The organism is Methylomonas sp. MgM2, from assembly GCF_054172045.1.
The window spans coordinates 1-48,170 of sequence record NZ_JBSYXO010000032.1; the positions used below are offsets into that span (position 1 = coordinate 1).

A 48,170-nucleotide genomic window follows, 5' to 3' on the forward strand; every position below is an offset into this window, starting at 1 on the left:
CTTTATAAGTTAATCTAGCGGCTGGCTCAGCGAATCAATGCGGATTGCGGGGGCGATAAAATCAACAGCCTGTTAGAAAATTCGATTATCAAAAGAGGTATGAATATGACAGTTCGCCGCCGCGCAGGCGGCTTAGAAATAACTCGGCTTGCTCTTGCTGAATCGTAATGTGTTCGCCGCCGCGCAGGCGGCTTAGAAAAACTCAGACAATTACGGGACGCCCATGATTAAGTTCGCCGCCGCGCAGGCGGCTTAGAAATGATCGATAAATACAATTGGAATCTGCTGAAAGTTCGCCGCCGCGCAGGCGGCTTAGAAATCGAATGCGAAATTTTACGACTTAAAACGTGGGTTCGCCGCCGCGCAGGCGGCTTAGAAATGCCGAAGAAAGGGCGGGATTGTGCTGATTGAGTTCGCCGCCGCGCAGGCGGCTTAGAAAATTGCAATGTAGTGCAGCCACATCATCATGCTATCGAGTTGACGCACAATGTTCTAATAGTAAATGCTTCGGTGGCCATGGCGGTTACTCCGGCACAAAATCGGTCATTAACTACCTGGGGTGGAAACTTTTCAACGCTCTTTTCCCTAGGACCCTGGAAAGTGTTGCACGGCTAACGCCAAAAGCTCGATCTCCGTTACGGCGAGGATCGAGCAATTTTTTTAAATCCTGCTAGTCTTGTTTCGAATTTCAGGCTGAATGAGACTTGACATTGGAAGAAGATATCACAGTTGATTTGTGCGTTTTGCAAAGCCATTTGGACGGCATGCTCAGTCGCGTTCAGCAAAACAGTCTGACCTTAAAGCGCTTGCAAGCCTTTGAAATGCGTTTGTTGGGCTTGACCTCTCTGACCGAAATGATCGAATTCATTCTCGGTGAAACCAAAGATCTGTTTAATCTCGACGTGGTCAGTCTGTGCTTGTTCGACCCCAAGGATGAAATTACCGCGCTTCTTGCCGACGACCATTATGAATATCAAGCCCGTTCCGGCTTGCTGATCGTCGAAAACGAACATCTGTTCAAACACCATTTCGATTATAGCGACCGGCCGTTGCTAGGCTTGTTTCAAGCCGAAAGATACGCCCCGTTTTTCGACTCGGATGCAAAACGTCCGGCGTCGGTCATTCTGGCGCCGTTGATGAGACGGGGGCGGTATTTGGGTTCATTGAATTTCGGCAGCGATAATTCGGATCGTTTTATTCGTAACATGGCGACCGATTTTATCGAGCATTTGGCTTCGGTGCTGAGCGTGTGCCTGGAAAATACCTTGAATTTCGAAATGATGCGCCGCACCAGTTTGATCGATCCTTTGACCGGCGTGAACAATCGGCGATTTCTTGAACAGCGTATCGAAGAGGAATTCGATCGCAGTATGCGATCGCGGCGGCCGTTATCCTGTCTGTTTCTAGACATCGATTTTTTTAAAAGTATTAACGACAATTTCGGACATCAGACGGGCGATTATGTGCTGTCGCAAGTGGCGTGTTCTATTAAGAAGCAATTGCGCAGCAATGATGTGTTATCGCGTTACGGCGGTGAGGAATTTGTGGCCTTATTATCCGAAACGGATGAGATCATCGGCGGCGAAATTGCCGAGCGGATCAGGTCTAATATCGCCGAATTGCCGATTCACTATAACGGGCAGTCGGTACCGGTTACGATTTCCGTTGGTGCGGCGACGTTTGATCCGAATCGAACCGGACAGAGCCGAGGTGTACGAAAAACAGAATATTTGATCCAGGTGGCCGATAGCGCATTATACGAAGCCAAGCACGCCGGCCGAAACCAAGTCAAAAACAGCGGCGTGGTTTTTTAACAACCGCTTTGGCGGGAATACCGTCTCCGCAGCGTACGGTTAGATTCCCGGTTTGTTGCTGATACCGGTCAGCGGTACAAACCGAACGCCCAGTACGGTTCGGCTTTTCATTTCCTGATTCGCGCCTTTCTCAAACACCATCAGCTCCTGATAGCCATAGGGCGAGCCCATCGGAACCACCAAACGGCCCCCTATCCGTAATTGGTCGGTCCAAGCCTCGGGAATACGGGGCGCCGCGGCCGTGCAAACGATACCGTCGAAAGGCGCATGTTCAGGCCAGCCGAAGCAGCCGTTATCGTTCTTGACCTCGACGTTATCGCAACCCAGGCTTTTAAGCTTCTGGCCGGCGCTTCTCGCCAGAGTTTCGATGATTTCGATCGAAAATACTTTCTTCACCAATTTCGACAATACGGCCGCTTGATAACCCGAACCGGTCCCTATCTCCAAGACGATATCCGTCGGATTCGTTTCCAGAAGATCGGTCATCAAGGCGACGATATAGGGCTGGGAAATGGTTTGTCCGGAACCGATCGGTACCGGCCCATTGTTATAGGCCAGGCTGCGCAAGTCTTCCGGCAAGAATTCGTGTCGCGGTATTTGTTTCATGGCCGCCATCACTCGAGTGTCGAGCGCGTCTTTGTTGATGTAATGGCGAGTCATGTCGACTTCGGCCCGAATGTCGCTCATCATGCGATCTATATCGTGCATAAATTAGCCTCCACAAATTGTTACCCGACGCTCGCGGAATCGTTTTTTGCTTGACAGGCACCGGCAAACTAAAATCAGTATAACGCTAACTTAAAACAAGGTGGGCGCTATGAAAGCAATGGTGTTGGAGAGCCTGTGCGACTTAAACGTAAATCGGGCGCCGCTGGTATTGCGTGAGCTGGCGAAGCCGACTCCGGCGGAAGATGAAATTCTGCTGAAAATATCCGTTTGCGGCGTTTGTCATACCGAGTTGGATGAAATCGAGGGACGTACGCCGCCTCAACGCTTACCCGTCGTGCCGGGTCATCAAGTCGTAGGACGAGTGGAAGCCGTAGGCGGCGATGTTCGTAAGTTCCAGGTCAATGATAGAGCCGGCGTGGCTTGGATTTTCAAGGCATGTGGGCGATGTAAGTTTTGTCTAGCGGGCATGGAAAATCTTTGTGCGGATTTTAAAGCGACAGGCCGGGACTCTCACGGCGGGTATGCCGAATATATGACGGTGCCGTCTGAATTCGCCTTCAGCATACCCGATGCTTTTTCGGACGAACTGGCAGCTCCGCTGCTTTGTGCCGGCGCCATCGGTTATCGATCTTTACGCCTGACCGGCTTAAAGAACGGCCAACGCCTCGGATTGACCGGTTTTGGCGCATCGGCGCATCTGGTGCTGACTATGGCGCGTTACCGGTTTCCGGATAGTGAAATCTATGTGTTTGCCCGGAGTGCCGACGAACGGGAGTTCGCGCTTGAGCTAGGCGCTGTCTGGGCGGGCGAAACAGAACGGCACGCTCCGAATAAATTGGACGCGATTATTGACACGACGCCGGCATGGAAGCCGGTCGTCGAAGCGTTGGCGAATCTGGAACCCGGCGGACGGCTCGTGATCAATGCCATACGCAAACAAGACGATAGAAGCAGCCTGTTGAATTTGGATTATCCGCTTCATCTTTGGCAAGAAAAGGAAATCAAGAGCGTCGCCAATATTACGCGCCGGGATGTCGAGGAGTTTTTGAAATTAGCCGCCCAAATGCAACTTCGGCCGACGGTTCAGGTGTTTAGCCTGGAACAGGCCAACGATGCGTTGATTGAATTGAAGCAAGGCAAGATTCGCGGCGCCAAGGTGTTAAAAATTTCCTAGGTACCGCTGTCATTCAAGAGCCAAGTTTGATGTGCCGCACCAATTCGAACCGGCTTGGTAGCTCGCTTTCGGTAATCGGCGAAGCGCAAGCGGTTCAATTGGTTTCAACTTCGTAATTGAGTTTAACCCGATGTGACGTTCCGGACTGGCTTTCTACCGAGAAGGATTGGGTTAATTTCTTTTTTAACACCAATACCGCTTGACTGTTGAAGATACCCAATTGGGTACCGACATAAAAATCCGGGGTCAAATACTCACCGAGCGCAACTAAGGTGTCTTGCATGGTCTTGCCTTGTTTGACTTCGAACTCGTCGATGCCTAATTTTTCCGTCAACCACGAGAATTGGCCGGCGCCGTAAGATAGTGCCGCGCTAGCCAGCATATTGCCATCGGATTTACCGACCTGATCTAACGATGAACCCGTAATGAGGTAAGCCAATGCCTCCGATTCAGGCAGCGCCGGCTCCGAATAGACTTTGGTCTTCGGCGTTTTCAACGGTCCGCTGACACTTAAAATCGCAGTCACTTTTTGGTCTTTGGATAGACGGCTAGCTTCCACATCCAGCCAAGGTGCGTCGATTGGGCCATTAAAAACGAAACGGCCTTTGCGTATGGTTAAATCCTGGCCGTAACTTTGGTAACGGCCCTTTTTCATTTCGATTTCGCCATGCAGCCTGGTTCGCTGCTGTTCTTTAACCATGTTTAACCGGCCCACTAGCTTTGTGTCCAAACCAAGGCCGGAAAAACTGACCTGATCGCCCAACTCGATATCGATATCGGTGTCGATGTCGGGTTCGGCGACCGGCTTTTTCTCCGACTCGGCAGCTCCTACGATCACTTCATCCTGGCTGACGACCACCGCATTTTTCGGCAGTTCCTGCATGACGATTTTTGCCTTCGGAACGGTAATGCGGCCTTTGGCTTTGCCGGTCATTTCATCCAGTTTCAGATTTAAGTCGGGGCTCAGCGCGACTTCGGCTTCCGGCAATTTGGCGATTTCGAAATCGCTGCCTTGCAGTTGAATCTCGCCGTTGCCCTTCAGGTCGGTCAGGCCGTGAATATTCAGATCGCCGCCGCCGGACTTGGCATGCCCGGACAACATTAATCGCCCGGCGTACACGTCGCCGGAGACAAGATTCAATTCAATGTCTTGGATCGAGATACCTAGCGGCGTGACAGTGGTTGACGCCTGGCTTAGTTTAACCGAACCGACTGATTGCGGTTGTTGAGTTGTCCCTTTAATTAGGAGGTCTCCTTTTATCTGACCTGTGACATCCGCTAGTCCCGGTACCAAGGCGTTGAATTGGCCCAAGTCGTGGATGTGTGTGTTCAGTTGGCCGGATAATCTATCGCTAGGGCCGGTGTCCACCTCAAAATTGGCTCGCAAAAAATCCTGGTTGCGTAACTGTAAATCGAGGCGGGCATCGATTTGGCTGCCGTTTAATTCGCCGGCCAACGACGATGACATAAACGCCAGCTCGACCTTGGTTTCCGGCGTTTTGAAATCGATTTTGCTGTCGGCGGGTATATTTAAACGATAGTCGCCATACCAAGCGTTTTGTTGTTGCCGCAAATTGGCGCTGAAATTTAGTCTGCCGTCAAAATGCGGTTGGTAATTAGCGTCCGGTTCGGACAGGAATTGAGGGGCGAATGCACCGTTGACTCGGATTTGGTTGTGCGGCCCTTGCGGGCTAAACACATCCAGGGCTATCGTATTCAGCGCTATTCCCGCCTCGGGTAGCGTGACCGCGCCGTTTCTCAGATTCAGATTTCCGGCGATGCGGGGAGAGGATGCGCTACCGCGCAAGGATAGGTCGGCGCTTAATTGGCCCTTGATCTCGGTTGCTTGCGGGATAAATGCCCGAAACAATGCCCATTGCGTGACGGATGCGGTGATACGGCCGGACAACGTCCCGGACGAATCGGTGTTTAATTCCAATTCCGCGCGCAGATAATCGCGCTCGGCCAGGGCTAGATCGGCGTTGGCGGTTACCACGGTTTGTTTAAGCCGACCGTCTAACGTCAGTTTGCCCAAATTCAGTTCATGCTCAGCCGTTTCATCGCTCAACGCGATTTTTGTAGGCGCCGGCATCTCAACGCGATAAGTGCCTGACAGGCCGCCTTTCTGTTGCTTCAGGTCCGCATTGGCATTCACGATGCCTTTTATCCCCAAGTTATCGGGAAAAAAAGCCGAGAATAAATCCGTCGGCAAGGACGCAGCATCGAGTTTCACCGCAAAGTCGCGGTTGGCTCGATAATCGGCGTCCATACACAAAAATGCCGCGTTTCGTTCGACGCAAGTACGGGATAGGCTCGCGTCGAAGCCCGCGTCTTGCTTGCTCGCGGTTAAATCGGCGGCATGACGTAATCGCCAGGTTCCGGCCGTTGCCGTCGCAATCGTTATTTTTTGCAGTTTGCCTTGCCAGGCCTGTTTTTCCAGCCCACCGCTAATGGTGCCGGAAAGCGATGCCTGTGAACCCTTGATATCCAAATTAAACCGGTGTTTGGCCGGCGTGCCTTTGCCTTCGAGCATCAATTTGTCAATTTGATGAGTGCCGGATGTAAGACGGCTGACATCGAGTTGAAAATTCGACGATTTTTTTTCATCCGGTTGGTAGTCGATCAACAAGCGGAGTTTTTCCACGCCATTTTCTTGATATTTCAGTGCATCTGCGTTGGCCTGAATGCGTGTTATCGGATTTTGCCAATTGCCTTGAATATGACCGTCGGCTTTTAATGTGCCCGCCAAACCGGGCCATAATGCAGCTAAGGCCGGCGTATCGATGTTGAATTTAAGATTCGAATCGACCGGGGCCAATTTTCCATGGGCATCGATCCGGTTGCGGCCGGACCGGATATGCAGATTATCGATATCGATAATATCGTTAACCATGGCCAATCGGCCCTGCGCTTCAACCGGTTTGTCGTGCAAACGGCCGCTCAGTTTTCTGATTTCGGCTTGTATTTTTTGGGAATTATCGTTTAGCGTGCCCGCCGCGTGCGCGTCGAATGTGAGTTTGCCGGCCAGCTCGGCAGCGAAAATGCCCGGGTTGAAGTCTTGTCCTTTGGCATTTATATCGAAAGTGGTCGCATCCAGCCAGCCGATGTTTCCGTCTAAATTAAATGAACCGGCGCTCGATACGATATGGAAATCGTCTATCGTGATCGCTTCGGAACTGCCGTGGCCGGTAAAGTGTAATTCAGCCTCCGGCAAATAGGCCTGTGTTAAAGGTCCGTCGAGTTTCACTTGATAGTCATCGCTTGAACCCTTGATTTCGACGAAGCCTTGCGCGCTGACGAATTGCTGTTCGGACCCCGTAAAAGGCCAGGCCAGCCGTTTCCAGTCGCCCCGGATGTCGAATTCCGGTTTATTCAATAATTCGTTTATTCGACCTTCCACCTTTAATTCGAACGGCGAGGACTGGCTGCTACTGAGCTTGATCTGATTGACGTCGCCCTCCACCATGGTATCGGCTTGCCACCGGCCGTATTCGGCGGTATCCAATTGCCAATGGCTTTGCAAGGAAAAGGGAAACTGTTTGCCCAGCAACACTGCGCCGTCGGCCTTTATCGAGACGGGTTCCGCCGTCAAAGACAGCGAGCGAAGTATCAGCCGGTTTCGTTCGGTAGTCGCCGAAAGCGTGAGATGCTGCACAGTCATTTGATCGTCACCGCTTTGGTAGTGCAGCTGCGTAATGGCCAGCTTGTCGACGGTGATTTGTATCGGCGGGGCAAAATCGGCCCGCCAATCGAAAGGGGGGCTTTCCTCGGTTGTATCGCTAGGTGCCAGATTTACGCTAATGCCGTCCGCACTGAGATCGACGATTTTCAAGCGTCCGAACAATAATCGTGACGGTTGCCACGTCAGATTGAAATGGTTGATATCGACAGTTTCGGTTTCGGTTTGATAATGAAAACCGGTAATGCCGATTCGATTTAGCAAGCGGCCTTCGACTTTCTGTATCGAGGTTTGAGCGGGAAGCGCCGATAGTATTCGCCGCAGCAGCCAGCGGCTGCCGGTTTCGGTGTTGAGCATTGCAAACAAACCGGCCGGTATCAGCAATATCAAGCTTAACAGTATAAGGGCTAGGCGTTTTTTCATAAACGGGTGCCGGCGGCGAAATGGATTCGAAAGGACTCGTTAGCCGGGTCTAACGGTACGGCGAAATCGACACGAACCAAACCGATGGGCGAATACCAGCGTACGCCGAGGCCCACGCCGGTCTTGAAACTGATCTGATCGAGATTGAAGGCGTTACCGCTATCGACGAAGGTTGCGACCCCCCAGTTCTCGAGTATGCTCTGTTCGTATTCCACGCTGACGACGCTCAAAAAACGTCCGCCGATAATATTGCCGTCGTCGTCCTTTGGCCCCAATTCCTTATATCCGTAGCCGCGTACACTGTTCATGCCGCCGGCATAGAATCGATAAGTGGTAGGCAGGTCGTCGAAATCGCTGACGGTTGTGGCCCCGAGTTCGCTTCGTAGTATAAAACGGCCGTTCCACGGACTCGGATGCATCCAGGTGGCCTGCATCGACCCTTGTGCCATACTGATCTGCGATAAGGGGTTTTCATAAGTGCCGGCAAGATTGAACAGCAAACGATAACCGCGAGTCGGACGCAACGGATTATCGGCTACCGAACGTAACCAACTGCCGCCGGGCAGTAACATCAACGTATCGTGGCTCTCGGCATTGTTCTTGAAATGTTCGTAGACTTCGTCTACATAGAGCGTTTGTTTCCAACCGCTTTCGAAGGTATGTTTTAGCCGGGCGGAGAGTTTGGCGGATAACGAATCGAACGTGTCCGTGTTTTCCCGCTTCAGTCCTCCGCCGAAGCTAAAAAAGTCGGTCAGAGGGTCATCCAACGGTACGTCGTATTCGGCATCGGCCACCGATAATACCGGAGAAAAATCGAGGTTGAAGTTCACGAAATGACCTTGTCGATTCAGGCGGCGGTTTGCGTACGAAGCCCCAAGCAACGGGCCTTTGTCGGTATCGTAACCGAGGCCTATGCTGTAATGATGTACTTTTTTAGGAGATAAGGTCAGATGAATCGGCACATGCAGGTCTTCGACTTGCTCCAATTCGGGACGGATATCGATGCTTTTAAAATAGCCGCTCATCGAAAGATTATTATACGTTTTTGACAGGACTGAAGCGTTGTATTCATCTCCCGGCTTGATCGGAACAAACTTTTCGACGAACTCGGGATTCAGGATATCTTGATCGATCGCCACCTTGCCGAAGAGCAGGCGCCGCCCGCTGTCGAAACTCAATTCGATTCGCGCGGTATTGCGTTCTTTGTCGATGAGCAGTTTTTTTTCGATAAATTTATTGTCGAAATAGCCTCGTTCCATCGCCAAGGATTCGATTTTGTTTTTCATGGCCTCGTAGCGGCCATGGTTTAATACCGATTTAAGCTCTTGCTTGAGCTTGTCGAGTAGAGCCTGAAATTCGGGATCGTGTTTCGCTTCACCCTCCAGCACGATGTCGATGCGGTCGATAATGACCGGCGGTCCCGGAGTAATTTTAAATTTGGCTTGCCAGCAGTCCGTATCGAAAGCCAAGTCTTTTTGGGTTTTGCTATGGTAATAACCGACCGCGCGCATGGCTTCGTCGATTTCATTGCCGGCCTCGAAGAAAAGATGGCGTATTTTCCATTCGGGGCTGTCGCATGGTTCTTTTGCCAACGAAAGCGTCAGTTTTACATTGGTCTCGGCTTCTTCATCGTCTTCCAGCCCCAATACCTCGGCGTCCGCAGCCGCAGCGATCGGGTATATGAGTATGCTTATCCAAGCGATACGGCATAGTAACTTGATGAATGACATATGGCGACATAGTAATTGAATCAAGTATAAGAATCTATTCATAGTCGAAGCCGCACGGGATTAGTAACGGGTGAGGCGGGAATCCTATCAGAGTAATGCCGGGCAACGACGTTGACCCGGATAAGCCGTTTTCGCTGCATCCCAAGTTTTATAGCGATTAAACGCTAACACTGACGGCGTTTCTTTCTTTGCAAAGGATATTTCTCCGATACAAAAATAGGCTATAGTCTGCGGATAGGCGACAACAAAAACCAAACCTCTTTTTTTGACAGATCAGCGTCGAGACGGTTCGAAAAGGTATCTGAGTGGAACATTCAAATTCGGAGCATCCTGATGTATTTATTAGCTACGCTCACGCCGATGACGAAGCGCCGTTTGGCGTTAGGTTCGGTTGGGTTACAACGTTTGTCGAAGAATTGAAAAAACGCCTGCGCAGTAAATTGGGCAATAGCGGCGCCAATGTCTGGATGGACTGGCAGTTGCACGCGAACGACCAAGTGACCGAAATGCTGATGGACAAGGTGAATCATAGCCGCGTACTGGTGTTGTTTATGTCGCCAGGTTACGTCAGATCGCAGTGGTGCCGGACAGAGCTGGGTAATTTTCTCGAACGCAACCAGGCCAGCAAGAACCGGGAAAGCGTTTTCATCGTCGAATTGGATCGGACCGAGCGGGAAGCCTGGCATAGGCGATTGCAAGAGTTGACGCCTTTGAGATTGTGGCGGGAAGACTTGGACGGCATTACAGAAACGCTGGGTATTCCTGTGCCTAAGCCGGATCAGGACGACCCTTACTGGCGTAACCTCAACAAGCTGGCTCACCTGATTGCCGAATATCTGAAACGCGACCAACCGCCCATCGGGCCGGCGCCGCTTTCGGCCGGCATCGTTCAAACGGACGCCAAGCTGGATTCGGCGCTCGAACCGAAAAAGCCGACCGTTTGGATTGCCGAACCGACGGACGATTTGATCGATCAGTGGGAAATGCTGGCGGAAGGAATAATCCAAAGCGGGGCCCGGGTTCTTCCGTTAGGGCTGGATACCTATCCGCGCCGAGCGGAAGCCGAATATCGGGTGAGTGTGCGCGCAGAACTCAGCGGATCGGATTTGTTCGTGCAATTATTGGGTCAGGTGCCGGGGCGCCGCCCGAAAGACGGTCAAGTTTCTTTCACTGCGCTACAAGCCGAACTCGCAGCTGAATGCGCCCGACAGAGTAGGGTCGATTTCCTGCGCTGGCGCAACCGCGAGATCAATTTGGAAGACATTGCCGACGGCCGATATCGGCAATTGTTGACCGGTGCGGTAGCCTGTGGTTTCGAAGAGTTTCGGCAGCGCGTGCTGACGCGTATCGCGGATTTGAACAAACCCTTACCGGCGGAACAAGCCATTAGCGATACCGTGAACGAATTGGCGATTTGCGTCAGCGCCGACAAAGCGGACCGCGATTTAGGCTTTCGGATTCGCGATATTTTACTGGAGTTGGGCACGGACGCTCTGACCACGCCGACCGAGCCTTATTCCGGGCAGACGCCGACGGATTTCAATGCGCAATTGGACGAAGTCATGCTTGGCAGCCAAGGCGTGATCATTGTCTACGGGCAATCGTCCCCGGCCTGGGTTCAGGCGCAGTACGTCAGAGCTCGCAAGGTGTTGTCGCAGCAGCGCAAAGGCATCTGGGGCGCGTTGCTGGATGGTCCGCCCCGCGATAAGCCCGATGTAGGGGTGGCTAGCCGTAATCTGATGATGTTGGATTGCCGCGAAGGCCCGCAGCGCCGGCCTATCGAACGCTTCGTCGATGCCTTGCGCGGAGCCGGCCATGCCTGAATTTCACGAAGTCACCCGGCCTTATCCGGGTTTGCGGCCTTTCGAGTCTTGGGAGGGCGAAATTTTCTTCGGCCGCGAGGAACATACCAACCGGCTGCTCGATATCTTGCAGCAACAGCATTTCCTGGCGGTGATCGGGCCTTCCGGTTCCGGCAAGTCCAGCTTGGTGCGGGCAGGCCTATTGCCGGCCTTGCCGCTGGGCTCTATCGGTACCGGATCGGATTGGCGGACCGCGGTTCTGCGGCCCGGTAATCGGCCGATGCAACGCCTGGCCCTGGCGCTGTTGGGGAGTGCGGCATTAGGAGTCGAACTGGTCGGCTCCGACCGATTTCCAAACAATACAGGCCGTCCGACGAACGAAGTTGCCCTGATCGAAGCCGAGCTGCGTCGCGGGCCGCTGGGTTTGGCTGAGGTCGTCAAGGAAGCGAGAAGCCACCACGCCGCCGCAGAGCCCTTCAACCTACTGGTAGTGGTGGACCAGTTCGAGGAAATTTTTACTTATGCCGAGGCGGGCGCTCACCAGGCGGACGAATCGGAGGCCTTTGTCAACTTGCTGTTGGCCCAGCGGGCAGAGGCCGATCAGCGGATTTACATCGTGTTGACGATGCGCACCGATTTTCTCGGTAACTGCGTTCGATTTCTGGATCTCCCTGATGCCATCAACCGTGCCCAATATTTGACGCCAAGGCTAACCCGGGAACAGAGCAAAAGCGCCATTATCGGTCCGGCACGACTTTTCGATGGCGACGTCGAGCCTAGCCTGGTCGACGAAATGATCAATGCCGTCGGTTACGACCCCGACCAGCTACCGATACTGCAGCATGCGTTGGCCCGCATGTGGGAGCGAGCCGAAAGCCGGAAAAAAGCTAAGACCTATATTACTTGGGGCGACTTTAACGGGGTGGGCGGCGTTTCGAATGCGCTTTCGAAGCATGCCAACGAAATATTGGCTTCATTGTCGCCTAAAGGTCAAATAGAGACACCACTGTCGCCCAATCAGCGCGCCGCAGAGATATTGTTTCGCGCTATCACCGAATTACGCGTTGGCGATGGCGGCGGTCAAGCCGTGCGGAGGCCGCAGTCGCTTCGGCAAGTCGCGTTATGGTCCGATAAAGATTGGCAGGCTTTCCTGCCGGTCATCCATGCCTTCGCTGATCAGAACGTCAATTTCATTCATTATGTCGGGGAGCTGAATGAAGATACCGTCATCGATATTTCCCACGAAGCGCTGATCCGCCAATGGGAACTGTTGAAGGAATGGGTCAACGACGAATCGCAAATGGCCCGAGAATACCGGCGCTGGCGGGAACGCGCCGAAGCGAAAGCTTCCGGCGCGGGCGCGCTGCTGGCCGGTGCCGATCTGGCTCGTGCGATTGAGTGGAGAGAGGGTTCGGCCCGGAATACACAATCCTTTTCCAAGCCCGGCTCGGCTTGGGCGACTCGTTATAGCCGAACGCCAATCAATGAACATGGAAATGAATTCGGAGATGTTCTTAAATTTATCGAAGATAGCGAACAAGTCGTACTACGCGCGAAAAGACGGGAGCGCCGGATTAAATTGATCATGGTCGGGCTAACGATCATGAGCCTGGCGGCAACGGTTGTGGCCACTCTCTTTTCCGTTCAGGCCCGCGATAGACTGATTGCCTCGGAAGCCGCTGGATTGTGGCATCCGCTGGATTTCTCGGAAGATGATTTAAACATTACCGAGAAACGCGCCTTAGGATTACTACGGCTAGCGCGTAGCGACGCATCTCACCAACAGGCGTTTCTAGAGCAGTTGTTACGAGGCGAAGCTTTGGCGAGTTGGTTCAATTCCCAATCCGGCTTAGTTCTGAGCGCTGCCGTTGGTTTGAATTTGCAACGAAGAAACTGGTTTATCGAACGCCTGCACGAAATTCCGTTCGAAGCAGAGCAAAAAAAGTCTCTTGTTGTGGCTCGATCGCTTGCTCTGCTCGAGCTAGACGGCGATGTCCGTGCCGATATGCTGATAGCCGCGCTGCAAGTGGCGCAAGGTCAGAATCAAATAGATGCCCTCATTTCGGGATTGACTGCGGTTGTGAGCGACGGGGTCGGCGAAAGCCAAATTCCTAAGGCGGTCGCAAGCTTGATCGCAGCCATCCAATCGGAACAACCGGGATATTCGAAAGTCGCTCTGGGTCAAGGATTGGTTACAGCGATCGGCAAAATGCCGGCGAGCGAAGCGGAATTGACGGTGGAAGAACTTATGGAGGTCATTCAGGAATCATCGGATTTGAAGCAGCTGGATGCCCTCGCCCAGGGCTTGGTCGCCGCGGCCCGCAAAGTGCCGGAAGGCCGAACGGGAACAGTGACGGACACACTGATGATTGCATTTCAGGCGGCGCCTTACTACGTCCAACAAGCGGCCATCGCACAAGGTTTGGCAGCGTTGCTTGGCAATAATCTGTCGGAGAGCCAGACTCGGATGATGGTAGACGCTCTAGTGGCGCCGCTCCAGACCGTGGGGGATGACGAAGCACTGGCCCTTGGTAAGGCCCTGGCGGCAGTGGTTGGCAAAACCACTGGAAATCAGGTTCAAACAATCACGGAGATGCTGATCGCCGAGCTGCAAGCGGCCTATTTTAAGGGCCAAATGGTCGCTATTGGTAAAGGTTTAGAAGTCGTTGCCGGAAGGTTGCCGGAAAACCTGACGTTTCCATTGATTCGGAAATTAACGATCGCACACCAGACTACATATTCATTCGAACAACAGGAAGCATTCGGCAAAGCATTGGTGACGATGGCCGGCATGGTGCCGGAAAGCCAGACGGAGACGGTAACCGAACAGTTGATCGGCTTGCTCCAAGCTGAGAATGTGTCGTCAGTTCGGCAGGTGTATTTGGGTAATGCATTATCGGCAGTCGCACGCAAGCTGCCGGAAAGCAGTGTCGGTGCCGTAAGCGACAAGCTTATGCTCGCTCTCCGAATCGCCGATCAGTATGAACAACAGGAGGCGGTCGGAAAAGGTTTGGAAACCGTAGCGGCTAAGGTGCCGGAGCGTTTCGCGCAGAGGCTGACGGATAAGTTGATCGACGAACTCGAGAATAGGGCAAAATCTTCCGTACAAATGGTTGTCCTTGGCAGTGCGCTGGAAGCGGCGGCCGGCAAGCTGCCGGAAACTGTGGCGGAAAGCGTGACGGATCGTTTGATCGGCGAACTTAAGTCGCTGAAGTACACCGAACAGCGGGTGGCTGTCTGTCGCGGTTTGGTCGCTGCCGCCGGCAAGATTCCTGCGGACGGATTGAAAAAGACAGCGGACAACATGATCGGGGTGATCAGAGAATCAAGCAACTCCGATCAATTGTCGGTGCTGGGTAATGGCTTGGCGGGGGTGGCCGCCAGAGTTCCGGAAAACCAAGTCAACGCATTGGTTAACGAACTCGTTGCCGGGATAGAGACATCGCAGGATTCGGCTCACTTGATTGCCTTCAGTCTGGCTTTGGCGGCGCTGTCCGGCGAGTTACCGGATTTTCAGGTCGAGAGCGTGACCGATAATCTGATGGCCGTGCTCCGGAGGACGTCGGACTATGGCGAGTCGCGAGCGCTCGGCCTGAGCGCGGCAAACGTCGCCAGGTATATTGCCGACGATCAACAGGCCGCCTCCGTGCTATTCGAACTCCTGAAAAACCCTTTACTCCCCCGCGATGCGCTAACCGACGCAATTCGCAAGCGTTTCCCCGACGCACCGAGCAAAGACCAAGGTTTCTGGGTGCTGATCGAATGGGCGGACCGGCAGCGAAAGGAAAACCGATTCCCTAATCTGGACTTGGCGTCACCGTTAAAACCCCCGATAGAAACGGCCGCCAGCCAACCAGCCCGCATTCAGTGAACAAAGCGCCGCGCGTTTTAAAACCGCACGCTACCCTCAAAAAAGCGATTATTAATCAATAATATACAGCTGATTCTAAGCGAAATCGGCTCAAGCTGTGCCTGATCGAATATAATATCGTCGATTTTGAACAAGCAACTCTTAATTAAGGCCGCACCGGCTAAGGTTGCCTTATGCGCCCCAAGCCATCATTTTTATCGGATTTTTGCCCCATTTAGTCTATGCCTTTTGCTCCTCTAAGCTCGATATCAAGCCGAATCATTCTGACACTTTCCAAGTTGCCTATCCGTTTCCCTTGGTTGATCCTACTGCTGTTCGCTTTGATCAGCGGCTTCAGTCTGAATTACACCATGCATCACCTGGGAATGAATACCAATACCAGCGACTTGTTATCGCAGGATTTGCCGTTTCTTAAAATTCGGGCCAAGTTGGAAAAGGCGTTTCCCAAGGATGCGGGCGCCGTGATTGTGGTAGTGGAATCGCCGACACCGGAACAAACCGCAATGGCTGCGGAATATGTGGAAAAGCGTTTACAGAAGGAAAAACGTTTTTTCGAATCGTCGTATATTCCGGTTGATAATGCCTTTTTTCGCCGGGAAGGTTTTTTGTACCTGAGCCTACCTGAGCTCGAGGATTTATCGACTAAATTGATCGATGCCCAACCGTTTATCGGTTATTTGTCCGAGCATTACAATTTCGCCGGTTTGATGGAAATTATCGGGCTGGCATTGGAAGGCAAGGAGCACGACTTGACCATGCCGATGGATCCCCTGTTGAACGCCATCGATCAGTCTGTCGTTTCGACCAAGGCCGGCCGGAATCATTACTTGTCATGGCAACAATTGCTGACCGACACCAGCTTAGGTGAGGATCAAACCAGGCGTTTGATTATTGCCAAGGTCCATGTGGACTTCAAGCAACTGATGCCGGCTAGTGGGTCGATGGCGTATTTGCGAGGCTTGGCCGGCGAGACGGCCAAACGATTTCCCGGGGTCGAACTGAGCTTTACCGGCGATGTTGCGCTTGAGCATGAGGAACTGGAAACGGTTAATAAGGATATGGTGGTTTCCAGTATCGCTTCGTTGGTGCTGGTGTGTACGGCTTTATGGATAGGTTTGCGTTCGTTTCGTTTATTGTTGGTGACGTTTATCGCATTAGTCGTCGGCTTGGTTCTGACCGCCGGTTTCGCCGCGCTGACGATAGGTCATTTAAATCTGATATCGGTGGCGTTTGCGGTGTTGTATATCGGCTTGGGCGTGGATTTTGCCACGCACTTGTGTTTGCGCTACCAGGAATGCCGCGGAGAGGGAATGGATTCCGAACAGGCCATTTCGAATAGCATGAGTACCGTCGGCCGCTCGCTGTTTTTATGCGCCTTGACCACGGCCATTGGCTTTTTGGCGTTTATTCCAACGGATTTTGTCGGGGTATCGGAATTGGGTATTATTTCCGGCGCCGGGATTTTTATCGGTTTGATCACTTCGTTGAGCTTGTTGCCGGCCTTGTTGAAATTACTACCGATCAAGTCGTGGCCGGCCGACGGCGGCGCAAATTTTCCGGCGTGGGTTTATGCTTTTCCTTTTCGCCATGCCAAGGGAATTTTGATCGGTGCGGTGGTCGCGGCTATATTGGCCAGCTTGAGCTTGACGCGGGTGCGCTTTGACTCCAATCCGATCAATTTGCGCGATCAGACCACCCAGTCGGTGATCGCATTCAAAAAATTGTTGAAAACCAAAAACGATTCGCCGTTTGCCACGTCGGCATTGACGGATAGTTTAGGACATGCCGACGAATTGGCGGCTAAATTCGCCAAACTGCCCAGCGTGCACGAAGCGCTGACGCTCAGTAACTTTGTTCCGGAAAACCAAGACGCTAAGCTGGATATCATCGATAACTTGAACCTGATCATGCCGGTGCAATTGAATCGTTTCGAAACGGCACCGGGGCCGTCCGACGTCAGAGCCGCGCTAATCAAGCTAAGCGGCATTTTACAAAAAATACTGGATCAGCCAACCACGCCGGCCACGCGAGAGGTATTGGCCAAATTACATCAGGATATAACGGATTTCGTTGAATTTGCCGATACCCGGTCTGACCCGGCCGGACAGTACGCAAAATTGGAAAACAGTATCCTAGGATTGCTGCCGCATACGATGCTGATGTTGCGCGACGGACTGCGGGCCGGCGAGATCGGTATCGATGATATACCGGAAGAAGTCCGTTCGCATTGGGTTAGTAAGGACGGCTTATACCGAGTGCTGGTATTTCCGAAGCAGGATTTAAACGATCCGGAGAACCTAAAGAACTTTGTCAGCCAAATCTTGGCGACCGATCAGAATGTTTTCGGTTTGCCCATCGGGGAGGTCACTACCGGCCAAGCGGTAGTCCGGGCGTTTGTGCAAGCCTTCACTAGCGCATTCGTGATGATTTTTCTGCTGCTTCTGGTGTTGACGCGTAGCTTCAAAGAGACCTTGCTGGTCGTTACTCCGTTATTATTAGCGGCCTTGCTGACTGCCGCGGTTAACGTGTGGTTGGAAAACCCGTTTAATTTCGCCAACATCATCGTACTGCCGTTGCTGTTGGGTATGGGGGTGGACAGCGGCATTCACATCGTACATCGCCTGCATCATCAAGCGGATCATACGCAACTGCTACAATCCAGCTCCGCTCGCGGCGTGTTTTATAGCGCATTGACCACGCTATGCAGTTTTTCCAGCTTGGCTTTCAACACGCATGCGGGTACCGCAAGTATGGGCTTGTTACTGGCTATCGGTATTTCGCTGATGATTGTTTGCAGTCTATTGGTGTTGCCGGCGATGTTGGCTAAATTCCGCGTCAAAAAATAATTTTTCAACCATCGAAATCTTGAGGCCGCCGGTTTGTGAATTTTTCCGCGCGGCTTTCGGTTTCAACCTTCCTCTATTCTGATTGGGAAGCCATCCACGTTTTGACTGGCAAGCGGCCGGACAAAGTGGCTTGCTGACCGGTTTTATCATCATCACCTGCAGTTCGAATAGGAGAACCATGCTCTTTTTATCTAAAAAACAGGATTGGCTAGGCAACATCCGCGGCGATGTGTTGGCCGGTGCGGTCGTCGCGTTGGCGTTAATTCCGGAAGCGATCGCTTTTTCGATTATTGCCGGAGTCGATCCTAAGGTTGGGCTATATGCCTCGTTTTGCATTGCCGTGATCACGGCTTTTGTCGGCGGCAGGCCGGGTATGATTTCGGCCGCCACCGGTGCGATGGCCTTGCTGATGGTGACCTTGGTCAAGGAGCACGGCTTGCAATATCTATTGGCTGCGACCTTGTTGACCGGGGCTTTGCAAATCATCGCCGGCTATTTGAAATTGGGCAGTTTGATGAGCTTCGTATCGCGTTCGGTCGTGACGGGATTCGTCAATGCCTTGGCCATTTTGATTTTCATGGCGCAGCTGCCCGAATTGACCAACGTGAGCTGGCACGTTTATGCGATGACCGCGACCGGTTTGGCCATCATTTATTTATTCCCTTATTTGCCGGTGATCGGTAAATCGTTGCCATCGCCCTTGGTTTGTATTATTTCGATGACGGCGGTTTCCATATATTTCGATCTGGACATTCGCACAGTCGGCGATATGGGCGAACTACCGGATACCTTGCCGGTTTTCTTGTGGCCGCAGGTGCCGCTGAATTGGGAAACCCTGGCTATCATTGCGCCTTATTCGGTGCCGTTGGCGGTGGTCGGTTTGCTGGAATCCTTAATGACTGCGACCATCGTCGACGAATTGACCGATACGACCAGCGATAAAAACCGCGAATGTAAAGGCCAAGGCTTGGCTAATTTGGGCGCGGGCGTGTTGGGCGGTATGGCCGGCTGCGCGATGATCGGCCAATCGGTGATCAATATCAAATCCGGCGGGCGAGGGCGCTTGTCGACCTTTATCGCGGGCACTTTGTTATTGATTATGGTGGTGTTTCTGGACGAATGGATTTCCCGAATTCCGATGGCGGCGTTGGTGGCGGTGATGATCATGGTATCGGTAGGTACGTTTAGCTGGCGCTCCATCCTTAATTTAAAAGAGTATCCGGTATCCACCAACGTCGTGATGCTGGCGACGGTGGGCGTGGTGGTGTGGACGCATAATCTGGCCTTGGGCGTATTTGTAGGGGTGTTGCTGGCATCGTTATTTTTTGCCAATAAGATCAGTCACTTCATGTATGTCGACTCCGCTTGGGACGAGGCTTCGTCAACACGGACTTACCGTGTGGTTGGCCAGGTATTCTTCAATTCCGCCGATAAATTCACGAACGCATTCGACTTTAAAGAAGCCCTGGACAGGGTCATTATCGATTTACACCGGGCCCATTTCTGGGATATTAGTTCGGTGACGGCGTTGGACAAGGTCGTGTTAAAGTTCCGGCGCGAAGGGGCGGTGGTGGAATTGGTCGGTCTGAACGAGGCCAGCAGCACCATCGTCGACCGCTTCGGCGTGCACGATAAACCGGAAGAGATTGAAAAAGTCATGGGAGGCCATTGATGCAAATTCAAGAAAATACCGTATTGGCCTGCGTGGACGGGGCGAAATTGACCGAGGCCGTGTGCGACTATGCTGCCTGGATCGCGCAGCGGGTCGGCGCTCCGTTGAGCTTGATGCATACCATCGATCATCATCCGGAAACGGCGAACATGATGGACTTGTCCGGCAATATCGGGGTCGATAGCCTGGATCAATTGTTGGAGGATATCGCTCGCCTGGATGAACAGCGCAACAAACTCAAGCTTCAGCAAGGAAAATTGATATTGCAGGCGGCTAAACAACGGGTGCAACAAGCCGGGATAGAGGAACCTTTCTTACATCAGCGTCACGGCGGTTTGGTTGAAACCTTGATCGAATCGGAAGACAGGTTACGGGTGCTGGTGATCGGTTTGCGCGGCAAAGTGCACGAAAACCAACCGAACGGAATCGGCGCCAAGCTCGAATCCCTTATTCGCTCGCTGCATAAGCCGATACTCGTGGTAAACGATGTGTTTAGCCCGCCTAAGCGCATCATGATCGCTTACGACGGCGGCAAGGCCGCGGAAAAAGCCGTGGATATGGTCGCCGGCAGTCCGCTTTATCGCGGCTTGTGCTGCCATTTGGTTTGCGTCGGCAATGACGGCCAATCCGATGCATTGCTGGACAGGGCGGCCGGTAAGCTGAAGCAGGTGCCGGATTTGGAATTAGTCAGTCAAAGCTTGAGCGGCAAACCGGAGCAAGCCTTGTGCGAGTATCAAGCCCGGCACGACATCGATATGACGGTGATGGGCGCCTTCAGCCATACGCGTTTTCACGATTGGCTGTTAGGCAGTTTCACTACGAAGATGCTGACACACAGCCCTAAGCCGCTATTGTTGTTGCGCTGATCGGCCTTGGCTTAGGATTTGGCCAAAAACCACTTCCCGTTTTGCCGGTGCGAACCCTGGAGCATACCGAATGAGGAACGCCGTGAACCCTTCCATGGGGGAGCGTCCTTGCTGCCGACATCCTCACTCGGTTCGCCCCCAGTGACTATTGCCATATCGGGAAGTTATTTTGGACGATATCCTTAGGATGATGCGGCGTGCCACGGCTTATATAATTTTGAACAAGTCTAATTGCGGGGTTTGAATCGGAACGGGCTCCACTTTCCATATATCGCGGCAATATTCGACGATGGTTCGGTCGGATGAAAATTTGCCGGAGCGGGCGGTGTTCAAAACCGACATTTTTTGCCAGTTCATATTGTCGCGATAAGCCGCATCGACTTGGTCTTGGCAGAGCCTATAAGCTTCGAAGTCGGCGAAGACCTGATACGGGTCGCTGTACAGCAAGTTATCGGTCAGGTTGCGGAATACCTCCGTGTCGCCATGAGAGAAAAAGCCGGTATTGATTAAATCGATGGCCTGTTTAATATAGGGGTTGTTGCTGTAATGGTCGTGCGGCCTATAGCCTTTTTTCCACAACGCTTTGACTTGGTCTGCTGTGTTCCCGAACAGGAAGAAGTTGTCCGCGCCGACTTCCTCGCGGATTTCGATATTGGCGCCGTCCAGAGTGCCTATGGTCAACGCGCCGTTCATGGCAAACTTCATATTGCCGGTGCCCGACGCCTCCTTGCCGGCGGTGGATATTTGTTCCGACACCTCCGCCGAAGCGTAGATGTGTTGGCCGTTGGTGACATTGAAGTTCGGTACGAATACGACTTTCAAGAGGTCCTTGGTGTGACGGTCGCGGTTGACGACATCCGCGACCGAGTTGATCAGTTTGATGATCAGTTTCGCCATGTGGTAACCGGGTGCGGCTTTGCCCGCAAAAACGAATGTGCGCGGATGTAATTCGAAATGCGGATCGGTTTTCAGGCGTTGGTATAGGCTGATGATGTAAAGGATGTTCAAGTGTTGGCGCTTGTATTCATGGATGCGCTTGACTTGCACGTCGAATAAGGATTCGGGGTCGACACCGAATCCGGTGCGTTGATACAGGTTGACGGCGAAGTCATGTTTATTCAGGCGTTTTGCGTCTTGCCACAGTTCCAGAAAACCGGAATCTTCGATTGAAGCTTCCAATTTTCTTAATTCCGCTAAATCTCCTACCCATTTGTCGCCTATTGCTTCGGAAATGACACGGCTTAATCGTGGGTTGCATAAAGCCAACCAGCGTCTTGGGGTGACTCCGTTGGTTTTATTGCTGAATTTGGCCGGACAGAAGCCGAAGAAATCTTTCAGCACCTCTTCCTTTAACAGTTCGGTATGCAACGCGGCTACGCCGTTAATGGCGTAACTGCCAACGCAGGCCAAATGCGCCATGCGTACCTGGCGGGTTTCCGCTTCAGAGATTAAGGACATGCGCATCACTTTTTGCACATCATTCATATATTCCGCCCGGATCTTATCCAAGAAGTGGTGATTGATGTCTAAAATGATTTCCAGGATTCTGGGCAATAAGCGGCCCATCATGTCGACGGGCCAGCATTCCAATGCTTCCGGCAGCAGCGTGTGATTAGTGTAGGCGAAGGTGTTTTGCGTGATGTACCATGCGCTGTCCCATGGCGTATCGTTTTCATCGACTAACAGGCGCATCAGTTCGGCAATAGCGATGGCCGGATGCGTGTCGTTTAGCTGCGCCGCAAATTTCTCATGAAACCGCTCTAATTTGATGCGCTGGGTTTTCATGATGCGCAGCATATCCTGCAGGGAACAGGACACGAAAAAATATTGTTGCGCCAGCCGCAATTCCTTGCCTTGCAAGGTGCCGTCGTTGGGATACAGGATTTTGGTCAGATTTTCGGACGAGACTTTTTCTTCGACGGCACCGTAATAATCGCCTTGATTGAAACGGCCGAAGTTAAATGATTCCGGCGCAACGGCTTGCCAAAGCCTTAAAGTGTTGGCGGTGTTGTTTCGGTAACCCAAGATAGGCGTATCGTAAGGTATGCCTTTGACTATCCACCCCGGGATCCATTTGACACGGCGTTCGCCGTATTCATCGATTTGGGTTTCCGTATGGCCGCCGAGCTTGATCTCAACAGCCCATTCCGGACGCACAAGTTCCCATGGATTGCCTTTGAGCAACCACTTATCGGTTTTTTCGACCTGCCAGCCATCGACGATAAGCTGTTCGAAAATTCCGAATTCGTAACGTATGCCGTAACCCACCGACGGAATTTCCAAGCTGGCTAAAGAGTCCAAAAAGCAAGCGGCCAAACGCCCTAATCCTCCGTTGCCCAAACCGGGTTCGGGTTCCTCGGCTAACAAATCGTCGATTTTCAGGCCCAACTCTTCCATGGCTTGGCGGATTTCATCGGTCAGACCTAAATTTAACAAGTTCGACGCCAAATGCGGTCCCATCAGGAATTCGGCGGATAAGTACGCGACGGTACGGGATTTATTGCTGGTATATTCGTTTGCCGTGCCGACCCAGCGCGCCATGAGCATGTCGCGAACGGTATAGGCCAAGGCCATGTAGTAATCAAACGTGGTGGCCAGAGCCGGAAATTTTCCTTGAACGTTGACCAGGTTGCGGAAAAAGCTGAGTTTGATTTGTTCGGTTGTTGGTGTTTCGCTATTCGTCATAGTGACTTCCGTTGAATTGCGGGTTAGCGATCTATTCGGCGGCGTGTGTCTCGGGTATTACTGAATATAAGCAAAACCGAAGCCAGGAAAATCATGGATGAAAAAGGCTCTATGAAGTGAGTTTGATTTTGTAGTGCCTACACATCCAATACGGCTGCCGGATAGGCGGGAGCCGGCTAAAACCGTGCGGTCAGAGCAATCTGAAGTGTGTGGCGGCAAGTCTTATATCAGATAGACATAAGTAACTTGTCGGAATTGACTACTCATTTTGATAGGGATGCTGCACTAATAATGAGCGCGGCCCTCCTGAATTCAGCACTTAACTGGTGCGCGCATGAAGCCGTGTTGGAGAGAATAATTGCCTGAACTGAAACGGTTCAAACTCGGCCTGACATTTGGAAAATTCAACCGTAGAATAATTGTCGCCTCATCCCCCAAGCGCTGCGTATAAAGCGAGAGCTGAAGTTCCACTGGGTCAACGTGGAAGTCGGAAGGGTCATAATACCGTTTGAAGGCCGGGGACAATATCATCCGGCCCGACGGAAAGGATCCTACTTTGTTCAGGCAAGCGAAGAACGGAGGATCGGCGGATTGCCATGGACGCTACCAACCCCGGAAAAGATCTGGACGCTACAGACGACTGCATGGATGCAGGAGCTATAGCAACGCACGAGCAGTTGCTGAGGAAACTAAGAGGGCTCAGGATATTCGGAATAACGCGGTAAACTGTCGCCGTCGCAGGACCAGTCGGCGCGCGAGTCCCAAAAAATGCGTGCCTGCGGCTTGATCGGTGCTTGGTCGTCCAGGGAGCCGGCCGGAATCATGACGCCGTCGATTTCCGGCACGAATCGGGCCACCGCGCTGCCGCATTCGCTGCAGAACTGGCGGGCAAAGCGTTTGGCTTCCGGCACTTTAAAACGCTTCAACAGCGATTCGCCTTGGGTAAAGACCAACGCCGCGTTCGATAGGAATAAATTGCTGGCGTGGCCGGCGCCGGACGACTTTCTGCAGCGCGCGCAATGGCAATGGTAAAACCGCTGCGGATCGCCGCTGGCTTGATATTGCACGGCACCGCACAGGCAACCGCCTTTTAAGGTAACTTCCGACATGACATATCCTGTTATTTAAAATGGCTGGGGCGGGTTTGTTCAACTTCAAAATGCGCTTTTTATCACGCCGCCATCGACTCGCAAAGCCGCTCCGGTGGTTGCCGAGGCCAGCGGGCTGGCCAGATAGCAAACCAGCGATGCCACTTCGTCGGTGCTGGCAAAGCGTTTGATCAGCGAAGTCGGGCGGACTTTTTCGAAGAACTCCCGTTCAAATTCCTCTAAGGTCGAGCCTTGCCGGGCAGCCAGTTCGTTGACGAAATCGCCGACGCCCCGCGAACGGGTCGGACCGGGCAGTACCGAGTTCACTGTAATGCCGGTGCCGGCCACGTGCTCGGCCAAGCCTCTGGCCACGGCGATTTGCGCGGCCTTGGTCATGCCGTAATGAATCATTTCCGCGGGTATCTGCACGCCGCTTTCGCTGGAGATGAAGATAATCCGCCCCCAATCGCGTTGTTTCATCGCCGGCAGATATAACCGGGATAAACGCACGCCGCTGAGCACGTTCACCTCAAACAAGCGGCGCCAATCGGCATCGGGGATGTCTTCGAACGCCAGCGGTTCGAAAATGCCCAGATTGTTGACCAGGATATCCAGGCTCGGGTGCGCTGCGAACAGCTCCGATGCCGCGCGCTCATGGGATAAGTCTCCGGCAAACCCGCCTACATCCCCCGCCGCGACGGGCTTTAACGCCTGAATCGCGCGTTGTACCGATTCGGCCGAACGCCCGTTGACGATAACCGTTGCGCCTTCCCCGGCCAATGCCTTGGCGATGGCGAAACCGATTCCGGCGGTGCTGCCGGTAACCAGAGCCGTTTTGCCGTTTAATTTAAGATCCATGCTACCTCCAACAGGCTGGTGAGCCTTGGTCTATATCCATCACAGTTCGAAATTCGGCACCGGAATGTCGGTCAAAGGACGCCGTCAATACGTCCCTGCTGGCCGAACACCTCGGTGTCTAATTAGGTTCCTGCCGAAAATTGAAGTGCGAAAGGTATAACGTTACCCTACGAAAACAGAAATGCCTATAGCATCGCTCATCTGCCGCCTCCCGTCGCGGATTGCTTTGCCTGCCGGTTATGCATGAATTGATTTCACATCCATGATCGACAAGACAGTGAAACTATACCGTCATTGCCGGAACCCGCACACTTACCCAGTTGCGGTTTGGGCCGGCTTGGAGACTGCGGACATTGGCGGTAACCCAAGGACAGCTGATTGTATAAAGACGTTAATCAGTTTTTTCCGGCTGATCGGGTATTTGCCGCGAGATGGGTGTCATCCGGTCGGCGTAATCGCGAAGTAGAGTCAGCAAGCGCGGTGCCGACAGATCCGGGGTCTCGCCGTGAACCCTTATGTCCATCCGGCACACATCGTTTTCATAATGGCTGACCGCACCGAGTCTGGTCAGCCAGGCCGCCATCAGCCGGTTTTCCGGCAGTACGAAACCGCGCAATATTTGCACGCCTTTAAGATAGGCCATTCTGTAAAGTACCGCCATCAACAGACTGCCGATACCCCGGTGTTGATGACTATCGATGACCGTCACCGCGAACTCGGCAATTTCGGCTTGATTCGGCAGCCGGATAAAGCGGGCGATACCGACTCCAGGGTGCTCGGTTTGCGCGCGGGTCAGCGCAATCCAAGCCACATGGTCGTGCTGATCGACTGCCGTGAAATAATGCAGTTGCTCGTCCGACAATTGAGAAATCAACGAGAAAAAGCGCAGATAACGCGACCGCGAGGATAAGGCGGACATGCCGTCTTGCACGATTTTCCGGTCGTCCTGCCGGACCGGCCTGAAATCGAAGCACTCGCCGTCCAACGCCACGCTAAAGCCGTTGACGCTATCGAAATATTCCCGCTGCATGATTATGCTCAGTCCAAAGTGGCGAGATCAAGAGTCGCCATCTGCGGGTCATCCAAAAACCGCGATTCAAGAAACAGTTTGGTCTCAGGTTGAACAAAAATTCGCAAGAAATGAATATCCATAAGCGCTATTTCTTACAGTTTTTGCATGCCGTGTTTATGAAAATTACGTGGTCAATCGAAGCAATGGCGTTTGGTTAGTGGCGGGTAGTTAACTTTTTAGTTTAAATTCCATTACCTGAACGGCCCGCTGTTCAACGGCTTGACCCTCGACAAATGCGGGCTTGAAGCGCCATTGTTTGATCGAGTTAATCGCGGCTTCGCCGAACACGTCTTTAGGATCGTCGCTGATCACCTTGACCTGTTTGACGGTTCCGTCGGTTGCGACGATGATTTCAACTTTAACCCAACCTTCGATACCCAGTGATTTAGCGCGCCACGGATAAACCGGCATGACACGCGAAACGGCGATCAAACGCCGGTTGACCGGTTTGGGTTTGGGGGGTTCCGGTTTTTGTTCGACATCCCACTTCGTTGGCGGCGCAGTCACGCGCGAGTCTTTTCCCGCCACGCTTGCGAACGAAGCCCCGGTTCCGTCCAGGGGAATATCGAGTTTAGGCGCCGCCACGGTGGTTGTTTTTTTGACGGGCTTTTTGACTGCTTGCTTGACCGGTTTTTTAGGCGGAGGCTCCTTGACCACTTCCTTAGGCTGTTCCGGAGGTTTTTCAGGCGCTTGTTGCTCGATCGGCTTTTCTTCGGGCGGAGGCTCTATGGGCTTGGGCTCCGGCGGTTTTTGGGCGACGCGGATGAACTCGATCGCACGAATCGTCGGCAATTGTTCACGCGGCGTATCGTCGCAATTGATCAAACTGGCAATCAGCATCAGCAGTATCAGGTTTATCACGGCCGCGACTATCAACATCGTGAAAAACACGTACGCTTTTTGAGTCCATTTCGAAGAGGCGACCTTTACGTTCATTATTCGGTGGGTTCCGAGCTGGCGGCGACGGAGATGCTCTCGAATCCGGCCAATCGAATTTGATCCATCACTTTGACCAACAAACCGGTGCTGGTGTTGGCGTCGGCCAGAATCACGGCGGAATGGGTAGCGGTAGACAATCCCATTTCATTGAGGCGCGCTCTTAACAGGCGAATGTCGACCGATACGTTGTTGAGCCAAATTTGTTCGTCGGCGCTGATGGTGACGATGACTTCAGCGTTTTGCTGGGGATTTGCCGTTTCCGCTTTGGGCCGCTCCACGGTGACCGTGGACTCGCGGATAAAGGAAGTGGTGACCAGAAAAAAGATCAACAAAATAAACACCATGTCGATCAGCGGCGTCAGATTCAGCTCGTCGACACCGGTCGGGCCGCTGCCGTTACGTCGCGTCGTTAAACTGTTTTTTCTCATAAACCCGTTCCCCATGTCCCAAGCCGGCGTTCACAAGCCGATGATCGTTGATTTAGATCGTGACTCGCCGCCAGTCCGAACAAACCCAACACCAAGCCGGCCAATGTCGTGATCAAGGCCTGCGAAACGCCCCTGGCAACGATGCGGGTTTCCGCGTTGCCGAAGATTCGGATCAGATCGAAGGTTTCGACAATTCCGGTCACCGTGCCAAGCAAGCCCAGCATCGGCAAAATACCGGACAAGGTCTTGATCAAATTTAAATAACGCCTGATTTCCAAACGTACTTCGGTTCGCTCGATGAGGGTCGGGTGCGCGTGATCGCCAAATAGCGCACGGTGACTGATTAGCCACGGAAAACGGTACAGCATATACCAATAACGTTCCAGTATCAGTGTCCATAGCCAAAATGATACCAGCAATAAAGGCCACATGACGGGGCCACCCAAGTCCATTACGCTTTCGCTTTGCTGTTCTGTCCAGTCAAAGATGGTTTGCAGATCAAGATTGTTCATCTTCGCATTCGCCCGTTGATTATGCGGCGGCTATATCGACGCCGGCATCGGAGGCAGTAGTCCGGCGTTCAAGGCGATGGGCCAAGGCCACGGAGATATGCGCTTCCAGAATTGCCGCCAATGCCTGGCTCTTACCGGCTAACAAGCTATGCAGCAACAATATCGGAATGGCGGTGACTAAACCTTCAACCGTCGTGACCAAGGCTTCCGATATGCCGCCGGACATCAATTTCGGATCGCCGGAACCGTGCAAGGCGATTGCTTGGAAGGTTTCTATCATGCCGGTTACCGTGCCCAACAAACCCAGCATCGGCGCGATGGCGGCGACTAATTTCAGAAATGCCAAACCCTGTTCGAGCTGGGTCTGTTCGATGGTCAGCGATTCGTCTACGATCAAATACAGCGCTTCTTCATCGTTCAATGTCGATTGATGCAGCTTTTCGAGCAAACGGCCAAGCGGATTATCGGCTAGGAAACCCTGCGTATGCAGTTGCGTTTCTATGCGACGACTAATTAGGGTCAGTTTGGCAAACCGGTAAATACTCAGCAGCAATGCCAAAAGGCCCAGACTCAGAATCAAATAGCCGACCGGTCCGCCTTGTCCTATACGTTCCTTAAAATTGGGCGCCTGTACCAACAATTGCAAAATTTGCCCGCCCGACGGATCCACGGCCAAGGTCGCGAGCGAGCCGGAATCGACGGTCGGAAACATCTTGGCCAGTTCCAGAATTTCGGCGGAAGGTTGCCGAGAAAGTTCGACCAGCCGGTTATCTTCACCCGAATGTGTTAAATACAGTCCGTCCGCAATCAGACTAAAGCCGCCGATACTTAACACGCTTTTGTCCGCGGGTAGACCGTTCGGGGCGTATACCTGAGCATCGAACACCGATACCCGCCGCTGAATATCCAATCGATGCAACAAGCCGATCAATAACTGCCTCAGCTCGTTCGCATTAGGGGTATGACGATTGTCGATCAGCGTATCGAGCAATTTTATTTGCTTGGCATACTCCGAATCCGGCGTTTGTTGCTGATAAAAAATTTTAAGATTAGCCGCATTTTCCCGAATGCCTGAGATCAGCGTGGTCTTGCTTGCCAACGCGGCATCGAATGCGGCAAGCGTTTTTTCGGGAACCGCTTCTAGTTCAGGCAGGCTGAAATCTTCTGATTTTTCGACGCCGAATAACGGTAATTCCATTAGTTGCGGAGGTTCGATTTTGCGTGCGATGCGTAAACCTTTTGCGATGCGGGCGTTAGCCGTTTCCGACAAGGGCAGCCATTTGACTTGAGCGCGCGACCAGATTCCGCTCTCCGCGCCATCGAAGGTCTGATAATAAAGAGCTAATTGTCCTATTCTGAGGAAATCGACCAAACGCTTTTGGCCATTGATGTCCAACTCCGCCTGGTAGGTTTCTATGGTCTTACCGAAATCCAGCTCTATCCGATAGCTTTCCAGCAAGCGGCGGTATTTTTCCGCTTGATTGATATCCGATGTGGCGGGCAGCTTTTCTAAACGCTCAATCCGCGCCTGGCGTTCGGATAACATGAACGGCGAACTCGTGCCGATATAGCGCTTTAACGCGGCGACGCTATAGTCGAACAAGCGGTTTAATTGCTGATCCAATAATTGCTCCGCCTCCAGCGTAACAGTCTTGTCGGCGCTGTCGGAATTAGAGGCCGACGACGTGCTATCCGGCTTGGCGGTTTTCTGAGACGGGGGTGCGGCAAAAACCAAGGCAGGCCATGCAATGAGTAAATAAGCCCAAATAAGCCGTCGCGTGTTGAAGGAATAGAGGTTGCGTAATTCCAACTTAAACTCCATGTTTGAAAATAAGGTAAAAGTATCCGGCCGGTCGGCCGCGATCAGCAAGGCTGACAAAAACCGTACCGTTTTCCATACGAACATGATACACGCGTCGGATTAATATTAGAAACCCGGACTTATGCCGTTGTTGAACGCGAATTCCCGTTAATCGGCAACAATATCTTGTAACTGTTTATGGCTTAAATTCATAAGCCCCTATATCGATGGCGCCTTGGGAAATACGTGTTTCGACCGCCAAGGGATGCCGATATTGGAATTTCGGCCGAAGCGGGAAACCATTATCCGCGATTCCAGGCTCCGTACCTTGGTCGATAGCGCTTGAATCGGCCTGTAAGCGATAGTCGTAGTCGCTAGGGTTATTGAAAGAAGCTTTGCTTGTGAATTGGCTCCGATATTCCTTATAAAGTCCTTCTATGCGGCCGCTTGCGCCGGCCAGCAAGTTGTTGATTAATGTGGCCGGGCTGCGGCTGTGGTTGTTGACAAAAACGCCGCGGGGGCGATCGTTAACGAAAGTATTGTTCACCAGATAAAGGGCTTGTCCGGAGAGTTCCCGATTATGTTCCGCAGCGAACGACACCATGGTCGAATTTTCGGAATCCGGACTTTGGCGGAACTGGTTGCCGATCACAAAGGCTTGCCCGCCATTGGGAAAATCCACCAGATAACTGGATGCCTTTTTTTCATCGCCGATGCGGTTGTAGAGTAAATAGTTTTCTTGCGCGCGCGATTTTACGTTGTGCCCGGTTTCAGCGTCATGGATATAGGAATGACTCAAGGTAAATCGCCGGATGTTGCCTATATAGATGTTATGGCCGAGCGATCCGTAACGCGGATAATCGACCGTATTGTCGTTAAATTCCGAGCCTTCGATCACTATCTCGCTGAGCAGGTTCGTGCCGGTCAGTATGCCCATTTGATTGTGATGAAAATGGCAGTTACTTATGCTTAGGTTGGTGCCTTCGAAGCGAATACCGGCGCCGTTCATTGCGGGTACGGCCGCTTCTGAAAATTCGATATTTTCGATGCGGATATCGTTGCCCTGCAGCACCCAGATTGCTTTTTTTTCGGCCGCGCTGCCGTCCGCCCGGAGATGGGCGCGCCCGTTGTTTCCGCGTAACGTCAGTCGATTTTGCGGCCAGATTGCCGCATCACCTCGATAGGTGCCTGCTTCGATAAGGACGATGTCGCCGTCGGTCGCGACCCGAGCCGCCTGGCTTGGTGTCTTGAGTGTATGTTGCGGACCGACGAGCCGGACGGCCCCGTCACAAGGGCGCGTTATTAGCAAGGCGGTCAACACAGGGACGAGTCCGCGTAGGTAATGAGTCATCTTTAAAAATGGCCGGTGTTTGCGTATTCGGAACGCGAGGCCGCCAAGCTTTTTTTCAACGTGCCGTTAAAGTTCTCGTGTCGCGCTAAAGCTGATATCCGGCCAACGTTCTTCGGTCAGTTGTAAGTTGACCCGGCTGGTAGCCAGATAGACCAAATAACCGCCGCCGTCTTCGGCCAAATTTTCGAAGGCTTTGTTCTTGAATTCTTCCAATTTGGCCGGGTTCTTGGCGCTGACCCAGCGTACGGTGTTTATCGGCGAAGCGTCGTAGACGCATTCGACGTTGTACTCGTGCTTCAATCGGTGCGCCGTTACGTCGAACTGTAGAATGCCGACGGCGCCCAAAATCAGATCGTTGTTCTTCAAGGGCTTGAATAATTGGGTCGCGCCTTCTTCGGTCAATTGCACCAAGCCTTTTTGTAAGGCCTTAGCCCGAAGCGGATCTTTTAATACCACGCGGCGGAACAGCTCGGGTGCGAAGTAGGGGATGCCGCCGAATTTCAAGGTTTCGCCTTGGGTGAAAGTGTCGCCGACCTGTATGGTGCCGTGATTATGTAAACCGATGATATCGCCGGGGTAGGCTTCTTCGACGTTTTTGCGGCTATCGGCCTGGAAGGTGATCGCGTTGGCCACTTGTATGCCCTTGCCGATGCGGACGTGGTGCATTTTCATCCCCCTGTCGAACTTGCCGGAACAGATGCGCATAAAGGCCACCCGGTCGCGGTGGGCCGGGTCCATATTGGCCTGAATTTTAAACACGAAACCGGTAAATTTGTCTTCTTCCGGCTTGACTTCGCGTTGTTCGGCCTGACGCGGTCTGGGCGAAGGCGCATATTCGGCGAAGGCGTCCAACAGCTCGACGATACCGAAGTTATTGATTGCCGAACCGAAAAATACCGGCGTTTGTTCGCCGCGCAAATATTTATCCAGGTCGAATTCGTGGCTGGCGCCTTTGACCAGTTCGATTTCCTCGCGTAGTTCGTCGGCTTGTAGACCAATCAACTCGTCCAGATGCGGATTGTTAAGACCTTTCACGACCTGCGAGTCGGCAATTTTGCCGCCGTGGTGCGGATTGAACAAAATGGTTTCGTCTTTATAAAGCTGATAAACGCCTTTGAAGCGTTTGCCCATGCCGATGGGCCAGGTCATCGGCGCACATTCTATTTTCAATACGCTTTCGACTTCGTCCAACAGATCGATCGGGTCGCGGCCCTCGCGGTCCAGTTTGTTGATGAAGCTCAGAATCGGCGTGTCGCGCAAGCGGCACACTTCCATCAACTTGATGGTTCTGTCCTCGACACCTTTGGCAACGTCGATGACCATCAGCGCCGAATCCACCGCGGTCAGGGTGCGATAGGTGTCCTCGGAAAAATCCTCGTGACCCGGTGTATCAAGCAGGTTGATAATGCTGTCCTTATGCTCGAATTGCATGACGGACGTTGTGACGGAAATGCCGCGCTCCTTTTCCATTTCCATCCAATCCGAGGTGGCATGGCGAGCCGCCTTGCGGCCTTTGACCGAGCCGGCCAACTGAATTGCGCCTCCGAATAAAAGCAATTTTTCGGTGATAGTGGTTTTGCCTGCGTCGGGGTGGGAGATGATTGCAAATGTGCGGCGTCGCTTGTATTCCGTAGATTCCATTAAGTTTATATGTGATAAATTCTAAAATTTGTACTAAATTCTTAAAGTACTTGCTATTTCATGTTTTGTCATATTATATCTCAGTTTGACACAGCGCCGTGTCGTTTGCTCTGCATTCCCAAGCTTCAACTTCTTCGGGATCCCAAACTACATGACCGTCAACCCGATCGGGACGGCGGCTTGATTCATCACAGTGATCGAGGTGCGCAGTACGTTTCGATCCGCTATACCGAGCGTTTGGCAGAAGCCGGCGTTGAGGCTTCAGTGGGTAGCGTCGGCGATTCCTATGACAATGCCTTGGCTGAAACGATCAATGGCTTGTATAAAGCCGAGGTGATTCATCGGCAATCCTGGAAGAATCGTGAAGCTGTCGAGCTCGCTACACTGACCTGGGTCGATTGGTTTAATCATCGACATCTACTGGGACCTATTGGTAATATTCCCCCCGTTGAAGCCGAAGCAATCTATTATCAACAACTTTCCGAGTCCGCTCAGGCAGCATGACTCAGAATAAATGGCCTCCGATATTCCCGGGGCGGTTCAATTATTTAATCGCAAAACTTTCTTTTTTAGCCAAAATTTATCTGATTGCCTCCTGGTAACAGAGTTGAGTGTTGATTCGGATATGTTGAGGTTGCCATATGAGAGCTGTGCGTTTATTTATTCCTCACCATCGGTGGTAGATGCCGCATTTACATTTTTAAAGATGGTTCCGGAAGCTCATGATTTTAATTATCCCATTTCTGTTCATATAACATCTTTGCCTGATAATTCTTCTGGCGGAGATAAAAAACTGATCATAACTGTATATCATTGGCGAGGAGAAAGGCTTAACTTTTGTATCAAAAGAGAAGTTGCTGTTAGGGCTGGATGGAAAATTGAGCAATCACTCAAAACGGATTGGAATGAATTGGGGGATACTGATGGAATGGGTCTGCTTTTAACAATGGATGGCCATAATAGGTCAACCGATGATGAAGAGTTTTATACTGATGGGTTGGCGCTATTTCGGTTGATATTAAATTCAGTGCTTTATTTGTCATCGAATGAGCCAGATGTTATATATCGGTTGTCAGCAAGAGAGTCAAATATAAGCAAGGCAAACTCTATAAAGTCAAAACTAAAATCAAAAAAATCTAGGCAGCTCGCAAAGAAAGAATCGATTTTGGATTTTGTTTCGGTTGGTGAAAATATTGGTTCTATTTATATTGATAAAAACAGATCGAGACAAGGTCGAATAAGCGATTTTCAAGATAGAAAATATCGCTCGATTCGTTATATTGTTAGAGGACATTGGCGAAATCAAGCGTATGGGCAGAATCAATCAGAGCGAAAATTAATTTGGATAAAGCCATATTACAAAGGCCCTGAAATCGCGGACTTAGTAAACCGACCATATATTGTCAAATAAAGACTTTTGTTAATCAAATAAGCCAGGATACGATTCTCCCGTTATGCCGCGCCGAGCACCGGAAGTTTTGGCGGGATTTGCTCGTTAGGAGCGATGCAAGGATGCATCGCGTTGCTTGCAAGGGCTGGGATGCCCCTTCAAGCAACCCCAGCCAAAACTTACGGTGCGCAGGATTGAAGCGGCATCCGGGTGTCGTTTCTTTTGGATACTTTTCTTTGGACAAGCAAAGAAAAGTATCCCGCTCGCTGGTGCGGGAACCGGCTTCTAAATCATTCGTCGCGGTAGCGACACATCATTCCAATTTCATAGGCCTCGCGTTCCGCTGCAGTCCATTGTTTGAAACGGGTTTCATCGGATTGCTGCTCGCGGCGTTGCTGTTCTTCGATGGCCGCCAGCCGGCGGGCTTGTTCCTCGTTCTTTTGCAGCGGATCGCGCAATTGCGCGGAAATGCCGTCGATGCCCAAGGAGCGGGGATCGCTATCGGTCAGGATGTGTTGGATGGTGGCCTGTTTACTCAGCGGTTTGCTGACTTCCGGGGTGACGGTGGCCAGTGCGATGATGACGGCCAAAACCACGGTACCGATGCTGCCGACAGCTAAATTACGTTTTGCGCTCGGACTCAAGCGTGTCCACCAGGTATCGACGCTGGCCATTAGGGTTGGCCTCCGTCCAGTAACGAAGGGCGCAAGTTGATCGACGCCTCAGGCGCTTGTCGGACCACGACATAAAGCTCGGTGGCTTCATGGGGTTTCAATACCACGTTGGGCCAGGCCGAAACGGCGAGTACATCCTGTTGCGTCGTCGAACAACTGCGTTCGTCGAACTCGAGCATCTCGCTGCCGGTATTCTTGGCAAGACTAACCAGAATCAGCCTATCCTGGCCTTCCAGGACTTGGCCGGTTTTAATCTGCACGCGGTCTTGCAGGCAGCGAATTTGCTCTTGGGGTTTAGGTTCGCGTAGGGAATAACCGGCTGGGGTCCTTTGCAACCCCAAATCCCGAAACAAGGTTTTCAATTGGCTGATGTAGGCTTGTTCCTGTTGGCTCGAAGTTCGGCTCGAGGTATCGGCGCGCTGCCATTGGTTCAGCAACTGGTAACTGTCCTTATCCAGATCAAGGTGTATTTCCCGTGCCGGAATCCGTTTGGGGATCAGGGTGAGCGATAGCGCAATGTCCTGGTTGTCGCCGGGGGTGATGTATAGCGTGACCGGCGTTTCGTCGGCGGTGGCGACGTAGACGATTTTGCCTTTGGTACTGGTAGTCGCCTGGCTGGTGGTCGTGACCACCGGATGTTCGAACGGCGTGACCAGACGATTCAAGTGACCGACAGCAATCGGCATCAGTTCGTTGACGCCGGGTTTTACCGCAATATGTTGTGGGCCGATGGAAGTGGCTGATGCTGAGTTTGACGCTGCCGCTTGTTGTTTGGCGGCTTTCAATACACTGGCATCAACCGGCGGTAACTCGATACCTAAGTCGGGCTGTGACGTAACAACGGCCTGTGATGGCGATACGGATGAATCTTCTGCTACTGTGGTGACCGGTGGCAACACCGTCACCGGTAACTCATCGGCGGCCCAAGCGCCATTGGCGAAGCAAAGAAATAACCAGGGGTGCATCAATCGTTTCATGGTTGAGCCTCATGCGGTTGGCCTTGGGTGGCTTTCAAACGGGCCAGGGTTCTGGGGGAATCCGGATACACGTCGATGTATTCCAGTCTGGGCCGATAGTTTTTGATAGCGATGATGAATTCGTAGGTACGGAGTTTCACGTCCGGTTTGGAACTGGGGCCTTGGCTTTTCAGTTCGCCGCTGACAAAAACCTTGTTGGTCTCGGCTTCGTAATCGACATGACGCGGCGTAAAACTGATCGCGACCCGATCCATTTTGATGGCCTTGATTTGATCGCTCATGGCATCCAGGACACTGCGGTAAATATCCGGCGCCAATAACGGCTCGACCGCGGTTTTCAGAAAGTCGGCATTGGCTGGGGTGGTGTTGCCTAGCAATTCGGCCAGGAACAAGCCCCAGGACTCTTTGAACTCGCTGGATGCTTGACTATGGGTGACCTCGACTTCCTGCGTCAAGCTCGGCGGCACCAGAATGATGCTGCGTTCGGTGCGCCAGGCGGCCAGCGAAGTAATCACGCAAATTACCAGCAAGCCAATGATGACGACGCGGCTAAACCGGTTCTCGGTCTCGTGCCCGTCCCAGGTCTGCAGGAAATCCGACCATCTCATGGCAGAAACCTGCGGATGTAGGGATTGGGAATGGTCTGCGCGCGACTGGGCAAAAGACCCAGCCAATACAGCGCATGCAAGGTGTAGCCGTCAGGCCGGTTGTCGCGGAAACGCCGGTAAAACTTGACTGCGATGAAGCCGAGCGCCAAACCGGGTATGAACTGATCAATCAACATGCCGGTGAGCATGCTGACCATGAAGGGCACGATCTCATACGCACTCCACAACAGAATATAGGTCGGATCGTCGATCGATTGGGGGATGGCAACGGGTTCCATAATGACCTCCGGTTGGGATGGTCATTATTGTGACGGGGAATTTGAGAATGGCTTTTGCAGCTGATGACGAATTTGAGATTAGCTGCATAGTCTTGCTTTCAAATCGGAAAACATGCGTATTCTTTGGGGTAACAAGAAAGGTAAGGGACGGAACTTGGTACAATAAAGTATTGCGAATCATTCGCATTTGTACTACTATTAAGATATGTTTTTTACAGGATATTGCCATGAGAGATGATTTTTTATATCGGCTTAATCGAATCTGTCGAGATTGCAGAACGCGGCGAGCACTCATTGTTACCTTAACAACAGTGATAACGAGTAGCGACTTATTGGCGGACGAGGGCTTGAATAGTTCCGGTGCCGAGGCAAAACAAAATTCAGGAGATACCAAAAAAGTTGTTGTAGGAAATGAAAACCAAACGACACTGCCGGAAGTGTCAGTGATAGACAAAAAGGAAACTACCGCGGTCGATCCGGTGGATGGATATGTCGTTAACCGGTCGTTGTCCGGTTCCAAGACCGATACGCCTTTAATAGAGGTGCCGCAATCAATCAGCGAGATCAACAGGGACGAAATAGCCGCGCGTGCCTCTCAAAGCGTTACCGAAGCAGTTGCGTATACGCCGGGTGTGGTTAGCGGTATGTTCGGCCCCAGCACTCGGGACGATTATTTCAATATACGCGGCTTCGAAGGCACTCAATATCTAGACGGTACCCGATTGATGAACTCAAACAGCAGTTACGCTCAATTGCGCGTCGAACCCTACGGAATGGAACGAATCGAAGTGTTGCGCGGACCGTCGTCGGTACTTTACGGTCAAAACCCACCCGGCGGATTAGTCAATATGATGAGCAAACGACCAACTGCAACACCATGGCACGAGATTCAGTTTATTGGCGGCAGTTTCGACAGAGTGCAAGGTGACCTCGACTTAAGCGGCCCTATTGCCGGACGAAGCGATTTTCTGTATCGCCTAGTAGCTTTGGGCCGAGGCGCCAATACTCAGGTTGATCATGTAGAAGAGAGTCGTTATTTCGTCGCTCCAAGTTTTACATGGAAGCCAAGCGATGCGACGACATTTACTTTTTTGAGCCATTACCAAAAGGACGAAACCGGCAACGCCATGCAATTTTTGCCCTATGAAGGAACAGTGTTGGGCAATCCAAATGGCAAAATTCCGAGTAGCCGATTTTTCGGCGAACCGGATTTCGACGGTTATGACCGCGAACAATATGCAATTGGCTACGCATTCGAACATCGTTTCAATCAAACTTTCTCGGCTAGGCAAAACCTGCGCTATGCCAATATCACTAGCGATTACCGCGGCATCTATCCAGACTACTATTACGGATTCGATTATGACACTGGCCGCCTAATACCGGAAGGAAGCTTCGTCGATAGTGAAATGAATAGTATTTACCGTTACGGCGCTCAATATAAGGATAAGGCTAATACATTTACACTCGACAACCAGATGCAAGCCGACTTTTTCACCGGTCCGGTTGCGCATACGGCATTGGCCGGTGTAGGTTTTCGCCAATTCGACTCGGAAAGACTCAGCGGTTTTACCGACTTTGAATTGCCTGAGCTGATCTTGAATATCTATGACCCAGTTTACGGCAAAGCCTTTCCCCGACCGGTCTTGGACTCCAAAACTGAACAACAACAAAGCCAAGTCGGTATCTATGCCCAAGATCAAATCAAATGGAATCGTTGGTTGGCGACAATTAGTGTCCGTAATGACTGGGTGTCCGCTTCGACTCGTTATGACGATGAAGACGAAACTCCTCAAGACGACGAAGCGTTTACCTATCGAACAGGCTTAAATTATCTATTCGATAGTGGTGTGTCTCCCTATTACAGCTATTCCGAATCCTTCGAACCCACCATAGGCACCACATTTTACGGTGTTCCGTTCAAACCTACGACCGGACAGCAACACGAGTTCGGTATCAAATATCAACCGCATGGTTACAATGCCTTATTCTCTGCGGCGTTATTTCATTTAGTCCAGCAAAATGTCGTCACGGCGGATCCGGATCTTTCGCATTTCGGCTACAGCATTCAAACCGGCGAAGTGCGTTCGCAAGGGGTTGAGTTGGAGGGCAAGGCTAGCCTGGATATGGGTCTGAACGTGGCGGCATCCTATACCTACACGGATACCGAGGTCACCAAGTCAAACATTGCGTCGGAACTCGGCAACAACTTGACGTACACACCGGAGCATCGAGCCGCGCTTTGGCTGGATTACACACACCAGCAAGGCGATTTTGCCGGTCTGGGCTTGGGTGGTGGATTACATTATGCCAGCGGTAATTACGGCGACTTGAGCAATAGTCTTAAAACGCCGGGTTACGTTTTGGTCGACGCCGCGGTTCACTATGACCTAGGCCAGTTGCATAACAAAATGAAAGGCATACGTCTGGGCGTGAATATGAACAACTTGCTGGATCACGAATATTTCACCACTTGCTATGGCGGAAGCTGTTTTTACGGTAATCGCCGCACTGTGCTGGCCAGCCTGCGTTATAACTGGTAGACGAATATTTCATGCGAAAATTGTGGGCGCGCTTGCACCGCTATCTTGGGCTGAGCGCCGCCCTATTTCTGCTGCAAGCCGGCTTGACCGGCTGTATCATCGCCTACCAACTAGAGCTGGATGCCTGGTTGAATCCGGAATTGTTCGAAAGTCCGGCGCGCGGACCTGTGCTTGGTACCGCAGAATTGTTGCAAGCATTGCAACGCGATTGGCCGCAATATCGCGTTATCTCACTCCCGTTAAACCGCGAAGCCGGCAAGGCGGTGCGGATTACGGTACGGCCGGCCGACGCCGGCCGGGAAGCCGATGCAGATGAATTATTCGTCGATCCTGTCAGCGGAAAGGTTTTGGGCGGACGAATTTGGGGCGCCTGTTGTTTCGAGCGCCGGCATCTGATTCCGTTTATTTACGTGCTGCACTATAGCCTGCAATTGCCCGGTGAACTGGGATTGTGGGTGATGGGTTCGGTCGCCATCGTTTGGCTATTGGAATCATTGATCGGTTTTTATCTGACCCTGCCCAAACACAAATCCCGATCAAAGCAAGCATCGCCAAACCTGCAACAGCCGTCCAAGAGTTGGTTACAACGCTGGGCTATGGTCTGGCGGATAAAACCTCATGCCGGCGCCATGCGAATGACTTTTGATTTGCATCGTGCCGGCGGCTTATGGTTGCTGATTGTAATGCTGATGTTGTCTGTTAGTGCTGTCTCGTTAAATCTGCGCGATGCGGTTTTCGAGCCGGTGGTATCACTGTTTTCGGAGTTTACGGCTACACCGTTCGACGCGCGGGAACAGCGTAGCGAGCAAGCGCCAGTCGAGGCGGCTGTTGCGTTTGGCGATGTGCTGCAAAGTGCCGCCGCCGAAGCTGGTAAACGGGGTTGGCATAAACCGCAAGCCTCGATTTTCTACAACGCGAGCTATGGCATTTTCGGCGTCGGCTTTGGGCGCAATCAAGGTCTGGGGCTTAGCTATCTGTATTACGACGGCGCAACCGGCGCCTATCTGGGTGACTACATCCCCGGCAGCGGCAGTGCGGCGGATATTTTCGAAGCCTGGCAATTGCCGCTGCACAGCGGACAAATCATCGGCTTGCCCGGCAGAATTTTGATTTCGCTAACCGGTTTGGCCATGGCCGGACTGGTGATTACGGGTGTGTTGATCTGGCTGGGTAAGCGCAACGGGCGGCGTATCAAGCAACGTCCAGTGAGCGGTTTGAATTCCGTTGACTGATATAAGGCAAGTGGCCATGTGTTTACTCAATGAACGTGAGAGTCGATTTAGTCCACCATCAATAAATCCAAGAATTGCGTCGATTGGTCCTGCACCAGATTGGCTGCGCCTTGATTGTTTTGGCGACGAACGGCCGCGCGACATGGTGGTTTTGCTCGCGATGCTGGTGTTACTTTTGCATGTTTGGTTGTTGCAGTGCTTGACGCGGCCTGTCGAGCCCGTCAGCCCGGCAAAGCGCCTGGTGATGGAAGTAGGCATGATTGCGTTGTCGGCACAGCCCGCCACCGTATCGCCGCAATCGGCACCGTCACAGCCACCCAAGATGGAAAAGAAACCGTTACCGAAAAAGACGCAGCCGAAGAAGCCGATTGTAAAGAAAGCGCCACCGCTTATTCAGCCCGCGCCGGAATTTGCGCCGCTGGAACCCATGGCCGAGACGCCGTCAGTTTCTGCTTCGCCGACGACCGGCAGTTCTGCCTTGTCCGTTAGCCACAACCAGGCTGAAGTCACTAACGGCGATCCACATTTCACCGAGGCCAATTATCGCGCCAACTACGCCCATAACCCCAAACCCAATTATCCGGCATTGGCCAGAAACCGGGGCTGGACTGGAAAAGTCTTGTTGAGGGTGCGGGTGTCCGCGCAAGGCTTAAGCGATGTGGTCGCGGTGGAACAGTCCAGCGGCTACGACGCTCTCGACGAATCGGCTGTCGATGCAGTCAAACAATGGCGATTTATTCCCGCCAAACGCGGAGAGACGGCGGTCGCCAGCTCGGTGATCGTGCCTATCGTATTCAGTCTCCGCAACTAACATTAGGAGATATTCATGCTTTTCTCGACCGAAACGGCCATTGTGATCGACGCAACCCTGTATCTATTGTTGCTGTTCTCGTTACTGACCTGGGTGCTGATTCTTTTCAAGATTTGGCAGTTCTCCCATAACCATCAAGCCAATCGGCAATTTAATGGTGAATTTTGGCAAGCGAGCGATTTTAAGAGTGCTCGACAGTTGATTGCGCACTCAGCGCGCAGTCCGAAAGCCAGGATCGCTAATTGTGGCTTTATTTGGCTGGACGAGCGAAACCAGTCGCCGACTAGCAGTCTCAGGTTTCGCGGCCCGTCGCAAGCATTGTTGGAACATGTGCTGCGTCAAGCCACTCGGCAAGAGCAAAGCAAGATCGAAAGTGGTCTGTCCATGCTGGCCAGTATCGGCAGCACCGCGCCCTTTGTCGGTCTGTTCGGCACCGTGGTCGGCATCATGCGCGCCTTGCACGACATCGGTGTCAACGGTTCCGCCAGCCTGGACGTAGTGGCCGGTCCAATCGGCGAAGCCTTGATTGCCACCGCAATCGGCATTGCTGTCGCCGTGCCGGCAGTACTGGCGTATAACTTCTTTATTCGTAGCGCCAAACAACACCGTGCCGCGCTGGAGCAGTTCGTCGACGGCTTCATGCATATCGCCATGGGCGATGCGCTGTACAAAGGCCGGAAGTAGCGCATGGCGTTCAAAACTCAATCGGGCGACGAAGAAGCCGTCAGCGAAATCAACGTCACGCCGTTGGTGGATGTGATGCTGGTACTGGTGATCATTCTGTTGGTCACCGCGCCATTGCTGACTCAATCGGTAAATGTCGCCTTGCCGAAAACCGCCTCCACCACGCCCGACACCGAAAAACAGCTGTTACAACTGGGGATCGACAGTCAAGGTGGCGTGACGCTCGATAAACAAACCCTTGCCGATTTATCGGCACTGGAAGCCACCCTGAAAAACCAGTTGCTGACCGACGCTGACTTGACGGTTCACATCTATGCCGACCAAGCCGTCAATTACGGTAAGGTCGCCGAGGTGATGGCCAGCGTGCAGCATGCCGGCGTTGCCAAATTGGCGTTTGTGACGTTGGAACAATGACTCAGGCCGGACTGAATCGTTTGCCGCCCATTTAAAAGACGATGTACGGCGAACTTTGCCAATGTTCTAAACAGACGCCGCCGTTACAAATGCGCAATCGGCTTGTCGGTGAAGAGATAATCCTTCAGTTCGTGGTCGAATTTCGCATCCTGGCGGCGTATCCATTCCAACAACATCGCCGCATGTTCCTTTTCCTCGTCGCGGTTATGCGCCAGGATGGCGCGTAGTTCGGGGTTTTTGCAGGCGTCTACGCGCTGGTTGTAAAAATCCACCGCTTCCAGTTCCTCGCGTAGCGAGACGATCGCGCGATGCATGTCACGGGTGGTGTCGTCCAGTTCGTTGCCGGGTTCTTGATAACCGTCATTTGCCATTGTCTTGCTCCTCATTGGATGTTGTGGTCGGAAAGCGGAATGCCAATCAAGTCTCAGTTTAGCACCCGCGGCAGTTTTTTTTTCCAGCGGGTGATACATACGAGGTAGGAAAGTATAGCGTTATGGCTGCAAATGCGTATAATTCTTATTAACGCTTTTCCGGGGTCTACCTGGTAATTTTAATGTCCGATTTTCCGTGGTAGTTGCAACGGAAATTGTTAGGATGGCAGGTTATGCAACATGAGGCAGAGTGCAGATGAATAGAATCGTATCTTCGGTTCCAGGGCGGATAAGAGTCCGCGACAAACGCTTGCGCCACCCGGCGCGGCTCGATCAGCTCGAAGCTGAATTAGCCAAGATTGACGCAATTACCGAACTGCAAACCAATGTCGTTGCCGGCAGCATAGTGGTTAATTTCGACTACGAGCGGACCGATACCTTGAGCTTGGAAAATAAAATCGAAGCCGCTGTCGATGCTGCATTAGACGCGCCCATGGTGCATCCCAAACGCTCTATGAAGATGCGCGTCAATCGCTACGCCAAGGTTGGCATGTTGGGAAGCTTGGCAACATCGCTAGCCCTGGCGGCAACCGGGCGGAAGCGTGGGCATACAGTGACCGGCGGTTTATTTGTGGCTTGTCTCGGTGTGCATTTGGCCGCTCACCGCAAATCCTTGTTGCGTTGAGTGTAGTAACGGTTGGGTCGCCAGTTCGGCAGCCAGCATGACCAGCGATCTGGCTAGTTCCCGTCCGGCCGTTAGTCCGTCCGCCGTCTCAGGCAGATAGATTTCCAGGCCCAGATAAGTAAAGCGCGGGTTTCGCCAAATTTTTTTAGGGATCACCGTGTGTGCGTAGGGAAATTCGGATTCGGCACCAAGCGGGACGATGCGCACGTTCTGCGTCGCTAAACCCGGACGCTATTTTATTTCATGCGCCAGTGCATTACACCAGGCCGCATCGGCGCAAATCAAATCTGCGCTAGGGCCGGCGGTGTCGCTGCCGCTGTGCAAATCCAGCAATACCGCATGGCGGCCGAGCACGTAAGGCAGCAGTTGCAGATACAAGGCCCGGTGCAGCGTTTGATAGTTGAACACTTGATCGGGCAAAGGTTTTCGGCCGGACAAGCCTTCCGGCACGGTCAGCACTTTAATTCGCTCTGGGTTCAGGCCCTCGGCCACCGCGCGGCCGAAGGCCAGTTCTTCGCGGTGGATGCCGATGACCAGTAGCAGCGGCGCGTCTTGCATCGGTCGCTATGACTCTCGATCGAGCGCGACGGTTTGCAGCGCCGGTTTTTCCCTTTGGCCGTAATGGCGCAAGGCCAGCAACACCACGGCAAACAGCGTCGGGATCGCCATCGACCAAAACAGCGACTGTTGCGGATGCCGGGTCCAGGTCGCGGCTTGGTAATACAAGGTGGCTAAACCGTAGCCCAGGCCGGTGGTCCAAAATGCCACGAACAGCGTCCAGGCGCGGCCGGATTCCTGATAAGTGGCCGCAATCGCGGCGGTGCAGGGCATGTATAGCAGGATGAACAGCAAATAGGCGAAGGCGCCGGCCTTGCCGTCGAAGCGGCCGGCCATCGCTCCGAAAATACCGGTGGAAATTTCTTCTTTTTCAGCGACCGCAGCTTGGTCGTGAACGTCACCGACGTCCAGCCCCAAGGGATCCAGCCAGGCGGCCAAGGCTTCGCTCAGATTGACCGGAATCGTTGCGGCGGCAGCTTGCAGGTTATTGGCCAAATCGAAAGCTTCCTCCGCTTTGTCGCCGGACGCGTTGTCGGCCAAAGCCGTATAGGCGGCGTTCAAGGTGCCGACCACGGCTTCTTTGGCCAGCACGCCGGTGAAAATGCCCACCGCCGCCGGCCAGTTGTCCCTATCCAGGCCGAACGGCGCAAAAGCCGGCGCGATGGCGCGGCCGACCGCGGCCAATACCGATTTTTCGCTGTCTTCGTTGCCGTAACTGCCGTCGGTACCGACCGCGTTCAATACGTTCAGCACCAGTACCATCGGCACGATGACCCGGCCGGCGCGCACGACAAAGCCTTTCAGCTTGTCCCAGGTATGGATGGCGATGCCTTTCAAGGTGGGCAGGTGGTAGGGCGGCAATTCCATGATTAACGGCGTGGCTTCGCCTTGCAGCAGTGTGGTTTTCAAAATCAGGCCGGTCAATACGGCGACGATGATACCGGTCAAATACAAACCAAACACGATGTTTTGCGCGCCGTTTGCAAAAAACGCGGCGGCGAATAGCACGTAAACCGGCAAACGGGCGCCGCAGGACATGAACGGCGCCATCGCGATGGTCATCAAGCGGTCGCGGCGGTGTTCCAGCGTGCGGGTGGCCATGATGGCCGGCACGTTGCAACCGAAGCCGACGATCAGCGGTACGAAAGACTTGCCGGGCAGGCCGATCCAGCGCATGAAGCGATCCATCACGAACGCCGCCCGCGCCATGTAGCCGGAATCTTCCAGCACCGACAGGAACAGGAACAAAAAGCCGATGACCGGCACGAAGGTGGCCACTACCTGAACACCGCCGCCGATACCTTTGGCGAGCAACAGATTCAGCCAGTCCGGCGTACCGATGCCGGTCAGCCAGACGCCGAAGCCGTCCACGAATAAGGCCTGCGCGGCCTGGTCGAAAAAGCCGATGAAGGCGCCGCCGATATTGATCGTGAACATGAACATCAAATACATCATCAACAAGAAGATCGGAATGCCCAGTGCTCGGTTCAAAACGATGTGGTCGATGCGATTGGTCAGATCACGGTTCAGAAGGCCGCTTACGGTCAGTGTGTCTTTACAAATGCGGTGAGCCAACTCGAAACGGGCATCGGCCATCATGATGTCGATGTCTTCGCCCAACTGCCGCGCCCAGTCCCGGGCCTGTTGGCGTAGATCAGGCTCCACCAGGCCCAGAGCCAAGTCGTCGCCTTCCAGCAGGCGCACGGCCAACCAGCGTTCGGACCAGCCGAAGCGTTTGGCGGCGTTGCTCAAGCGCTCGCTCAGTGCGGCTATGGCGTTTTCCAAGGCGGGATCGTAATTGACTTCGACGCCGGCCGCTTCAGGGCTGGCCGCAGCTTCTGCGATGGCGGCTTTCAAGGCACCGATGCCTTGGTTTTCCGAAGCTACCACCGGCAGCACCGGACAACCCAAACGTTCGGCCAGCCTGTCTGCGTTAAGCTGCATGCCTTTGCTTTCGGCGACGTCGATCATGTTCAAGACCGTCAGCATAGGTGCGCGCATTTCCGCCAACTGACTGGTCAAATACAGGCTGCGTTCCAGAATCGAAGCGTCGACGATGTTGACGATCAAATCGGCCTCGTTGCTATGTGCATAGTCGCGGGCCACGCTTTCGTCCAGCGAGACTTCCCGGTCGGCGACGTCCAGCGAATAGTGCCGGGCAGGTCGACGACTTCGAAGCGGCAACCGGCGTGGCTGTATTCGCCGGTTTTTTTCTCGACGGTGACGCCGGGCCAGTTGCCCACCCTTTGTTTGGCGCCGGTCAAGGCATTGAATACTGTAATCTTACCGCAATTTGGGTTGCCGACCAGGGCGATGGTATAACGGTTTTTCATGATAGTTTGTCCACGGCGAGGGCGTCGGCTTCGTGCTTGCGCAAGGACAAGGAATGGCCGCGTATCCATATTTCCACCGGGTCGCCGAGCGGCGCCACGCGGATCAGACTGATTTCGGTGCCGGGCGTCAGGCCCATAGCCAGCAGTTTGCGCCGATAGGCTTTTCCGCCGGCGTTGAAGCCGACTATTTTGGCGCGGTCGCCGATGCCGAGCTCTTTTAGGGTCATGCAGTGTTTACCTTCCTGTGAAAGTCATAGTGGGAGTGGCGCTTCGTCGCGACAAAGTATCGCGCCCACATGGCGGCCTTTCGCTTTCCAAGGGATTTTTAAGAACCGAGGTGAAAATGGCTTTCATGTTCGTGCGATGCTCAAATGTTGCTGCTTACGTGGCTGCCGGCCGGTTTTAGACGGCATGCCGCCGCCCAGCAAGGCTCGCAGCAATATCGCGATCGTGCTGCCGTTATGCAGCATCGAGGCTTTTACCGGGTTGAGTCAGCCGAAGGCCGCCGCCGACAGAATGCCGGTATTCAGGCCCACGGTCAGCTTGAAATTGCTGGCTATGAGTTTGCTGGTGGTCAGCGCCAGGGCGCGGGCGAAGTCGTTTTCCAGTAGAGTAATGTCGGCCGCCAGCCGGACCACGTCGGCGCCGCGGTGCATGGCAATGCCGATATGTGATCCGCTTAAGGCCGGCGCATCGTTTACGCCGTCGCCGACGAAGGCGATATTCGCTCCTTGCGCCGCCAGTTCCCCCAGGATTTTCGCCTTTTCGTGCGGCAGTAGGCCGGCGCGGAATTCGTCTAAACCCAGTTCTTTCGCCAGCAGGCTGGTGCGGTTTTGATGGTCCCCGGTCAACATCAGGATGCGCTTAACGCCCAATGCGCGCAAGCGCGCCACAGTGGCGGCACTGTTGGTGCGGACACTGTCGGTTAACACCAATATGCCCAGCAGTGTGCCGCCGAAGCCGATATACAAAATGGTTTTGCCTTCCGCGTGGATTTTATCCAGCACGTCTTTGTATTCATCGATGGCGATACCTTCGTCGTCCTCGATGAAATGCCGCGAACCGACCACGATGCGCTGGCCGTCGATGACGCTGGCCACGCCGTGGGCGACCACGAATTCCACTTCCTGGCGCTGGAAGTGCTGGTGGCGGTTCAAGCTATGCGCGGCTTCGACCACAGCTTGCGTCATCGGATGGAAATAATGTTCCTCGACAGAGGCGGCCAGATTAATCAAGTCTTCCAGCGAGTACTCGCGATTGAAGGTGATCGAATCGGTGACCTGCAAGGCACCGCTGGTCAGTGTGCCTGTTTTGTCGAACACGAAGGTGTCGGCCTTGGCCAAGCGCTCCAGGGCATTAGCACTCTTGACCAAAATGTTGCTGTGGCCGGCCCGATACATCGCCGACTTGAACGCCACCGGCGTCGCCAGTTTCAAGGCGCAAGAATAATCGGCCTGCAATACCGCGGCGACCCGCTCGCTGTCGCGGGAAATCAAGCCCGGTTGCGGCCGCCAGGGCCAGAACCAAGGGTACGGTTTTGTCGGCTAGGCGCGAGGCTTCCAATTGGGTTTCGCTCTTGATGGTCAATAACTGTTCGACTAGTGCTTAATTCCATAAGTTGGCGATAGTATTTCGTAGTTGCGTCCCGCGAACCTCGCGTTTCCGCCATCGAAAAGGTGTAGCCGTTGGAT

The 48,170-nt window shown here is 52.9% G+C and carries 35 protein-coding genes, 2 pseudogenes and 1 CRISPR repeat array; of the genes and pseudogenes, 15 read left to right on the plus strand and 22 right to left on the minus strand.

The window, feature by feature from the left end:
- Positions 1-111: 111 nt before the first annotated feature.
- Positions 112-439: direct repeats of the CRISPR family, unit length 28 nt; unit sequence GTTCGCCGCCGCGCAGGCGGCTTAGAAA.
- A gap of 271 nt (positions 440-710) precedes the next feature.
- Entirely contained in the window at positions 711-1,814 is a 1,104-nt protein-coding gene (locus tag ACW73I_RS18345) for a GGDEF domain-containing protein (protein ID WP_458030885.1), read from the plus strand.
- 39 nt (positions 1,815-1,853) lie between these two features.
- Here ACW73I_RS18345 and ACW73I_RS18350 read toward each other — a convergent pair whose 3' ends face one another.
- On the minus strand, positions 1,854-2,522 hold the full coding sequence (locus ACW73I_RS18350; protein ID WP_458030886.1) for a protein-L-isoaspartate(D-aspartate) O-methyltransferase: 669 nt from the start codon (positions 2,520-2,522) through the stop codon (positions 1,854-1,856).
- 109 nt (positions 2,523-2,631) lie between these two features.
- Between ACW73I_RS18350 and ACW73I_RS18355 the strand changes: the two genes are divergently transcribed.
- Complete coding sequence (locus ACW73I_RS18355; protein ID WP_458030887.1) at positions 2,632-3,657, plus strand: zinc-dependent alcohol dehydrogenase family protein; 1,026 nt, start codon at positions 2,632-2,634, stop codon at positions 3,655-3,657.
- A 94-nt stretch (positions 3,658-3,751) separates the two neighbouring features.
- Here the strand turns inward: ACW73I_RS18355 and ACW73I_RS18360 are convergent, their stop codons facing one another.
- Positions 3,752-7,759, minus strand: a complete 4,008-nt coding sequence (locus ACW73I_RS18360) for a translocation/assembly module TamB domain-containing protein (protein ID WP_458030888.1) — start codon at positions 7,757-7,759, stop codon at positions 3,752-3,754.
- Positions 7,756-9,531 carry an autotransporter assembly complex protein TamA gene (locus tag ACW73I_RS18365; protein WP_458030889.1) on the minus strand — a complete coding sequence of 592 codons (1,776 nt, stop codon included), beginning with the start codon at positions 9,529-9,531 and terminating at the stop codon, positions 7,756-7,758. Before ACW73I_RS18365 ends, ACW73I_RS18360 begins: the two co-directional genes overlap by 4 nt.
- A 263-nt stretch (positions 9,532-9,794) precedes the next feature.
- On the opposite strand from ACW73I_RS18365, the gene ACW73I_RS18370 reads away from it, so the two are divergent.
- From ACW73I_RS18370 to ACW73I_RS18390, 5 genes are all read left to right on the plus strand, one after another.
- The gene (locus tag ACW73I_RS18370; protein WP_458030890.1) at positions 9,795-11,312 is read left to right on the plus strand and encodes a toll/interleukin-1 receptor domain-containing protein; all 1,518 of its coding nucleotides are present in this window, start codon (positions 9,795-9,797) and stop codon (positions 11,310-11,312) included.
- Positions 11,305-15,162: an nSTAND1 domain-containing NTPase gene (locus ACW73I_RS18375; protein WP_458030891.1), complete on the plus strand. Its 3,858-nt coding sequence runs from the start codon at positions 11,305-11,307 to the stop codon at positions 15,160-15,162. Before ACW73I_RS18370 ends, ACW73I_RS18375 begins: the two co-directional genes overlap by 8 nt.
- A gap of 221 nt (positions 15,163-15,383) precedes the next feature.
- Positions 15,384-18,008 (plus strand): MMPL family transporter, encoded by a 2,625-nt coding sequence (locus ACW73I_RS18380; RefSeq protein WP_458030892.1) that lies wholly within the window; start codon positions 15,384-15,386, stop codon positions 18,006-18,008.
- Between the two features lie 178 nt (positions 18,009-18,186).
- Positions 18,187-19,680: a SulP family inorganic anion transporter gene (locus ACW73I_RS18385; protein ID WP_458030893.1), complete on the plus strand. Its 1,494-nt coding sequence runs from the start codon at positions 18,187-18,189 to the stop codon at positions 19,678-19,680.
- Positions 19,680-20,546 (plus strand): universal stress protein, encoded by an 867-nt coding sequence (locus tag ACW73I_RS18390; protein ID WP_458030894.1) that lies wholly within the window; start codon positions 19,680-19,682, stop codon positions 20,544-20,546. The genes ACW73I_RS18385 and ACW73I_RS18390 overlap by 1 nt, the downstream gene beginning before the upstream one ends.
- Positions 20,547-20,753: 207 nt before the next feature.
- On the opposite strand, the gene ACW73I_RS18395 is transcribed toward ACW73I_RS18390, so the two are convergent.
- The 10 genes from ACW73I_RS18395 to ACW73I_RS18440 all read right to left on the minus strand — a co-directional run bounded on the left by ACW73I_RS18395 (position 20,754) and on the right by ACW73I_RS18440 (position 32,921).
- Complete coding sequence (locus ACW73I_RS18395; RefSeq protein WP_458030895.1) at positions 20,754-23,231, minus strand: glycogen/starch/alpha-glucan phosphorylase; 2,478 nt, start codon at positions 23,229-23,231, stop codon at positions 20,754-20,756.
- 689 nt (positions 23,232-23,920) lie between these two features.
- Positions 23,921-24,340 carry a GFA family protein gene (locus tag ACW73I_RS18400; RefSeq protein WP_458030896.1) on the minus strand — a complete coding sequence of 140 codons (420 nt, stop codon included), beginning with the start codon at positions 24,338-24,340 and terminating at the stop codon, positions 23,921-23,923.
- Positions 24,341-24,385: 45 nt separating this feature from the next.
- Positions 24,386-25,177: an SDR family NAD(P)-dependent oxidoreductase gene (locus ACW73I_RS18405; RefSeq protein WP_458030897.1), complete on the minus strand. Its 792-nt coding sequence runs from the start codon at positions 25,175-25,177 to the stop codon at positions 24,386-24,388.
- A gap of 391 nt (positions 25,178-25,568) precedes the next feature.
- A complete protein-coding gene (locus ACW73I_RS18410; protein ID WP_458030898.1) occupies positions 25,569-26,207 on the minus strand; it encodes an N-acetyltransferase family protein in 639 nt (212 codons plus the stop codon).
- A gap of 210 nt (positions 26,208-26,417) precedes the next feature.
- On the minus strand, positions 26,418-27,185 hold the full coding sequence (locus ACW73I_RS18415) for a TonB family protein (RefSeq protein WP_458030899.1): 768 nt from the start codon (positions 27,183-27,185) through the stop codon (positions 26,418-26,420).
- Positions 27,185-27,616 carry an ExbD/TolR family protein gene (locus ACW73I_RS18420; RefSeq protein WP_458030900.1) on the minus strand — a complete coding sequence of 144 codons (432 nt, stop codon included), beginning with the start codon at positions 27,614-27,616 and terminating at the stop codon, positions 27,185-27,187. Before ACW73I_RS18420 ends, ACW73I_RS18415 begins: the two co-directional genes overlap by 1 nt.
- Positions 27,613-28,128, minus strand: coding sequence for a MotA/TolQ/ExbB proton channel family protein (locus ACW73I_RS18425; RefSeq protein ID WP_458030901.1), 516 nt, complete (start codon positions 28,126-28,128; stop codon positions 27,613-27,615). The genes ACW73I_RS18420 and ACW73I_RS18425 overlap by 4 nt, the downstream gene beginning before the upstream one ends.
- A 19-nt stretch (positions 28,129-28,147) precedes the next feature.
- A complete protein-coding gene (locus ACW73I_RS18430) occupies positions 28,148-30,034 on the minus strand; it encodes a DUF3450 family protein (RefSeq protein ID WP_458030902.1) in 1,887 nt (628 codons plus the stop codon).
- Between the two features lie 91 nt (positions 30,035-30,125).
- Positions 30,126-31,280: a right-handed parallel beta-helix repeat-containing protein gene (locus ACW73I_RS18435; protein WP_458030903.1), complete on the minus strand. Its 1,155-nt coding sequence runs from the start codon at positions 31,278-31,280 to the stop codon at positions 30,126-30,128.
- 66 nt (positions 31,281-31,346) lie between these two features.
- Positions 31,347-32,921, minus strand: coding sequence for a peptide chain release factor 3 (locus tag ACW73I_RS18440; protein ID WP_458030904.1), 1,575 nt, complete (start codon positions 32,919-32,921; stop codon positions 31,347-31,349).
- A gap of 147 nt (positions 32,922-33,068) precedes the next feature.
- On the opposite strand from ACW73I_RS18440, the pseudogene ACW73I_RS18445 reads away from it, so the two are divergent.
- Together ACW73I_RS18445 and ACW73I_RS18450 are read left to right on the plus strand one after the other, a co-directional pair.
- Positions 33,069-33,425, plus strand: a pseudogene (locus ACW73I_RS18445) (integrase core domain-containing protein); the annotation flags it as partial.
- A 10-nt stretch (positions 33,426-33,435) separates the two neighbouring features.
- Positions 33,436-34,332, plus strand: a complete 897-nt coding sequence (locus ACW73I_RS18450; RefSeq protein WP_458030905.1) for a hypothetical protein — start codon at positions 33,436-33,438, stop codon at positions 34,330-34,332.
- Positions 34,333-34,601: 269 nt separating this feature from the next.
- Here ACW73I_RS18450 and ACW73I_RS18455 read toward each other — a convergent pair whose 3' ends face one another.
- Genes ACW73I_RS18455 through traL form a run of 4 tightly spaced genes read right to left on the minus strand, consistent with a single transcriptional unit; the run spans position 34,602 to position 36,848 of the window.
- The gene (locus ACW73I_RS18455; protein WP_458030906.1) at positions 34,602-34,985 is read right to left on the minus strand and encodes a hypothetical protein; all 384 of its coding nucleotides are present in this window, start codon (positions 34,983-34,985) and stop codon (positions 34,602-34,604) included.
- Positions 34,985-35,962 (minus strand): TraK protein, encoded by a 978-nt coding sequence (locus ACW73I_RS18460; RefSeq protein WP_458030907.1) that lies wholly within the window; start codon positions 35,960-35,962, stop codon positions 34,985-34,987. The genes ACW73I_RS18455 and ACW73I_RS18460 overlap by 1 nt, the downstream gene beginning before the upstream one ends.
- The gene (locus ACW73I_RS18465; RefSeq protein ID WP_458030908.1) at positions 35,959-36,570 is read right to left on the minus strand and encodes a TraE/TraK family type IV conjugative transfer system protein; all 612 of its coding nucleotides are present in this window, start codon (positions 36,568-36,570) and stop codon (positions 35,959-35,961) included. Before ACW73I_RS18465 ends, ACW73I_RS18460 begins: the two co-directional genes overlap by 4 nt.
- Positions 36,567-36,848 carry a type IV conjugative transfer system protein TraL gene (gene traL / locus ACW73I_RS18470; RefSeq protein ID WP_458030909.1) on the minus strand — a complete coding sequence of 94 codons (282 nt, stop codon included), beginning with the start codon at positions 36,846-36,848 and terminating at the stop codon, positions 36,567-36,569. Before traL ends, ACW73I_RS18465 begins: the two co-directional genes overlap by 4 nt.
- Positions 36,849-37,291: 443 nt before the next feature.
- Between traL and ACW73I_RS18475 the strand changes: the two genes are divergently transcribed.
- From ACW73I_RS18475 to ACW73I_RS18495, 5 genes are read left to right on the plus strand one after another with little or no spacing between them, the layout of a single operon-like run.
- On the plus strand, positions 37,292-39,391 hold the full coding sequence (locus ACW73I_RS18475) for a TonB-dependent siderophore receptor (RefSeq protein ID WP_458030910.1): 2,100 nt from the start codon (positions 37,292-37,294) through the stop codon (positions 39,389-39,391).
- Between the two features lie 11 nt (positions 39,392-39,402).
- The gene (locus ACW73I_RS18480) at positions 39,403-40,623 is read left to right on the plus strand and encodes a PepSY-associated TM helix domain-containing protein (RefSeq protein ID WP_458030911.1); all 1,221 of its coding nucleotides are present in this window, start codon (positions 39,403-39,405) and stop codon (positions 40,621-40,623) included.
- A gap of 16 nt (positions 40,624-40,639) precedes the next feature.
- Positions 40,640-41,434, plus strand: coding sequence for a TonB family protein (locus tag ACW73I_RS18485; protein ID WP_458030912.1), 795 nt, complete (start codon positions 40,640-40,642; stop codon positions 41,432-41,434).
- A gap of 15 nt (positions 41,435-41,449) precedes the next feature.
- Positions 41,450-42,118, plus strand: a complete 669-nt coding sequence (locus ACW73I_RS18490) for a MotA/TolQ/ExbB proton channel family protein (RefSeq protein ID WP_458030913.1) — start codon at positions 41,450-41,452, stop codon at positions 42,116-42,118.
- Positions 42,119-42,121: 3 nt separating this feature from the next.
- A complete protein-coding gene (locus ACW73I_RS18495) occupies positions 42,122-42,532 on the plus strand; it encodes an ExbD/TolR family protein (protein ID WP_458030914.1) in 411 nt (136 codons plus the stop codon).
- Between the two features lie 83 nt (positions 42,533-42,615).
- Here the strand turns inward: ACW73I_RS18495 and ACW73I_RS18500 are convergent, their stop codons facing one another.
- Positions 42,616-42,903 (minus strand): encapsulin-associated ferritin-like protein, encoded by a 288-nt coding sequence (locus ACW73I_RS18500; protein ID WP_458030915.1) that lies wholly within the window; start codon positions 42,901-42,903, stop codon positions 42,616-42,618.
- Positions 42,904-43,159: 256 nt separating this feature from the next.
- Between ACW73I_RS18500 and ACW73I_RS18505 the strand changes: the two genes are divergently transcribed.
- The gene (locus ACW73I_RS18505; RefSeq protein WP_458030916.1) at positions 43,160-43,588 is read left to right on the plus strand and encodes an HMA2 domain-containing protein; all 429 of its coding nucleotides are present in this window, start codon (positions 43,160-43,162) and stop codon (positions 43,586-43,588) included.
- Between the two features lie 231 nt (positions 43,589-43,819).
- On the opposite strand, the gene ACW73I_RS18510 is transcribed toward ACW73I_RS18505, so the two are convergent.
- From ACW73I_RS18510 to ACW73I_RS18525, 4 genes and pseudogenes are all read right to left on the minus strand, one after another.
- Positions 43,820-44,146, minus strand: coding sequence for a hypothetical protein (locus tag ACW73I_RS18510; protein ID WP_458030917.1), 327 nt, complete (start codon positions 44,144-44,146; stop codon positions 43,820-43,822).
- Positions 44,147-44,152: 6 nt separating this feature from the next.
- Positions 44,153-46,548: pseudogene (feoB, locus tag ACW73I_RS18515) on the minus strand (Fe(2+) transporter permease subunit FeoB).
- Positions 46,476-46,706: a FeoA family protein gene (locus ACW73I_RS18520; RefSeq protein WP_458030918.1), complete on the minus strand. Its 231-nt coding sequence runs from the start codon at positions 46,704-46,706 to the stop codon at positions 46,476-46,478. Before ACW73I_RS18520 ends, feoB begins: the two are co-directional and overlap by 73 nt.
- Before the next feature lie 264 nt (positions 46,707-46,970).
- On the minus strand, positions 46,971-47,975 hold the full coding sequence (locus tag ACW73I_RS18525) for an HAD-IC family P-type ATPase (RefSeq protein WP_458030919.1): 1,005 nt from the start codon (positions 47,973-47,975) through the stop codon (positions 46,971-46,973).
- Positions 47,976-48,170: the final 195 nt, after the last annotated feature.

Coding starts and splice junctions, on each gene's coding strand:
- ACW73I_RS18350 (WP_458030886.1), bottom strand. CDS start 2,522: ATGCACGATATAGATCGCATGATGAGCGACATTCGGGCCGAAGTCGAC.
- ACW73I_RS18355 (WP_458030887.1), top strand. CDS start 2,632: ATGAAAGCAATGGTGTTGGAGAGCCTGTGCGACTTAAACGTAAATCGG.
- ACW73I_RS18360 (WP_458030888.1), bottom strand. CDS start 7,759: ATGAAAAAACGCCTAGCCCTTATACTGTTAAGCTTGATATTGCTGATA.
- ACW73I_RS18365 (WP_458030889.1), bottom strand. CDS start 9,531: ATGAATAGATTCTTATACTTGATTCAATTACTATGTCGCCATATGTCA.
- ACW73I_RS18375 (WP_458030891.1), top strand. CDS start 11,305: ATGCCTGAATTTCACGAAGTCACCCGGCCTTATCCGGGTTTGCGGCCT.
- ACW73I_RS18380 (WP_458030892.1), top strand. CDS start 15,384: ATGCCTTTTGCTCCTCTAAGCTCGATATCAAGCCGAATCATTCTGACA.
- ACW73I_RS18385 (WP_458030893.1), top strand. CDS start 18,187: ATGCTCTTTTTATCTAAAAAACAGGATTGGCTAGGCAACATCCGCGGC.
- ACW73I_RS18390 (WP_458030894.1), top strand. CDS start 19,680: ATGCAAATTCAAGAAAATACCGTATTGGCCTGCGTGGACGGGGCGAAA.
- ACW73I_RS18395 (WP_458030895.1), bottom strand. CDS start 23,231: ATGACGAATAGCGAAACACCAACAACCGAACAAATCAAACTCAGCTTT.
- ACW73I_RS18400 (WP_458030896.1), bottom strand. CDS start 24,340: ATGTCGGAAGTTACCTTAAAAGGCGGTTGCCTGTGCGGTGCCGTGCAA.
- ACW73I_RS18405 (WP_458030897.1), bottom strand. CDS start 25,177: ATGGATCTTAAATTAAACGGCAAAACGGCTCTGGTTACCGGCAGCACC.
- ACW73I_RS18410 (WP_458030898.1), bottom strand. CDS start 26,207: ATGCAGCGGGAATATTTCGATAGCGTCAACGGCTTTAGCGTGGCGTTG.
- ACW73I_RS18415 (WP_458030899.1), bottom strand. CDS start 27,185: ATGAACGTAAAGGTCGCCTCTTCGAAATGGACTCAAAAAGCGTACGTG.
- ACW73I_RS18420 (WP_458030900.1), bottom strand. CDS start 27,616: ATGAGAAAAAACAGTTTAACGACGCGACGTAACGGCAGCGGCCCGACC.
- ACW73I_RS18425 (WP_458030901.1), bottom strand. CDS start 28,128: ATGAACAATCTTGATCTGCAAACCATCTTTGACTGGACAGAACAGCAA.
- ACW73I_RS18430 (WP_458030902.1), bottom strand. CDS start 30,034: ATGTTCGTATGGAAAACGGTACGGTTTTTGTCAGCCTTGCTGATCGCG.
- ACW73I_RS18435 (WP_458030903.1), bottom strand. CDS start 31,280: ATGACTCATTACCTACGCGGACTCGTCCCTGTGTTGACCGCCTTGCTA.
- ACW73I_RS18440 (WP_458030904.1), bottom strand. CDS start 32,921: ATGGAATCTACGGAATACAAGCGACGCCGCACATTTGCAATCATCTCC.
- ACW73I_RS18450 (WP_458030905.1), top strand. CDS start 33,436: ATGGCCTCCGATATTCCCGGGGCGGTTCAATTATTTAATCGCAAAACT.
- ACW73I_RS18455 (WP_458030906.1), bottom strand. CDS start 34,985: ATGGCCAGCGTCGATACCTGGTGGACACGCTTGAGTCCGAGCGCAAAA.
- ACW73I_RS18460 (WP_458030907.1), bottom strand. CDS start 35,962: ATGAAACGATTGATGCACCCCTGGTTATTTCTTTGCTTCGCCAATGGC.
- ACW73I_RS18465 (WP_458030908.1), bottom strand. CDS start 36,570: ATGAGATGGTCGGATTTCCTGCAGACCTGGGACGGGCACGAGACCGAG.
- traL (WP_458030909.1), bottom strand. CDS start 36,848: ATGGAACCCGTTGCCATCCCCCAATCGATCGACGATCCGACCTATATT.
- ACW73I_RS18480 (WP_458030911.1), top strand. CDS start 39,403: ATGCGAAAATTGTGGGCGCGCTTGCACCGCTATCTTGGGCTGAGCGCC.
- ACW73I_RS18485 (WP_458030912.1), top strand. CDS start 40,640: ATGTGTTTACTCAATGAACGTGAGAGTCGATTTAGTCCACCATCAATA.
- ACW73I_RS18490 (WP_458030913.1), top strand. CDS start 41,450: ATGCTTTTCTCGACCGAAACGGCCATTGTGATCGACGCAACCCTGTAT.
- ACW73I_RS18495 (WP_458030914.1), top strand. CDS start 42,122: ATGGCGTTCAAAACTCAATCGGGCGACGAAGAAGCCGTCAGCGAAATC.
- ACW73I_RS18500 (WP_458030915.1), bottom strand. CDS start 42,903: ATGGCAAATGACGGTTATCAAGAACCCGGCAACGAACTGGACGACACC.
- ACW73I_RS18505 (WP_458030916.1), top strand. CDS start 43,160: ATGAATAGAATCGTATCTTCGGTTCCAGGGCGGATAAGAGTCCGCGAC.
- ACW73I_RS18510 (WP_458030917.1), bottom strand. CDS start 44,146: ATGCAAGACGCGCCGCTGCTACTGGTCATCGGCATCCACCGCGAAGAA.
- ACW73I_RS18520 (WP_458030918.1), bottom strand. CDS start 46,706: ATGACCCTAAAAGAGCTCGGCATCGGCGACCGCGCCAAAATAGTCGGC.